At 59.4% G+C, this 56,882-nt stretch carries 52 protein-coding genes (2 of these 52 running past the window's edge); 30 read left to right on the top strand and 22 right to left on the bottom strand.

What is annotated here, in order from left to right; translation table 11 throughout:
- Positions 1 to 352, top strand: partial view of a CsiV family protein gene (locus ACF0H7_RS10575; RefSeq protein ID WP_397452707.1) — the 3' portion only. 173 nt of this gene lie to the left of the window's left edge; only the last 352 of its 525 coding nucleotides appear in the window; its start codon lies beyond the left edge, outside the window; it ends in the stop codon at positions 350 to 352.
- 68 nt (positions 353 to 420) lie between these two features.
- Positions 421 to 3,117 carry a DEAD/DEAH box helicase gene (locus ACF0H7_RS10570; RefSeq protein ID WP_397452706.1) on the top strand — a complete coding sequence of 899 codons (2,697 nt, stop codon included), beginning with the start codon at positions 421 to 423 and terminating at the stop codon, positions 3,115 to 3,117.
- An 88-nt stretch (positions 3,118 to 3,205) separates the two neighbouring features.
- Here the strand turns inward: ACF0H7_RS10570 and ACF0H7_RS10565 are convergent, their stop codons facing one another.
- From ACF0H7_RS10565 to ACF0H7_RS10555, 3 genes are all read right to left on the bottom strand, one after another.
- Positions 3,206 to 3,946: an S-methyl-5'-thioinosine phosphorylase gene (locus tag ACF0H7_RS10565; RefSeq protein ID WP_397452705.1), complete on the bottom strand. Its 741-nt coding sequence runs from the start codon at positions 3,944 to 3,946 to the stop codon at positions 3,206 to 3,208.
- 11 nt (positions 3,947 to 3,957) lie between these two features.
- Positions 3,958 to 4,956, bottom strand: coding sequence for a beta-N-acetylhexosaminidase (nagZ, locus tag ACF0H7_RS10560; protein ID WP_397453873.1), 999 nt, complete (start codon positions 4,954 to 4,956; stop codon positions 3,958 to 3,960).
- Positions 4,957 to 5,138: 182 nt separating this feature from the next.
- A complete protein-coding gene (locus ACF0H7_RS10555; protein WP_397452704.1) occupies positions 5,139 to 5,843 on the bottom strand; it encodes a TetR family transcriptional regulator in 705 nt (234 codons plus the stop codon).
- Positions 5,844 to 6,108: 265 nt separating this feature from the next.
- On the opposite strand from ACF0H7_RS10555, the gene lexA reads away from it, so the two are divergent.
- Both lexA and sulA read left to right on the top strand, forming a co-directional pair.
- Positions 6,109 to 6,717 (top strand): transcriptional repressor LexA, encoded by a 609-nt coding sequence (gene lexA / locus ACF0H7_RS10550; RefSeq protein WP_397452703.1) that lies wholly within the window; start codon positions 6,109 to 6,111, stop codon positions 6,715 to 6,717.
- Between the two features lie 9 nt (positions 6,718 to 6,726).
- Complete coding sequence (gene sulA / locus ACF0H7_RS10545) at positions 6,727 to 7,200, top strand: SOS-induced cell division inhibitor SulA (protein WP_397452702.1); 474 nt, start codon at positions 6,727 to 6,729, stop codon at positions 7,198 to 7,200.
- 32 nt (positions 7,201 to 7,232) lie between these two features.
- Here sulA and ACF0H7_RS10540 read toward each other — a convergent pair whose 3' ends face one another.
- From ACF0H7_RS10540 to ACF0H7_RS10510, 7 genes are all read right to left on the bottom strand, one after another.
- The gene (locus ACF0H7_RS10540) at positions 7,233 to 7,466 is read right to left on the bottom strand and encodes a hypothetical protein (RefSeq protein ID WP_397452701.1); all 234 of its coding nucleotides are present in this window, start codon (positions 7,464 to 7,466) and stop codon (positions 7,233 to 7,235) included.
- An 82-nt stretch (positions 7,467 to 7,548) separates the two neighbouring features.
- Positions 7,549 to 8,070 carry a DUF6586 family protein gene (locus ACF0H7_RS10535; RefSeq protein WP_397452700.1) on the bottom strand — a complete coding sequence of 174 codons (522 nt, stop codon included), beginning with the start codon at positions 8,068 to 8,070 and terminating at the stop codon, positions 7,549 to 7,551.
- 146 nt (positions 8,071 to 8,216) lie between these two features.
- The gene (gene topA / locus ACF0H7_RS10530; protein ID WP_397452699.1) at positions 8,217 to 10,829 is read right to left on the bottom strand and encodes a type I DNA topoisomerase; all 2,613 of its coding nucleotides are present in this window, start codon (positions 10,827 to 10,829) and stop codon (positions 8,217 to 8,219) included.
- 114 nt (positions 10,830 to 10,943) lie between these two features.
- Positions 10,944 to 11,180, bottom strand: coding sequence for a DUF1653 domain-containing protein (locus ACF0H7_RS10525; RefSeq protein WP_397452698.1), 237 nt, complete (start codon positions 11,178 to 11,180; stop codon positions 10,944 to 10,946).
- Positions 11,181 to 11,271: 91 nt separating this feature from the next.
- Positions 11,272 to 12,447 carry an acetyl-CoA C-acyltransferase FadA gene (gene fadA / locus ACF0H7_RS10520; RefSeq protein ID WP_397452697.1) on the bottom strand — a complete coding sequence of 392 codons (1,176 nt, stop codon included), beginning with the start codon at positions 12,445 to 12,447 and terminating at the stop codon, positions 11,272 to 11,274.
- 24 nt (positions 12,448 to 12,471) lie between these two features.
- A complete protein-coding gene (gene fadB / locus ACF0H7_RS10515; protein ID WP_397452696.1) occupies positions 12,472 to 14,619 on the bottom strand; it encodes a fatty acid oxidation complex subunit alpha FadB in 2,148 nt (715 codons plus the stop codon).
- Between the two features lie 617 nt (positions 14,620 to 15,236).
- Positions 15,237 to 15,674 carry a hypothetical protein gene (locus tag ACF0H7_RS10510; RefSeq protein WP_397452695.1) on the bottom strand — a complete coding sequence of 146 codons (438 nt, stop codon included), beginning with the start codon at positions 15,672 to 15,674 and terminating at the stop codon, positions 15,237 to 15,239.
- Positions 15,675 to 15,776: 102 nt separating this feature from the next.
- On the opposite strand from ACF0H7_RS10510, the gene ACF0H7_RS10505 reads away from it, so the two are divergent.
- A complete protein-coding gene (locus tag ACF0H7_RS10505; protein WP_397452694.1) occupies positions 15,777 to 16,232 on the top strand; it encodes a universal stress protein in 456 nt (151 codons plus the stop codon).
- A gap of 101 nt (positions 16,233 to 16,333) precedes the next feature.
- On the opposite strand, the gene ACF0H7_RS10500 is transcribed toward ACF0H7_RS10505, so the two are convergent.
- Positions 16,334 to 18,244 (bottom strand): ATP-binding cassette domain-containing protein, encoded by a 1,911-nt coding sequence (locus tag ACF0H7_RS10500; RefSeq protein WP_397452693.1) that lies wholly within the window; start codon positions 18,242 to 18,244, stop codon positions 16,334 to 16,336.
- Between the two features lie 228 nt (positions 18,245 to 18,472).
- On the opposite strand from ACF0H7_RS10500, the gene ACF0H7_RS10495 reads away from it, so the two are divergent.
- Positions 18,473 to 20,401, top strand: coding sequence for a transglycosylase SLT domain-containing protein (locus tag ACF0H7_RS10495; protein WP_397452692.1), 1,929 nt, complete (start codon positions 18,473 to 18,475; stop codon positions 20,399 to 20,401).
- 146 nt (positions 20,402 to 20,547) lie between these two features.
- On the opposite strand, the gene ACF0H7_RS10490 is transcribed toward ACF0H7_RS10495, so the two are convergent.
- The 3 genes from ACF0H7_RS10490 to ACF0H7_RS10480 form a co-directional block, all read right to left on the bottom strand.
- Positions 20,548 to 20,751 (bottom strand): hypothetical protein, encoded by a 204-nt coding sequence (locus ACF0H7_RS10490; protein ID WP_397452691.1) that lies wholly within the window; start codon positions 20,749 to 20,751, stop codon positions 20,548 to 20,550.
- Positions 20,752 to 20,864: 113 nt separating this feature from the next.
- The gene (locus ACF0H7_RS10485) at positions 20,865 to 21,674 is read right to left on the bottom strand and encodes an MOSC domain-containing protein (RefSeq protein ID WP_397452690.1); all 810 of its coding nucleotides are present in this window, start codon (positions 21,672 to 21,674) and stop codon (positions 20,865 to 20,867) included.
- A gap of 99 nt (positions 21,675 to 21,773) precedes the next feature.
- Positions 21,774 to 22,703, bottom strand: a complete 930-nt coding sequence (locus tag ACF0H7_RS10480) for a chemotaxis protein CheV (RefSeq protein ID WP_397452689.1) — start codon at positions 22,701 to 22,703, stop codon at positions 21,774 to 21,776.
- A gap of 572 nt (positions 22,704 to 23,275) precedes the next feature.
- On the opposite strand from ACF0H7_RS10480, the gene ACF0H7_RS10475 reads away from it, so the two are divergent.
- From ACF0H7_RS10475 to ACF0H7_RS10465, 3 genes are all read left to right on the top strand, one after another.
- Complete coding sequence (locus ACF0H7_RS10475; protein ID WP_397452688.1) at positions 23,276 to 23,776, top strand: hypothetical protein; 501 nt, start codon at positions 23,276 to 23,278, stop codon at positions 23,774 to 23,776.
- A gap of 487 nt (positions 23,777 to 24,263) precedes the next feature.
- Positions 24,264 to 25,154: a sensor histidine kinase gene (locus ACF0H7_RS10470; RefSeq protein WP_397453872.1), complete on the top strand. Its 891-nt coding sequence runs from the start codon at positions 24,264 to 24,266 to the stop codon at positions 25,152 to 25,154.
- Entirely contained in the window at positions 25,151 to 25,810 is a 660-nt protein-coding gene (locus ACF0H7_RS10465; protein WP_397452687.1) for a response regulator, read from the top strand. Before ACF0H7_RS10470 ends, ACF0H7_RS10465 begins: the two co-directional genes overlap by 4 nt.
- Here the strand turns inward: ACF0H7_RS10465 and yegS are convergent.
- Positions 25,794 to 26,723, bottom strand: coding sequence for a lipid kinase YegS (gene yegS / locus ACF0H7_RS10460; RefSeq protein ID WP_397452686.1), 930 nt, complete (start codon positions 26,721 to 26,723; stop codon positions 25,794 to 25,796). The two genes, ACF0H7_RS10465 and yegS, sit on opposite strands and share 17 nt — an antisense overlap.
- Before the next feature lie 441 nt (positions 26,724 to 27,164).
- Here yegS and ACF0H7_RS10455 point away from each other — a divergent pair, with 441 nt between their 5' ends.
- The 6 genes from ACF0H7_RS10455 (at position 27,165) to ACF0H7_RS10430 (ending at position 36,078) form a co-directional block, all read left to right on the top strand.
- Positions 27,165 to 28,601, top strand: a complete 1,437-nt coding sequence (locus ACF0H7_RS10455) for an undecaprenyl-phosphate glucose phosphotransferase (RefSeq protein WP_397452685.1) — start codon at positions 27,165 to 27,167, stop codon at positions 28,599 to 28,601.
- Complete coding sequence (locus ACF0H7_RS10450) at positions 28,601 to 30,055, top strand: mannose-1-phosphate guanylyltransferase/mannose-6-phosphate isomerase (protein WP_397452684.1); 1,455 nt, start codon at positions 28,601 to 28,603, stop codon at positions 30,053 to 30,055. Before ACF0H7_RS10455 ends, ACF0H7_RS10450 begins: the two co-directional genes overlap by 1 nt.
- Positions 30,056 to 30,101: 46 nt before the next feature.
- A complete protein-coding gene (locus tag ACF0H7_RS10445; RefSeq protein ID WP_397452683.1) occupies positions 30,102 to 31,424 on the top strand; it encodes a beta-galactosidase in 1,323 nt (440 codons plus the stop codon).
- Between the two features lie 12 nt (positions 31,425 to 31,436).
- The gene (locus ACF0H7_RS10440) at positions 31,437 to 32,654 is read left to right on the top strand and encodes a glycosyltransferase family 4 protein (RefSeq protein ID WP_397452682.1); all 1,218 of its coding nucleotides are present in this window, start codon (positions 31,437 to 31,439) and stop codon (positions 32,652 to 32,654) included.
- Positions 32,655 to 32,781: 127 nt separating this feature from the next.
- Positions 32,782 to 34,374 carry a methyl-accepting chemotaxis protein gene (locus tag ACF0H7_RS10435; RefSeq protein ID WP_397453871.1) on the top strand — a complete coding sequence of 531 codons (1,593 nt, stop codon included), beginning with the start codon at positions 32,782 to 32,784 and terminating at the stop codon, positions 34,372 to 34,374.
- Positions 34,375 to 34,725: 351 nt separating this feature from the next.
- Positions 34,726 to 36,078, top strand: a complete 1,353-nt coding sequence (locus ACF0H7_RS10430; RefSeq protein ID WP_397452681.1) for an OprD family porin — start codon at positions 34,726 to 34,728, stop codon at positions 36,076 to 36,078.
- On the opposite strand, the gene ACF0H7_RS10425 is transcribed toward ACF0H7_RS10430, so the two are convergent.
- The gene (locus ACF0H7_RS10425) at positions 36,075 to 36,452 is read right to left on the bottom strand and encodes a VOC family protein (RefSeq protein ID WP_397452680.1); all 378 of its coding nucleotides are present in this window, start codon (positions 36,450 to 36,452) and stop codon (positions 36,075 to 36,077) included. The two genes, ACF0H7_RS10430 and ACF0H7_RS10425, sit on opposite strands and share 4 nt — an antisense overlap.
- A 287-nt stretch (positions 36,453 to 36,739) precedes the next feature.
- Complete coding sequence (locus ACF0H7_RS10420; RefSeq protein ID WP_397452679.1) at positions 36,740 to 37,621, bottom strand: LysR family transcriptional regulator; 882 nt, start codon at positions 37,619 to 37,621, stop codon at positions 36,740 to 36,742.
- A 122-nt stretch (positions 37,622 to 37,743) separates the two neighbouring features.
- Between ACF0H7_RS10420 and ACF0H7_RS10415 the strand changes: the two genes are divergently transcribed.
- Positions 37,744 to 39,279, top strand: coding sequence for an MFS transporter (locus tag ACF0H7_RS10415; RefSeq protein ID WP_397452678.1), 1,536 nt, complete (start codon positions 37,744 to 37,746; stop codon positions 39,277 to 39,279).
- Between the two features lie 32 nt (positions 39,280 to 39,311).
- On the opposite strand, the gene ACF0H7_RS10410 is transcribed toward ACF0H7_RS10415, so the two are convergent.
- The gene (locus tag ACF0H7_RS10410) at positions 39,312 to 40,133 is read right to left on the bottom strand and encodes a helix-turn-helix domain-containing protein (RefSeq protein ID WP_397452677.1); all 822 of its coding nucleotides are present in this window, start codon (positions 40,131 to 40,133) and stop codon (positions 39,312 to 39,314) included.
- Between the two features lie 133 nt (positions 40,134 to 40,266).
- On the opposite strand from ACF0H7_RS10410, the gene ACF0H7_RS10405 reads away from it, so the two are divergent.
- Both ACF0H7_RS10405 and ACF0H7_RS10400 read left to right on the top strand, forming a co-directional pair.
- On the top strand, positions 40,267 to 40,992 hold the full coding sequence (locus ACF0H7_RS10405) for a cysteine hydrolase family protein (RefSeq protein ID WP_397452676.1): 726 nt from the start codon (positions 40,267 to 40,269) through the stop codon (positions 40,990 to 40,992).
- A 350-nt stretch (positions 40,993 to 41,342) separates the two neighbouring features.
- Entirely contained in the window at positions 41,343 to 42,374 is a 1,032-nt protein-coding gene (locus ACF0H7_RS10400) for a helix-turn-helix transcriptional regulator (protein WP_397452675.1), read from the top strand.
- 1 nt (position 42,375) lies between these two features.
- Here ACF0H7_RS10400 and ACF0H7_RS10395 read toward each other — a convergent pair whose 3' ends face one another.
- Entirely contained in the window at positions 42,376 to 43,209 is an 834-nt protein-coding gene (locus tag ACF0H7_RS10395) for a tetratricopeptide repeat protein (protein ID WP_397452674.1), read from the bottom strand.
- Between the two features lie 217 nt (positions 43,210 to 43,426).
- On the opposite strand from ACF0H7_RS10395, the gene ACF0H7_RS10390 reads away from it, so the two are divergent.
- From ACF0H7_RS10390 to ACF0H7_RS10380, 3 genes are read left to right on the top strand one after another with little or no spacing between them, the layout of a single operon-like run.
- Positions 43,427 to 44,629, top strand: coding sequence for an MFS transporter (locus tag ACF0H7_RS10390; RefSeq protein ID WP_397452673.1), 1,203 nt, complete (start codon positions 43,427 to 43,429; stop codon positions 44,627 to 44,629).
- 47 nt (positions 44,630 to 44,676) lie between these two features.
- Positions 44,677 to 45,609: a TIGR03571 family LLM class oxidoreductase gene (locus tag ACF0H7_RS10385; protein ID WP_397452672.1), complete on the top strand. Its 933-nt coding sequence runs from the start codon at positions 44,677 to 44,679 to the stop codon at positions 45,607 to 45,609.
- 39 nt (positions 45,610 to 45,648) lie between these two features.
- Complete coding sequence (locus tag ACF0H7_RS10380) at positions 45,649 to 46,113, top strand: GyrI-like domain-containing protein (RefSeq protein ID WP_397452671.1); 465 nt, start codon at positions 45,649 to 45,651, stop codon at positions 46,111 to 46,113.
- Between the two features lie 163 nt (positions 46,114 to 46,276).
- Here the strand turns inward: ACF0H7_RS10380 and ACF0H7_RS10375 are convergent, their stop codons facing one another.
- Together ACF0H7_RS10375 and ACF0H7_RS10370 are read right to left on the bottom strand one after the other, a co-directional pair.
- Positions 46,277 to 47,416, bottom strand: a complete 1,140-nt coding sequence (locus ACF0H7_RS10375; RefSeq protein WP_397452670.1) for a glycerate kinase — start codon at positions 47,414 to 47,416, stop codon at positions 46,277 to 46,279.
- 114 nt (positions 47,417 to 47,530) lie between these two features.
- A complete protein-coding gene (locus tag ACF0H7_RS10370) occupies positions 47,531 to 48,634 on the bottom strand; it encodes a CdaR family transcriptional regulator (protein WP_397452669.1) in 1,104 nt (367 codons plus the stop codon).
- Positions 48,635 to 48,765: 131 nt separating this feature from the next.
- Here ACF0H7_RS10370 and ACF0H7_RS10365 point away from each other — a divergent pair, with 131 nt between their 5' ends.
- A complete protein-coding gene (locus ACF0H7_RS10365; protein ID WP_397452668.1) occupies positions 48,766 to 49,020 on the top strand; it encodes a type II toxin-antitoxin system RelE/ParE family toxin in 255 nt (84 codons plus the stop codon).
- Complete coding sequence (locus ACF0H7_RS10360; RefSeq protein ID WP_397452667.1) at positions 49,004 to 49,327, top strand: helix-turn-helix domain-containing protein; 324 nt, start codon at positions 49,004 to 49,006, stop codon at positions 49,325 to 49,327. Before ACF0H7_RS10365 ends, ACF0H7_RS10360 begins: the two co-directional genes overlap by 17 nt.
- 61 nt (positions 49,328 to 49,388) lie before the next feature.
- On the opposite strand, the gene ACF0H7_RS10355 is transcribed toward ACF0H7_RS10360, so the two are convergent.
- Positions 49,389 to 50,102, bottom strand: a complete 714-nt coding sequence (locus ACF0H7_RS10355) for a FadR/GntR family transcriptional regulator (protein ID WP_397452666.1) — start codon at positions 50,100 to 50,102, stop codon at positions 49,389 to 49,391.
- 273 nt (positions 50,103 to 50,375) lie between these two features.
- Between ACF0H7_RS10355 and ACF0H7_RS10350 the strand changes: the two genes are divergently transcribed.
- The 7 genes from ACF0H7_RS10350 to pncA all read left to right on the top strand — a co-directional run.
- Positions 50,376 to 51,701 (top strand): MFS transporter, encoded by a 1,326-nt coding sequence (locus ACF0H7_RS10350; protein ID WP_397453870.1) that lies wholly within the window; start codon positions 50,376 to 50,378, stop codon positions 51,699 to 51,701.
- Positions 51,702 to 51,720: 19 nt separating this feature from the next.
- On the top strand, positions 51,721 to 53,073 hold the full coding sequence (gudD, locus tag ACF0H7_RS10345; RefSeq protein WP_397452665.1) for a glucarate dehydratase: 1,353 nt from the start codon (positions 51,721 to 51,723) through the stop codon (positions 53,071 to 53,073).
- Between the two features lie 151 nt (positions 53,074 to 53,224).
- Positions 53,225 to 53,878, top strand: a complete 654-nt coding sequence (locus ACF0H7_RS10340) for a DUF1345 domain-containing protein (protein ID WP_397452664.1) — start codon at positions 53,225 to 53,227, stop codon at positions 53,876 to 53,878.
- Positions 53,879 to 53,955: 77 nt separating this feature from the next.
- Positions 53,956 to 54,540: a TetR/AcrR family transcriptional regulator gene (locus ACF0H7_RS10335; RefSeq protein WP_397452663.1), complete on the top strand. Its 585-nt coding sequence runs from the start codon at positions 53,956 to 53,958 to the stop codon at positions 54,538 to 54,540.
- Positions 54,541 to 54,649: 109 nt separating this feature from the next.
- Positions 54,650 to 55,615, top strand: coding sequence for a D-2-hydroxyacid dehydrogenase family protein (locus ACF0H7_RS10330; protein ID WP_397452662.1), 966 nt, complete (start codon positions 54,650 to 54,652; stop codon positions 55,613 to 55,615).
- Positions 55,616 to 55,831: 216 nt separating this feature from the next.
- Positions 55,832 to 56,662 carry an aldo/keto reductase gene (locus tag ACF0H7_RS10325; RefSeq protein ID WP_397452661.1) on the top strand — a complete coding sequence of 277 codons (831 nt, stop codon included), beginning with the start codon at positions 55,832 to 55,834 and terminating at the stop codon, positions 56,660 to 56,662.
- Positions 56,663 to 56,799: 137 nt separating this feature from the next.
- On the top strand, positions 56,800 to 56,882 hold the 5' portion of the coding sequence (gene pncA / locus ACF0H7_RS10320) for a bifunctional nicotinamidase/pyrazinamidase (protein ID WP_397452660.1). 571 nt of this gene lie beyond the right edge of the window; 83 of the gene's 654 nt are visible here — the first part of the coding sequence; it begins with the start codon at positions 56,800 to 56,802; the stop codon falls past the right edge of the window.

Below are 56,882 nucleotides of genomic sequence, written 5' to 3'. Positions count from 1 at the left end.
GAATGAGCGCAGTCTCGCGTTGAGCGAGATGGACACTAAACTGGATGCCAGCGGCACCTACAAAGTGCTGCTGCATCGGGCGTGGCAGCAGAGTTTGAGCGCAACCCCGAGCAAAATGGCGGTGAGCAGCGGTCAGGAGCATTTTGGCCACTTCCCCATTGAAGGCACGGTCACCTTGAGTCTGGATCGATTCACCGACATCATCGCGGACTTTTGGGTCAATCAGCTCGATAACGATGGTGTGCTGAACACCAGTGAGCGACTGACGCAAACCACCCGGGTCAAAAATGGCGAATTGACCTACATCGACAATGGCGGCCTGGCCATGCTGATCAAGATTTCTCCTCTTTAAACACCCAAGGAGTGCACTGCGCTCCTTGCCCTTTTTAGCATCGCTGCGGCGTAGGGCTGTATTGAACTGTGTCGTCAATTCTGGAACGCGTGCTGGCCTCTTCGTGGGCCCAGGTCTTTAAAGCTCAAAGCCTTGAGCGAGGGCGCGACTATGCCCTACAACAACGCATCATGCTGCAACACCTGAGCCCGGACCTGATTCGCACCGTGTGCCGTGGCTCAAGCCTGGAAATCTACACACAGACCCTGCAATTCAAGGACCCGGCGAAGTCCAAGCAATTCGTGATCGGTAAATGCACCTGCCCGGTACGCAACAACTGCAAACACTGCGCGGCGGCGCTGTTCTTTCTTCAGGACCCGGAAAACCAGGCCTCGGTGTTGGCAGCGCTAGACGCCCCGCAACCGGCACCGGCCCCGGTTCGCGCCGAACAGAAACCGGCGCTGCCCGAACGGCTGATCGACAGCCTGCAACCGGTGCCGCGCCTGATCCTCGCCAGCTTCGAGTTTAGCGCCTACGAGCCGCGCAACGGGCGCATGCAGCGGCACATTCAGCATCGTGCGGCCCTCGCGTTCGGTTATGACGTTTACTACGCGAGCGGCAGCAAGACCGTAGATATCCTGCAACACGAAGAAACTGAAACCCTGCGCATTCGCCGCCACCCGGAGGCAGAAAGACACCAGCGCCAAGTGATTCATGACTTCGGTTTCAGACTGGCAACCCGCCAAAGCAAAGCGCTGCCCGACAGTGCCGGCGACATGTTCGAGCTGCCGAACGATAAAGCCTGGCTGCACTTCATGATCAACCACCTGCCGCTGTTGCGTGAGCAAGGCTGGGAGATCGAGGTGGCGGAGGACTTCACCTTTGACGTCACCCCGGTGCAGGACTGGTACGCGGTGGTCGATGAACAACCGGAGCGCGACTGGTTCGACCTGGAGCTGGGGATCATCGTCAACGGTGAGCGCCTGAGCCTGTTGCCGATCCTGATCAACCTGTTGCGCAGCCATCCGGAATTGATGAACGCGGCGGGGATTGCCAAGCGCCGCGATGACGAGCAACTGCTGGTCCAGCTCAATCACTTTACCCAGAAAGGCGGCGGCCCGATCCAGGTGGCCCTGCCCTATGGCCGTCTGAAACCGGTACTGGCGACCCTCGGCGATTTCTATTGGCGTGACGACGGCAACAACGCCCTGCGCCTGAACACCGCCGACGCCGCGCGCCTGACCGAACTGGACGACCTGCCGTTGATCTGGGAAGGCGGAGAACGCCTGCGCCAGTTCGCCGAGCGTCTGGCCGACATCAAGAATTTTGCAGTCAGCGTGCCCGAAGGCTTGAACGCGACCTTGCGGCCCTATCAGCTTGAGGGCCTGAGCTGGATGCAATCGCTGCGCGAGCTGGAAGTCGGCGGCATTCTCGCGGACGACATGGGACTGGGCAAAACCCTGCAAACCCTGGCGCACTTGCTGGTGGAAAAACAGGCCGGACGTCTCGATCGGCCGTCGCTGGCGGTGATGCCCACCAGCCTGATCCCCAACTGGATGGACGAAGCCGAACGCTTTACCCCGCAGCTGCGAGTGCTGGCGCTGTACGGCGCGGGCCGGCGCCAGGACTTCGCCAACCTGCAGGATTACGACCTGATCCTCACCACCTATGCCCTGCTGCCACGTGACGTCGAACTGCTGGAGAAACAACCGCTGCATGTGCTGATCCTCGACGAAGCGCAATACATCAAGAACCCCAACAGCAAAGCCGCCCAGGCCGCGCGCAGCCTGAACGCCCGGCAACGCTTGTGCCTGAGTGGCACGCCGCTGGAAAATCACCTGGGCGAGCTGTGGTCGCTGTTCCACTTCCTGATGCCTGGCTGGCTGGGCGACAGCAAACAATTCAACAGCAACTACCGCACCGTCATTGAAAAACATGGCAATGAAGAACGCCTGAAACATTTGAACGCACGGATCAAACCCTTCCTGTTGCGTCGCACCAAGGAGCAGGTGGCGACTGAATTGCCGCCGAAGACCGAGATCGTTCACTGGGTCGAACTCAACGACACCCAACGAGACGTCTACGAAACCGTGCGTCTGGCCATGGACAAGAAAGTCCGTGACGAAATCACCCGCAAGGGCGTGGCGCGCAGCCAGATCATCATCCTTGAGGCGCTGCTCAAACTGCGGCAAGTGTGCTGCGACTTGCGCCTGGTCAATAGCGCGCCGACCACCGGCCGCCACGGCAGCTCGGCCAAGCTGCACAGCCTGATGGAGATGTTCGAGGAGTTGTTGGCCGAGGGCCGGAAGATTCTGCTGTTCTCGCAATTCACCTCGATGCTGACACTGATCGAGGACGAACTGAAACAGCGTGGCATCGAGTACGCGCTGCTCACGGGCGCGACCAAGGACCGACGCAGTCCGGTACAGGATTTCCAGAACGGCAAGCTGCCGATTTTCCTGATCAGCCTCAAGGCCGGCGGCACTGGCCTGAACCTGACGGCGGCCGACACCGTGATCCACTACGACCCCTGGTGGAACCCGGCCGCCGAAAACCAGGCCACCGACCGCGCCTATCGCATCGGCCAGGACAAACCGGTATTCGTCTACAAGATGATTGCGCGGGGCACGGTGGAAGAGAAGATTCAGCGTTTGCAGCAGGACAAATCAGCCTTGGCCGCCGGCGTGCTGGATGGCCGCACGGCGGGCGACTGGAAACTGGAGAGCGAAGACATCACCGCGCTGTTCGCGCCACTGCCGCTGCCGCCGAAGAAAATCAAACACTGACACCTTGTAGGAGCGGGCTTGCCCGCGATAGCGCTGTATCAGATGTGCCGCCATCGCGGGCAAGCCCGCTCCTACAGGGGATAGCGTTTCAACCCGCCGCCAACACCCGAGCCAATGTCGCTTTGACCTTGCCCATGCCGTCATGCAGCGCCTGCTCGATCTCGGCCATGGTAATGACTGCCGCCGACTTGCCGGCCGCCGGATTCACCACCAGCGCCAGGCACGCGTATTCCAGATCAATCTCCCGTGCCAGCGCCGCTTCCGGCATGCCGGTCATACCAACGATGTCGCAGCCGTCACGCTCAAGCCGAATGATCTCCGCCACGGTTTCCAGGCGTGGGCCTTGCGTGGCGGCATACACGCCTTGATCGCTGTACGCGCAACCTTCCGCCGCCAACGCCGCAATCAGCTTGGCACGCAGGGTTTCGCTGTAGGGGTAGCTGAAGTCGATATGGGTCACTTGCTCCAGATCGTCGGCGAAGTAGGTGTGCTCACGCCCGCTGGTGTAGTCGATCAACTGGTGCGGCACGCAGAAATGCCCGGTACCCATTGCCGGATGAATCCCACCCACGGCATTGACCGCCAGAATCGCCTCGGCGCCGGCCTGTTTCAGCGCCCACAGATTGGCGCGGTAATTGACCTGATGCGGTGGCAACCGATGGGGATGCCCGTGACGCGCGAGGAACAGCACTTCCTTGCCGCCATACTCGCCAATCTGGATCTCGCCCGACGGCGCGCCATAGGGCGTATTCATCGGCAGGGACTGGCGAATGTTCAGGCCATCCAGTTGGGTCAGGCCGGTGCCACCGATAATCGCGTAAACAGTCATTTCGAAATCCTTCAGTCAATCAGTTGGGCGACACGCAGTGCAGTGAGGGCAGTCAACCAGCGCGGGTGCTGACGGTAGTCAGTCGAAGCCGTCGCCTGGCCGCGCATACGTGCGATACGTGGCGATGGCGTGACCTTGAGCCGCTGCGCCGCACTCAGCGCCAATTCGGCAGCCGCGCGGTCGTTACACACCAGGCCCATGTCACAGCCGGCCGTCAGCGCCGCTTCGATACGACTCGCCGCGTCGCCGACCACATGGGCGCCGGCCATGGACAGGTCATCGCTGAAAATCACCCCGTCGAATTGCAACTCCCCGCGCAGAATCTCCTGCAACCAGCGCCTGGAGAAGCCCGCTGGCTGGCTGTCGACTTGAGGGTAAATCACGTGGGCCGGCATCACGGCCGCCAGTTGCTTGCTCAAACGGGCGAACGGCAGCAGATCGTTGGCGCGGATCTCATCCAGACTGCGCTCGTCCGTCGGGATCGCTACATGGGAATCGGCCTCAGCCCAGCCATGCCCCGGAAAATGTTTACCAGTGGCGGCCATGCCGGCGTCGTTCATCCCGCGAATAAAGGCACCGGCCAGCACCGCAGCGCGTTCCGGATCACCTTCGAAGGCGCGACTGCCGACCACCGCGCTGCGCTGGTAGTCCAGGTCCAGTACCGGAGCGAAACTCAAATCCAGACCGACCGCCAACACTTCGGTGGCCATCAGCCAACCGCAATGCTCGGCCAGCGCCTCGGCATTCGGATTGTCGGCAATCGCGCGCATCGCCGGCAAACGCACGAAGCCTTGACGCAGACGCTGCACCCGACCGCCTTCCTGGTCCACCGCCAGCAGAAGGTCCGGGCGGATGGCCCGAATCGCGGCGCTGAGCTCACGGACCTGACGTGGATGCTCGATATTACGGGCAAAAATAATCAGCCCTCCGACTTCCGGGTGACGCAAAAACTGGCGGTCTTCGGCGGTCAGCCAGGTACCGGCGACATCGACCATCAACGAGCCTTGCAGGCCAGAACTCATAGGATTTCCTTAATTCAACGCAGCCGACGCCCGATCCGGGCATGGCATCGAATACACAGGGGATAGCCAACTGCCAAGGGACAGGGCGGGAGCTGGCGAAGGAGAACATCGAGGGTACGCATGGGCGGCTACTTTAGCCGATGCAAGCAGCCACGCCCACCCGTGAACGGCTAAACCTTGGCGGCAGCCATGATTTTGCTACGTGGTTTGTGTTGCGCAGTCGCCATGACCGTATCAGTCACGCCCGATTCGGCACGCATGCCAGCGGCAAGAAACGGCACCATCAGGCGCATGACCTGTTCAATGGAGGTCTGAACGCCAAACTCGGTCTCGGCAATTGCGCGCAACGCCTTGATCCCTGACATGCTGAACGCGGCGGCACCGAGCATGAAGTGCACGCGCCAGAACAGTTCGATCGGTGGAATACGCGGCGCCGCTTCGTTGACCAGCAACATGTAACGACGGAACACCTTGCCGTACATGTCTTCCAGATAACGACGCAAATGCCCCTGGCTCTGGCTGAACGCCAGCCCCAGCAGCCGCATGAAGATCGACAGGTCGTTATTGCTGCGTGGCTGCACCACCAGGGCCTGTTCGACGAGGATTTCCAGCAACTCTTCGAGCGTGGCCTTTTGCTCAGGCCTGGCCTGACGGCGCTCGAGTTCTCGATCGAGGCTGATGCAGAACGGTCCCAGGAAACGCGAAAACACTGCCTGAATCAGGGCCTTCTTCGAGCCAAAGTGGTAGTTCACTGCCGCCAGGTTAACGGAGGCCTTACTGGTGATCAGCCGCAACGACGTTTCGGCGAAACCTTTTTCCGCGAACAGCTGCTCGGCAGCATCGAGGATACGTTCAACTGTTTCCGACTGAGCCATGGTATTTCGCCTGACAAACACTTGTTTGAAACATACGTTTCAGGCGGGCCTCTTGTCAAGCCTGCCTGTTCGTTTTCTGGCTGGTCAGTCACTCATTTAATCATATAAGTAAAAACCTGTGGTCGCTCTGCGGTTTATCGCCGCAAGCCCCCTCTCTGCCCTCCCCGGAACAGACCGTCTGGCGGCCTGAATAAAAAGGACGATTGCCAAGACGCAATCACTGTATATAATCCCAGTCACTGTATAAAAAGACAGAGCGATCATCATGCTGAAATTGACGCCACGCCAAGCCGAGATTCTGGGCTTCATCAAACGCTGCCTCGAAGACAACGGCTACCCGCCGACCCGTGCGGAAATCGCTCAGGAACTGGGTTTCAAATCGCCCAACGCGGCGGAAGAACACCTCAAGGCCCTGGCGCGCAAAGGCGCCATCGAGATGACCCCTGGCGCCTCGCGCGGCATCCGCATTCCGGGCTTCGAAGCCAAGACCGAAGAGGCCGGCCTGCCGATCATCGGGCGCGTTGCCGCCGGTGCACCGATCCTGGCCCAGCAACACATTGAAGAGTCCTGCAACATCAACCCGGCCTTCTTTCACCCTTCCGCCGACTACCTGCTACGGGTGCACGGCATGAGCATGAAAGACGTCGGTATTCTCGACGGCGACCTGATTGCCGTACACACCACCCGCGAGGCCCGCAATGGCCAGATCGTGGTGGCGCGGATCGGTGATGAAGTCACGGTAAAACGCTTCAAGCGTGAAGGCAGCAAAGTCTGGCTGATTGCCGAGAACCCTGATTTCGCTCCGATTGAAGTGAACCTCAAAGATCAGGATCTGGTGATCGAAGGCTTGAGCGTCGGCGTGATTCGCCGCTAAGGAGGCGTTATGCAGTTCCCCCAAACCCAACAGCATGCTCAATTACCACTGTTCGAGGCATTTATGGCACAGCCCATCGCCCCGCTACTGAAAGACGTGGTCGAAACGCCCTGGAACACTGAGCCAGAAGCCTTTAGTGAACTGTCATTGCGTGGCGCGGCCGGGAACTGCCTGAATCTTCTGGCACCGATTCTGCGGGAACTGAGCGAGGATCAGGAGGCACGCTGGCTGACGCTGATTGCGCCACCTTCAAGCCTGACACAGGCCTGGCTGCGTGATGCAGGGCTTAATCGTGAGCGGATTCTGTTGCTGCAGCCGAGCGGGACGCAAAGCGCGCTGCAGTTGACCTGCGAAGCCCTGCGCCTGGGCCTCAGCCACACGGTGGTCAGCTGGATCAATCCGATCAGTGCCGTGGCACGCCAGCAATTGATCAGCGCTGCACGGATCGGCGATGCACAAAGTCTGAATATTCGTCTGGGCTAAGCGTCTCAGCCGACGATGTTCAGCGCGGCAAATCAGTGCAGAATTCGTGGACCTTCATGTTTGTCGAACTCGCCTTCCGCCAGACGCCCAGCCATCTGCACACCAACGCTCAGCATGGCTTTGGCGATTTCTACGTGCTGGCCTTGCAGGAACACCTTGGCATCGGCAGAGAAATCCAGAGTGACCAGGGAACCCTCGTCCTCGGCACGGCGCAGTTCAATACGGCCGTCAGGCAACTCGACAATTTCTAGAAAGGACGTTGGCATTAAGTTCTGTTCTCCACGAAAGGCGGGCATTGTAGCAACGAATTGTTAATATCCCCTAGCCCATCGATCACTCAAAAATCACTCAGCATTCGCTCAGACCTTCGCGAAAGCGAACCGTCAGACCTTTGAGTTGCTGACGCCATACCTCCAGCTCTTCGCGACCCAACTCCGGCGCAGGCTCTTGATCGAGGCTCACAGCGATAATCATCGGCTGGGTTACGTCGCCCTTGGCCTTCTTCGGCGCGCGCGGTGGCTGAAACAATGCGTTGTACGCCGCCAGCAGTTGCGCCAGCCAGGTTTCCGAGTTCTGCGACAGCTCGAGCAGTTCAGCCATTTCCGGAATGGCGGTAGCAGCCAACACTTCCTTGGTCAGCAGCATTTCTGCACGCGGCGCATTGGCTTGAGGCAAGCGGTAGAAGCCAGCGATCTCATGGCACAGGCCGAGCAAACCACCGTACAGATGAAACAGCACAGACTCGCGCTCAGCTTGAACCAGCGCCTGGGCATTCATCGCCCGGCTTTGCTCAGCCTTGCCCAGCGCCTCCAGGGCCAGCCCGGCGAAGTAAATTTTCTGGTTGGTGCGGGTATAGAGTTCATGGGCCATGGTGGCGCCCTCCATCACAAGACAAAAAATAATGCCCCAGCTTAAAACAAATCTGGCCCGCGCAACGTGCTTTAAACAGCACACCGGGCGAGCCAGCAGTAAATCATTGAGCGACGCCTGAGAGCAAAGCCCCCAGGCGCAGACAATCAACGCTTGTCTTCAACCTTCCAGGCCGAACCATCGTAGAACGCGCGCCAGCCGGTCGGCTTGCCTTCCTGCTCGGTCTGCACGTACTGCTCCTTGGTTTTACGGCTGTAACGAATCACCGCCGGACGCCCGTCTGGGTCTTTCTTCGGCGCTTCGCACAGGAAGTGGTACTTCGGATCGATCTCAGCCTTGTGCGGCACAATCTCGATCACCAGCGGAGCACGGGTCTCGCGGTTTTTCGGGAACTGGCTGGCCGCCAGGAACAGACCCGACGCACCGTCACGCAAGATATAGGTGTCGTCGACCTTCTCGCATTTGAGTTCCGGCATCTTCACCGGGTCCATCTTCGGCCCTGCCGCTTCACCGCTTTTCAGCAGTTTGCGGGTGTTCTTGCATTCAGGGTTGGTACAGCCGAAGAACTTGCCGAAGCGGCCGGTCTTGAGCTGCATCTCGCTGCCACACTTGTCGCACTCCAGGCTCGGACCTTCGTAGCCCTTGATCCGGTAAGTGCCTTCTTCGATCTCAAAACCCGCGCAATCCGGGTTGTTGCCACAGATGTGCAACTTGCGCGTTTCGTCCAGCAGGTAAGCGTCCATGGCCGTGTCACAGATGTGGCAACGGTGCTTGCCGCGCAACACGCGGGATTCCGACTCACCTTCGTCGTCCTCGGCAATTTCATCGCCGGGAGTCAGATTGATGGTCGCTTTGCAGCGCTCTTTCGGCGGCAGGCTGTAGCCCGAGCAGCCGAGGAAGACACCCGTCGACGCTGTACGAATCTGCATCGGACGGCCGCAGGTCTTGCATTCGATGTCGGTCATCACCGGCTGGTTGGCACGCATGCCGCTGTCCGGAGCTTCCGCTACTTCGAGCTTCTTCTTGAAGTCGCCGTAGAACTCGTCTAGCACGTTCTTCCAGTCGCGCTGACCTTGAGCGACGTCATCGAGATTCTCTTCCATGCCGGCGGTGAAGCCGTAGTCCATCAGGTTGGCGAAGCTCTCGGACAGACGCTCGGTAACGATGTCGCCCATCTTCTCGGAGTAGAAACGGCGGTTATGCAGCGCAACGTAACCACGGTCCTGAATGGTGGAAATGATCGCCGCGTAGGTCGATGGACGACCAATGCCACGCTTTTCCATCTCCTTGACCAGGCTCGCTTCCGAATAACGCGCAGGCGGCTTGGTGAAGTGCTGGCTCGGGTCGAGCGTGTTCAGCTTGAGGTTTTCGCCCTGGGCCATGTCCGGCAGTACATCATCATCGCCCGGCTTGGCCATTTGCGGCATGACACGGGTGTAACCGTCGAACTTGAGGATGCGGCCCTTGGCACGCAGCTCGAAGGTCCCGGCCGCCACGCTGACGGTGGTCGACAGGTATTGCGCCGGCAGCATCTGGCAGGCCACGAACTGGCGCCAGATCAGCTCGTAGAGGCGCTCAGCGTCACGCTCCATGCCCGTCAGCTTGCTCGGGTGGGTATTCACGTCTGAAGGACGAATCGCTTCGTGAGCCTCTTGTGCGCCTTCTTTGCTGCTGTAGACGTTCGGCGCTTCCGGCAGGTACTTCTTGCCGAACTCGGTTTCGATATAGCTGCGCGCCATGGTCACGGCGTCGACCGACAGGTTGGTCGAGTCGGTACGCATGTAGGTGATGTAGCCAGCTTCGTACAAGCGCTGAGCCATCATCATGGTCTTCTTCACGCCGAAGCCCAGACGGTTGCTCCCGGCCTGCTGCAACGTCGAGGTAATAAAGGGCGCGGACGGCTTACTGCTGGTCGGCTTGTCTTCACGCTTGACGATGCTGTAGCTGGAGGCCTTGAGCTTTTCCAGCGCGGCCATGGCCTGGGTTTCATTCAGCGGCTTGAAGGCTTCGCCGTTTTCACGGGCCACTTCGAAACGCACGTTGTTGCCCTTGGCGGTGCCGAGGTCCGCGTGGATTTCCCAGTACTCTTCTGGGTTGAACGCACGAATCTCGCGCTCCCGCTCCACCACCAGCTTCACCGCAACCGATTGCACACGACCGGCAGACAAGCCACGGGCGATTTTCTGCCAGAGCAGCGGCGAGACCATATAACCGACGACGCGGTCGAGGAAACGACGCGCTTGCTGGGCGTTGACCCGATCGATGTCCAGTTCGCCCGGTTTGGAGAAGGCTTCCTGAATCGCTTTCTTGGTGATTTCGTTGAACACCACGCGCTTGTAGCGGCTGTCGTCACCACCGATGGCTTCGCGCAGGTGCCAGGCAATGGCTTCCCCCTCGCGATCCAAGTCGGTTGCGAGATAGATGGTGTCAGCATCCTTGGCCAGCCGGCGCAGCTCGTCGATCACCTTCTCTTTACCCGGAAGGATCTCGTACTTGGCTTTCCAGCCGTGGTCCGGATCGACACCCATCCGCGAGACCAGTTGGCGCTTGGCCTTCTCCTTGGGCGTCAACAGCGGCACTTCACCCGCAGCAGCCTTGCCACGCTTGGCAGCCGGCTCTTTGCTGGCGCTAGCCGAACCGCTGGTAGGCAGGTCTCGGATATGGCCGATACTCGACTTCACCACGTACTCGTTGCCCAAGTACTTGTTGATGGTCTTGGCCTTAGCCGGGGATTCTACAATGACCAGCGATTTGCCCATGGATCAGAAAATTCCTGAATTCGATAAATGAAAGGCGCTTGGTGCCTGTCGAGGCACCGCTATATATAGTGGCAATAAGGTGAGGTCAAGCACAGGATACTGCGCGATCTCGGTTCAAGGCCTTGAAAACAGACTCGGTTCGGCCTGAATCAAAGCAAAGCGCGGCACGTGCTCGCCGTCAACCTCGACGGATTCGAGAAACATGCTCAGCGGGCGTACCCACAGGCCAAAGTCGCCATATAGAGCCTGATAGAACACCACCTCTTCTTCGGTTTCAGAGTGTCGGGCAATGCTGAATACACGGTACTCAGGGCCCTTGTAGTGGCGATAGAGTCCTGGCTGTAACTGCATGTTGTTGCCCTCGAAAATAAAACCAAAAAAATACAAATCCTGAAAAACAAAAGCCGGGGCACAAGGCCCCGGCATCCATCGGTCGAACCTTTTAAACGCGTTCGAAGACGGTGGCAATGCCCTGACCGAGGCCGATGCACATGGTAGCAACCCCGAGGTTACCGCCATTCTGCTTCATGACGTTCAGCAACGTGCCGGAGATACGGGCACCGGAACATCCAAATGGATGGCCCAGAGCAATTGCGCCGCCGTGCAGGTTAACCTTCTCGTTCATCTTGTCGAGCACTTTCAAATCTTTCAGCACTGGCAGGGCCTGTGCAGCGAACGCTTCGTTGAGTTCGAAGAAGTCGATATCGGTAATGCTCAGACCCGCGCGCTTCAAGGCTTTTTGGGTTGCTGGTACTGGACCATAGCCCATGATTGCAGGGTCCACACCTGCCACTGCCATGGAACGGATCACCGCCATTGGCTGGATCCCCAGGTCCTGGGCACGCTGTGCGGACATCACGATCATGCACGAAGCGCCGTCGGTGATCTGCGAGGACGTACCCGCCGTCACGGTACCACCTTTCGGGTTGAACGCCGGCTTCAGGGCCGCGAGGCTTTCCAATGTCGTTTCTGGACGAATGGTCTCGTCGAAGTCGTACATTTTCAGGAAGCCGTTCTCGTCATACCCGTGCATCGGGATGATTTCGTCCTTGAACTTGCCTTCAACCGTGGCCTTGTGGGCCAATTGGTGCGAACGCACGCCGAACGCGTCTTGCGCTTCGCGGGTGATGCCGTGCATTTTGCCGAGCATTTCTGCGGTCAAGCCCATCATGCCCGACGCTTTGGCAGCGTACAGGGACATGTGCGGGTTAGGATCGACACCGTGCATCATGCTGACGTGACCCATGTGTTCGACACCGCCGACCACGAATACGTCACCGTTGCCGGTCATGATCGCTTGCGCGGCGGTATGCAGCGCGCTCATCGACGAACCGCACAGGCGGCTGACCGTCTGCGCTGCCGAGGTGTGCGGGATCTGAGTCAGCAACGACGCCATGCGAGCAATGTTCCAGCCCTGCTCCATGGTCTGGTTGACGCAGCCCCAGATCACGTCTTCGACTTCCGAAGGATCGACCTTGACGTTGCGTTCCAGCAATTTGCTGATCAGGTGCGCCGACATGTCTTCAGCGCGGGTGTTACGGTGCATGCCACCCTTGGAGCGGCCCATCGGGGTGCGACCGAAGTCGACAATCACGACGTCTCTCGGATTCAAGCTCATAAATTCCTCTCTGTCGTTGGGCGCTTAACCGAAGAAGCTCTGGCCGTTTTTGGCCATTTCACGCAGCTTCGCGGTCGGGTGGTACAGCGGACCCAGATCAGCATATTGATCAGCCAGGGCAACGAAAGCAGCCACACCGATCGAGTCGATGTAACGCAGCGCGCCGCCACGGAATGGAGGGAAACCGATGCCGTAGATCAAGCCCATGTCGGCTTCGGCAGCCGTGTCGACGATGCCGTCTTCCAGGCAACGAGCCGTTTCCAGGCACAGCGGGATCATCAGCCAGTTGATAATGTCTTCGTCAGTCACTTCACGCTGTTCAAAGACAATCGGCTTGAGCACTTCAAGCACAGCGGCATCCGCGACTTTCTTCGGCTTGCCCTTTTTGTCCATTTCGTAGGCGTAGAAACCCTTGCCGTTTTTCTGGCCCAAACGCTTGGCTTCGTAAAGCACGTCTACGGCCGAACGACGATCGTCTTTCATCCGATCCGGGAAGCCTTCAGCCATGACGTCGCGACCGTGGTGGCCGGTGTCGATGCCGACCACGTCCATCAGGTACGCCGGGCCCATTGGCCAGCCGAATTTTTCCATAACTTTGTCGATGCGCACGAAGTCCACGCCGGCGCTGACCAACTTGGCGAAACCGCCGAAGTAAGGGAACAGCACGCGGTTGACCAGGAAGCCCGGGCAGTCGTTGACCACGATCGGGTTCTTGCCCATTTTCTTGGCGTAGGCCACGGCGGTTGCCACAGCGACTTCGCTGGATTTCTCGCCACGGATCACTTCAACCAGCGGCATCATGTGCACCGGATTGAAGAAGTGCATGCCGACGAAATCTTCCGGACGCTTGAGGGCCTTGGCCAACAGGCTAATGGAAATGGTCGAGGTGTTGGACGCCAGAATGGTGCCTTCCTTGACCTGGCCTTCGACTTCAGCCAGTACCGCTTGTTTGACCTTCGGATTCTCGACCACGGCTTCAACCACGAAGTCGACGGTATTGAAATCACCGTAGGACAGCGTCGGACGAATCGCGTTGAGGGCCACGGCCATCTTGGCAGCGGTCAGACGACCCTTGTCGACACGGCTACCCAGCAGCTTGGAGGCTTCGTTCAGACCCAGTTGAATGGCGTCTTCGCGGATATCCTTCATCAGGATCGGCGTGCCTTTGACAGCCGACTGATAGGCAATGCCACCGCCCATGATGCCAGCGCCGAGTACGGCAGCCTGCTTCACGTCTTTGGCGACTTCATCGTAGATCTTGGCTTTTTTCTTCAGTTCCTGATCGTTCAGGAACAGGCCGACCAGGCTTTGTGCAGCCGAGGTCTTGGCCATTTTGACGAAACCGGCGGCTTCGATTTCCAGCGCCTTGTCCCGACCGAAGTTGGCGGCTTTCTGGATGGTCTTGATCGCTTCGACCGGTGCCGGGTAGTTCGGGCCGGCCTGGCCAGCGACGAAGCCCTTGGCCGTTTCGAACGCCATCATTTGCTCGATGGCGTTGAGCTTGAGCTTGTCCAGTTTTGGCTGACGCTTGGCCTTGTGGTCGAACTCGCCGGAGATGGCGCGCTTGATCAGGTCCAGTGCAGCTTCCTGCAGCTTTTCGGGAGCAACCACGGCATCGACAGCGCCGACTTTCAACGCGTCTTCGGCACGGTTTTCCTTGCCCGAGGCAATCCACTCAATGGCGTTGTCGGCACCGATCAGACGCGGCAGACGCACGGTACCGCCGAAGCCAGGGTAGATCCCCAGTTTGACTTCCGGCAGGCCGATCTTGGCTGTGTTGGACATGACGCGGAAGTCCGCGGCCAGGCACATTTCCAGACCACCGCCCAACGCGATGCCATTGATGGCAGCCAGGGTGGGAACGTTGAGGTCTTCGAAATCGCTGAAAATCTTGTTGGCTTCGAGGTTGCCAGCCACCAGCTCGGCATCCGGCAACTTGAAGTTATCGACGAACTCGGTGATGTCGGCGCCGACGATGAAGACGTCCTTGCCACTGCTGACAATCACACCCTTGATCGAACCATCTGCCTTGATGGTATCAACGGCCTGACGCAGCTCGTTGAGGGTTAGACGGTTGAACTTGTTGACGGACTCACCCTTGAGGTCGAATTTCAATTCGACGATGCCACTTTCAAGAGCCTTAACCGTGATGGCTTTACCTTCGTAAATCATCAACTGATCTCCACGATATGGAAGCTAAACAATACGCGCTGGACGCTAGGGGCCGACGTGGCTGCGACGTTGCCATCGATGCTACGCCAAACCGCGAGGCACACCCTCCGCCGCGACAGTCGGGATTCTGTAAGAGCTGTCTGACGTGCAAACGCTCATTTCATACGCCCGTTTGATTTGGGTGTGGCTACCTTCGTGGAATTCCCGCCAATTGTCAATTCCACGAAACACCAATAAACGCGGCATTTCATCCACACGCGCACACTGTTGACCGCTGCTGTTACAACTTCGCGTCAGCTGTGATGCACTAATATTCATGGCAGTGATGGTGCAAAGGGTGAGGCAAACCCTGCACCTGTTCGGGGCATAAAATAAATTTATGGATAAAAAAGAGGCGCGCTAGCGACAAACGCTTAAGGAAGGTCTACATTCAGCGCACCACGTTTCCGGCGCTTCAATACGACCTGAAACAGCGCTTGCAGCGCACAGCTCTCCCTGCGTTGCGCGAGGGATTGCCACCGATTATCGGCCTGCCTGGCCAACCCTGGCCCGATGTTGTTATCGGGCTTTTTAATGCCCGATCGCCAGAAAACAGGCCTTTAGCCAGTACTCACTGATCAGGCCAGTGCTTTGAGCACCCCAGCAATACGCTGCAATATTTCCGGCTCCCCGCGCTCCCCCCAATACAACGCGATCATTTGCTGATCGGCCTCGACCTTGAACACGTCGGCCGGCAACGTGGCGAGCTGCGCCATCAATTGGGTATCTTCACAGGGTTCACGCCAGCGATTGAGCCACACACCCGGCTCGGTTTGCCAATACACCCAGCACGCTGCCTGCTTCTGGCTGCGTGGTCGATGGTACTGCGCGCAGGGGCTCGGCGGCTCCGTGAGCAGCCAGTGCGGCCATTCCTGCGGCGCCAATTGCATGCCCAGGCCCATGCGTCGAGCGGCCAGGCGAATCGCCATTTTGCCGCTCTGCCGACGCGACGGTCGCAACCATGCCAGAGGACTTAAAACGGCTGCCAGGATTGACAGCACTATCCAGACCGTCATATTTCTTATTCCCAGAAGTAATTATCAAAATTAACGGCGCACACAGCTGTGCGTAAAAAGAGCCATACTCAAGGCTATCGCAATCCTCAAGAGGAATTCCTCATGTCGTATAAACACATTCTGGTTGCCGTTGACCTCACCGAAGAATGCGATCCCGTTATCCGCCGCGCTCGCGATCTCGCGATAGCCAGTGGTGCCACCTTGTCGTTGGTGCACATTGTCGAGCCGATGGCCATGGCCTTTGGCGGCGACGTGCCGATGGACCTTTCTCAGCTGCAGCAACAGCAGTTCGATCAGGCCAAGGAGAAATTCGAAGCGCTGAAGCATAAATATTTAAAAAATCATGATAGACCGATCAATCTGAGCGACTGCCACCTCACCTATGGCCAGCCACGCCAGGAAATCCACAACCTGGCTAAAACTCAGGAGTGCGACCTGATTGTGGTAGGCAGCCACGGCCGTCACGGCCTGGCGCTGTTGCTGGGCTCGACCGCCAACGATGTACTCCATGGCGCCCCGTGCGATGTGCTGGCCGTACGCCTGGCCACCAAGCACTGATTCATATAACGCCGACATTCAGTTCAACGCTCAGTAAAAAGCCCGGCCCCTTGCACGCAAAGGGTCCGGGCTTTTTATTCAGCTCGGCAAAGTGACCGGAGTCACGCGTCCAGCTCGGCCCAGCGCTCCAGCAAGGCATCCAGTTGCCCTTGCAGGTTTTCCAGTTGCGCCAACACCGCAGCGGTCTGCTCGGCAGGACGCTGATAGAAGCCCGCCTCCGCCATCTCGGCATTCAGCACGGCCATCTGGCCTTCGACAGCATCGATCTGCCCTGGCAAGGCTTCCAGCTCGCGTTGCAGCTTGTAGCTGAGCTTCTTCTTCGCCACCGGCATTTCCTGCGCCGCCACTGGTGTTGCTTCGACCACCGCACTCGCCAGCTCGGCTTTACCGGATTTGTTTTCGGTAACGCCCAGCAGACGCGGCGAACCACCCTGACGCAGCCAGTCCTGATAACCACCGACGTATTCACGCACCTTGCCTTCGCCTTCGAAGACCAGGGTGCTGGTCACTACGTTGTCGAGGAATGCCCGGTCGTGGCTGACCATCAGGACGGTGCCTTTGAAGGTCAACAGCACTTCTTCCAGTAACTCGAGGGTTTCCACATCGAGGTCGTTGGTTGGTTCGTCGAGGACCAGCAGGTTGGCCGGCTTGCTGAACAGCTTGGCCAGCAACAGACGGGCACGCTCACCACCGGACAGCGCCTTCACCGGCGTGCGGGCACGCTGCGGGCTGAACAGGAAGTCGCCGAGGTAACTCAAGACGTGGCGGCTCTGACCATCGATATCGATGAAGTCGCGACCTTCGGCGACGTTGTCGATTACGGTCTTTTCCAGATCCAACTGGTGACGCAACTGGTCGAAGTAAGCCACGTCAAGACGGGTACCGACTTCCACCTTGCCGCTGGTAGGCTGCAGGCTGTCCAGCATCAACTTGAGCAACGTGGTCTTGCCGGTACCGTTGGCGCCGAGCAGACCGATACGGTCCTCGCGCTGCAGGACCATGGAGAAGTCCTTGATCAGCATCGGGCCGCCCGGATGGGCAAAGCTGACGTTATCCAGCACCATCACTTGCTTGCCGGACTTGTCTGCGGTGTCCAACTGAATGTTGGCCTTGCCGGTACGTTCACGACGCTCGCTGCGTTCGACGCGCAGGGCTTTCAAGGCACGCACACGGCCCTCGTTACGGGTACGACGAGCCTTGATGCCCTGACGAATCCAGACCTCTTCCTGAGCCAGACGCTTGTCGAACAGCGCGTTAGCCGTCTCTTCTGCCGACAGCTGAGCTTCCTTGTGGACCAGGAAACTGGCGTAGTCGCCATTCCAGTCGATCAGGCCGCCGCGATCCAGTTCCAGAATGCGTGTCGCCAGGTTCTGCAGGAAGGACCGGTCGTGCGTGATGAACAGCACGGCGCCCTGGAAGCCCATCAAGGCCTCTTCGAGCCAGGCAATCGCGCCGATGTCCAGGTGGTTGGTGGGTTCGTCGAGCAACAGCAGATCGGGTTCGGACACCAGCGCCTGGGCCAACAACACCCGACGACGCCAGCCACCGGACAACTCGGCCAGGGTTTTGTCGGCCGGCAGTTGCAAGCGGCTCAAGGTGCTGTCGACCAATTGCTGCAAACGCCAGCCGTCACGGGACTCGAGGTCGTGCTGGACGTGCATCAGCTTGTCCAGGTCCTCGGCGGTGACGATGTTCTGGCTCAGGTGGTGGTATTCGGCGAGCAAGGCACCGACACCATCCAGGCCTTCGGCAACCACGTCGAACACGGTCCGCCCGTCGGCCTCCGGCAGCTCTTGCGGCAACTCGCCGATTTTCAGCCCGGGAGCACGCCAGACGGCGCCGTCATCGGGCTTCTGTACGCCCTTGACCAGCTTCAACATGCTGGATTTGCCAGTGCCGTTGCGGCCGATGATGCACACCCGCTCACCACGGGCGATCTGCCAGGACACCTTGTCCAACAACGGCATAGAGCCGAAAGCAAGGGACACATCGCTGAATTTGAGCAGGGTCATGATCTTCTCCAAAAACCGGGGGCGCATTCTACCTGAGATACCCGTCGCATGTTGGCATTCAATGACAAACGCCTGGCCTCCGTGACCTGACATTCGCCATCCCGTTCCATTCGCGTTCAGCCATCGAATGTTTCTGTAACGCAGTGTCGACCGGCAATGCTTTCACCCTGAGCGGGCAAAAGGCTAAGCTACCAGTACTTTTTCTCGATTCATCTGCACGGAAGTCTCATGCGCAGTCGCTTGTTCGGCCTTTTATCCTGCCTGCTTCTCTCCGCTACCGCCGCCCAGTCGGTTCAAGCGGTAGACATCACCCTACAGCGCCAATATTACGATGAGGCCAAACGTGCGCTGGCCCGTGGAGATACAGGGCCTTATTTTCGCTACAGCCAGGCGCTGGCCGACTATCCGCTGGAGCCGTACCTGGAATACGACGAGCTGACGGCACGCCTGAAGACCGCCAGCAACGCCGAGATCGAGAAGTTTCTTGCCGATCATGGCGACCTGCCGCAAGCGAACTGGATGAAGTTGCGCTGGTTGCGCTGGCTGGCCGACCGCGATGACTGGGCAACCTTCGAGCAGTACTACGACCCGAAGCTCAATTTCACTGAACTCGATTGCCTGCACGGCCAATATCAGTTGAGTCATAACCAGCGCGCAGAAGGCTACGCAGCCGCGGAAAAACTGTGGATGACCAGCAAAAGCCTGCCGGATGCCTGCGACGGCCTGTTCGGGCTCTGGGCCGCAGACGGCCAACTGACCGAAGACAAACGCTGGAAGCGCGCCAAACTGGCAGCGGCAGCGCGCAATTACAGCTTGGCCAACACGCTGGTGAACAGCCTGGTGAGCCTCGCACCGCAGGGTAAATTGCTGATCGCGGTCGCGCAAAAGCCCGAGATGCTCAACGATCCTTCACGCTTCCTGCCGGCCGATGAAGCCATGTCCGATGTGGTCGGCCTGGGTCTGCGTCGACTGGCGAAGGACGATCCGCAGCGCGCGATGGAAATGCTCGACAGCTACTCGTCGTCGATGCACTTCTCCCGCGACGAGCAAGTAGCAATCGCCAAGGAAATCGGCCTGACCCTGGCCCGCAGTTACGACAGCCGCGCGCTGGAGGTCATGACAAAATATGATCCAGACCTGCGCGACAACACCGTCACTGAATGGCGCCTGCGCCTGCTGCTACGCCTGGGCCGCTGGGAAGATGCTTACCAGTTGACTCGCCGCCTGCCCCAGGACCTGGCAACCACCAATCGCTGGCGCTACTGGGAGGCGCGCTCGCTGGAGCTGGCGCAACCGAGCAACCCGCAAGTACCGGTGCTGTACCGCATCGTGGCCAAGGAACGCGACTTTTATGGCTTCCTGGCGGCCGATCGCTCGCAAACGGCTTATCAGTTGACCAACAAGCCTCTGATGCTCAGCCAACAGACCATCAACAAGGTGCGCAACACGCCCGGCGTGCGCCGAGCGCTGGAGTTCTATAACCGTGGCGAGGTAGTCGACGGTCGTCGCGAATGGTATTACGTGACCCGCTTGTTCAACCGCGATGAAATGGTGGCCCAGGCCAAGCTGGCCTATGACATGCACTGGTACTTCCCGGCCATTCGGACCATCAGCCAGGCGCAGTACTGGGACGATCTGGACATCCGCTTCCCGATGGCCCATCGCGACACACTGGTGCGCGAAGCCAACCTGCGCGGCCTGCATTCCAGCTGGGTGTTCGCCATCACCCGCCAGGAAAGCGCCTTCATGGACGACGCGCGCTCGGGTGCCGGTGCCAGCGGCCTGATGCAACTGATGCCGGCCACCGCGCGCGATACCGCACGAAAGTTCAGCATTCCGCTGGCATCGCCACAGCAAGTGCTGGATCCGGACAAGAACATTCAGTTGGGCGCGGCGTACTTGAGCCAGGTGCAAGGCCAGTTCAACGGCAATCGGGTATTGGCTTCAGCCGCTTATAACGCCGGGCCGGCACGCGTAAGACAGTGGCTGCGCGGCGCGAATCATCTGGCGTTCGACGTCTGGGTCGAAAGCATTCCGTTCGACGAAACTCGTCAATATGTGCAGAACGTACTGTCTTATTCGGTGATCTACGGCCACAAGCTTAACCTGCCTCAGCCGTTGGTGGATTGGAACGAGCGGTTTTTTGATGATCAGTAAGCAGTGATGTCTGTCGGAGATTCTTCGTCGCGAAGCAAACACCCGTAGCAGTCCGGCTTGCCGGCGAGGCGGCTTTATGAACGCCGACGCCGGCAAGCCGGACTGCTGCGGAACAACGTGTTTACTATCAACGGGGGTATTAGCAATCAATCGTGTTCCATCAACCCCAGGCCGTACTGGTTGAAGCTGCTGCCCAAACCACTATTGAAGTTCGCTTTGGTCGTGGTGGCCGGACCGTATTGCTGATTATCCAGCGATGAATACGAACCGGAGCCGGTCGACACACCCGAGCAAGCGCTCAGGAATAATGTACCGACGATTAACAGAATCTTGATCGGGCTGACGTTCATTTTTTGTTTCCCCTGGGTTGACGGTTTCATCCACGGATCAAATTACGCCGCCATCCCGCGGAACGCACCGCAAACATGGCGACCAACCTGTCGAATCGCTTAACGAAAGCGATCTACTCCAGCACCGTGACCGTCATCCCCACGTCCAGCGTGCCCGGACCGTCGTTCACCATGTTTTGCCCAAACCACACCTCGCCTTCCGACTCGCGATACGTTTTCAAGGTGGCCATGGGTTCACGGTCTGGCGAACGCTCGCCGGTTTTGGGATCAATGGTGGTCAGGATGCAGCGCGAACAGCCTTTGAGCAGACGAAACTCCATGTCGCCGATACGGATGCGTTTCCAGGTATCCTCCGCGAACGCTTCGCTGCCCTCGATCACCAGGTTCGGCCGAAAACGCAACATTTCCAGTGGCCGGCCGACTTTGGCCGACAGATCATCCAGCGACGCCTGACCGATCACCAGCAACGGAAAGCCATCGGCAAAGCCGACTTTGTCGTCGATGTTGCCGTAGCCGCTGGGCAGCCAACGCGCTCGCTCATCTGGCACATGCACCATGCGCGTAGGCCGGCCCATGAATTCGCTCAGCCACTGCGCCGCCTGATCACCCGCATCGGGCACGCGCAGGGTGTCGCGCCATATAGTTACGCCACGTAGCGTTGCTTCACTATTTTCGGGAATGGCTACGTCCAGCGCTTGAAAGCCGGGCGCCGCCAGGGTCAAGCCTCCGGCAGCGTTCCACAGGGCAGAAAGCTGCGAAATCTGCGGCATGGCCCGCTGGGTAAAGAACCGTCCAGTCGCCTCGTCCACCAACATCCAGCGCCGATCCCCGGCCAGACCCAGCCCGTCGAACCGCGCCTGCTGCAAGGGTTCGGCGATGCCGGACTTGAGTGGAAATCGATAAAGCGCGCTGAGACGCAACATGGTCAGCTCCCTGAAAGCCAAAAGAGCCCACTTATACGAGTTGCGGCCCTGCTCGACAACCCCTACGGATGCAGGGGCGGGTTAAAACGAGGGGGAATATCAAGCTTCATCGAGCATCAAACGCTCGCGCACCACGTCCACCAGTTTGTCCGGCTGGAATTTGGAGAGGAAGTTGTCACACCCGACCTTCTTCACCATCGAATCGTTGAAGCTGCCGGACAACGAGGTGTGCAGCACCACGTACAACTTGCGCAGCCGCGGATCATTGCGGATTTCGGTGGTCAGTCGATAGCCGTCCATTTCCGGCATCTCGGCATCGGTGAAGACCATCAACAGCTTGTCGGTCATCACCTCACCGGCGTCAGCCCAGGCCTTGAGCATGTTCAGCGCCTTCAAGCCATCGCGGGCAACGTGCATCTTCACCCCGAGCTGCGACAAGGTATCGCGCAGTTGGCTCAAGGCCACATTGGAGTCATCGACCAGCAGCACTTCGCGACCACGGGCGCGCTCGAGCACCGGGTCCTGGAGTTTTTCACGGGAGACCTTGGCGCTGTAGGGCACAATTTCGGCGAGCACTTTCTCGACGTCGATAATTTCCACCAACTGGTCATCGACCTTGCTGATGGCCGTCAAGTAATGCTGGCGACCGGCGCTGGCCGGCGGTGGTAGAATAGCTTCCCAGTTCATGTTGACGATGCGGTCCACGCCGCCCACCAGGAACGCCTGCACCGAGCGATTGTATTCCGTGACGATAATCGTGCTGTTCGGACCCGGCACCAGCGGGCGCATGCCGATGGCCTGGGACAAGTCGATCACCGGCAGCGTCTGACCGCGCAGGTTGACCACACCACAGACAAACGGATGACGTTGAGGCATCAAGGTCAACTTGGGTAGTTGCAAAACCTCTTGAACCTTGAACACGTTAATGGCAAACAACTGCCGCCCGGCCAGGCGGAACATAAGAATTTCCAGGCGATTCTCACCCACCAGCTGTGTACGTTGATCTACCGTGTCGAGAATGCCGGCCATTAATGACTCCTGGAGGTGGTTCGGGTTGAGGGCGCTCACCGGGTTATCGGCTGACGTAAGCAGGACGTTAATGTTAACGAGAGTCCTGCAAAACCATTGATGTCACATTAACATCATGCTTTACTCGGCGCGTCATTACCACGATCACTTCAGTGGGTCGTTACACCGCCTCATTCCGCACACAAGCAGACCGCTCGGTCATGCCTAGGGGAAACCCTGAGCCGCAATCAGGCCCAACCTGATATTCGCGACATCTAATAGCCATTAATGTGACGCCATTCTCATTGCATGAATGGAGTCAGGCCCTTGTCTGTTATCGCAGGACCGAGGTCAAGTAACACCATGAGGATCGTTGCCTTCCTTGATGTGCTATCAAGGCTTAGGGCGACGGGCCAGGGATTACTCATCCGTCGTTTTGCAGTGCGCTGGCACAGACGGATGACGGGGTTGAATGAGATTGAGAAACAACATTCGGAAAAAGACTACAGACTTCCGATTGATTTCAACATTAACTTGAAGCTACTCGCAGAGCACGCCTTACGCTCGCTGTCCATGAGTTGTGGAGATAAAGCATGTTGAACGGCCAAGAATGGCAGCACTCGCTTCCCGATTTCCTGATCGAATCACAGACACTTCTGGCCAAGTCGGAAGAATGTCTGAGTCACCTCGAACTGTTCGTCAACGACAGGGACGCCATCGAATGCCTGTTGAGCGCCCTGCTGACCCTGGCAAACAAGGCCAATGAGCTGGCGCTGGACGGTATAACCGACTTCGCGCTGCGCATTCATCGGTTGTTAAGCCTTGCCTACCCGCACACCTGCCTGCAGGGTGAAGCGTTGTTAACCCTCAAGAACTGTTTCACGTTGCTGGCCTGGCAACTGGAATTGGTCGATGCCGATACCGGTGTGCTGTTGCTCGACGATCATGAACAGCTTGAACTTTTGTATGCCTTTGCGATTGTTGCCGGCGTCGAAGGCGAACTCGCCAGTCTCGTGCCTAGCCAGGCCTGGTCTGCCTCACTGAAGTTGAAATCCAGCCCTGCGGAAGGCGCCGACCCAATACGACTGGCTTGATATCATCCACACACAGAAAGCAAAGCGCTGCAAAAGCGAGCGCTTTATTTCTATAACGCCGATGATGACCCGCCGGAGTGTGCGTCATTACCGTGCTGATTGACTCAATAACGAACCGTTGAGCTCATTCGCGACATCCGCTATCAACTTCCCTACTTCAAAAACTGTCGGAGCGCTACAGCTGATACGCTGTTACAACCAACTTGCACTCGACCTCAAACAGCCAAACTCCTGACCGATTGGACAGTTGTCCAGCATCAATGAGTTCTGTCAATTGCACTTAAAGCACTTAATAATCCGGCCAGTTCAGGTAAGATCGGCGCCCTTGAATTGAGGTCGTGTTTTTTTCAGGAGAGTGCACGCAGCGACCCGTTACTGGATACACCCACCGAAGGTGATGCGCCGAGAACCTCGTGCTCGCCTGACACCGACCTGAAAGCAGCCGAAACAGGTTTTCCGCAGCGTACATACAATGGCTCCATCCGCTATGCATGCCAGCATCAAGTCATTCAAGCTTTGGCCCCTCGGCAAACACCATGCACGCTACCTGACAGCCCTGCTCTGCCTGTGCTCGCTGGCCGGCAACTTTGTTGTCTATGCCACCGGCCGGCCATTCCCGGTCAGCTTGCTGATACTGGATCTGGCGGCGCTGTTAAGCACCTGGTATTGCCTGTACCGAAGCGGCAACTCAATCAATTTCCAGCCCAGGGAACTGGCCGAGCGCATGCTCGAAGTCCAGGAAACCGAACGCCATCGATTGAGCCGAGAGCTGCACGATGACATTGGTCAGATGCTGACTGCGGCCAAAATGCAGAGTGACTGGCTGCAACGGCGTTTGCCGCCAGAACTGGAAGCGCAATTCGCCGTGCTGTGCACCACGTTGGACGAAACCCTGGCCAAGGTTCGCGACGTGTCAGCCATTCTCAATCCGCGCCAACTCGCCAGCCTGGGCCTCGAAGCCAGCCTGCGCGCCCACCTGGTCCGCACCCTGGCCAATACGCCAGTGCACTGGAGCATGGAATGCCATCAGCGTCTGGCCGGCATTCCGGAAGAGATGGCGGTAGCGGCGTTTCGCATTACTCAAGAAGCCGTGACCAACATGTTGCGACACGCCCAGGCCACCAACCTGCTGGTGCGCTTGCAGCGTTCGCCCGAGGGCCTGCAACTGTACATCGCCGATGACGGACTGGGGTTTTCCCCGGCGCAAGATCCCGGCCAGGAAGGCCAGCGCGGCATGGCTGGGATGAACGAGCGTATTGCGCTGCTGGGCGGTACATTGACAGTCCACAGCCAACCCGGCAAAGGTACGCAAATCGAAGCACTTTTTCCCTGGGCACCGCGTGCCCGTGAACGAGCCAACAAAAGCAAAGGTTTATGATCTGCACATTGCTTCTGGTCGATGACCATACGCTGATCAGAGCAGGCGTACGCGCTCTGGTCTCGGACATTCCCGGCTACGCCGTCATCGGCGAAGCCAACGACGGCGCGCACTTGCTCGACCTGGCCAAAGAACTGCGCCCGGACATCATCCTGCTCGACATCTCGATGAAGGACACCAATGGCCTGGATGCGCTGGAAAAACTGTTGCCGGTGCTGCCCGACAGCAAGGTGCTGATCCTGTCGATGCACACCGACCCGCAGATGATCATGCGCGCACTGGAAATGGGCGCCCACGGCTACCTGCTCAAGGACGCCACCGGCACCGAGTTGGAGCAAGCCCTCGATGCACTGCGCAATAACGAACGCTACCTAAGCCCGGCCATCGCCCACACCGTGATCAACCAGGCCTTGATCAGTGCCCAGGCCAGCCGCCCGGAGCCGATGGAGAATCACAACCTGACGGCGCGCCAGCTGGAAATCCTGCGCTTGATCGTGCGCGGCAAGTCCACTCGGGAAATTGCCAGCGGCCTGGGGCTGAGTATCAAGACCGTGGAAACCCATCGCTCGCAGGTCATGAAACGCTTGCAGATTTACGACGTCGCCGGCCTGGTGCTGTTTTGTGTCCGGGAACGCATCATCAGCCTCGACGACTGATTTGTGCCGGCGTACCCAGCAATGGCGAGTGCGTTGGCAGATGCATTCGCAACGCCGCCGGACGCACAGCAAAACGAAACGCCTCACCGCTCAGGGGCTCGCCATCCAGATTGATGTCCAACCCTTGCGCGGCCTTGAGTTCGACCCACGGCAAACGCGCGCGCACAAACAGGTTATCGATCCCCAACCCGCCTTCCAGCAACCCTTTGAGCGTTGCCACCACTTCCTGGGGCGCCGGCAGGACACTGATTTCCAGCAAACCATCGTTGGCCAAGGCGGCCGGGCACAGTAAATGACCGCCGCCCGCCTGCCGCCCATTGCCAATGCCCAGCGCCAGCAAGTCACCCCGCCAATGAAAATCCGGCCCATTCAGCTCGCAATAGGCGGCATTCAATTCACTGAAACGTGACAGCCCGGTGAACAGGTAGGCGGCGCCACCCAGTACTCTTTTCAGTTCCTCGGACGTGTTGGCCGTGACCTGACTGCCAAAACCGCCGGTGGCCATGTTCAAAAAAAACTGGCCATCGACCTCGCCGATGTCTACCGGTCGTGCCGGGACCTCCAACAAATCCAGCGCTGCTTTGGCGGTCAATGGCACACCGGCCGCGCGGGCAAAGTCATTCGCCGTACCCAGCGGCAGCGGTAACAGGCTGGCCTCATGGGCATAGCGCGATTCGGCCAATACCAGGGTTTCGGCAATCTCCCGCAAGGTGCCATCGCCACCGCCAGCAACGATGATTCGCTGCCCTGCGGCCAAGGCGTCGAGGACCAAACGACGCGCATCGCCGGCTTCCCAGGTCACGCGCACGTCTAACTGCCAGCCCTCCTCGCGCTTGGCCGCCACCGCCGCGCGCACATCCTCGTTGAGTGCCTGCTTGCCGTGCAAAATCAAAAACGCCGTCCGCTGTTTCATGTAATCGTCCCCTGTTGTCCGCCACGCGAGGATGTTGACCCCATCAGGGGGAAAAAATGCACTGCCGCTCATAAAACAAGGGATAAACCGTTGAGGTTGTACACGCTGATTCGGCAGCAGTCCGAGCCACACCGAGCACTTTTCAGCAACAGAAAACCAGCAGGGAGGACACAAGCTGCTTCATAGGCTTTACTCCAATCAAGGCATTTTCCCATCATTGGGAATTTAGTTACCAATTTCACCCATGTTTTCGGAAAAAAACCGGTCTTGGGTCAAATGGCCATTGAATTGCAGTCGTTGGCCGTGTTTAATTCGACAAAATATTGGCTTCAAAGACAGCAGAATGCGCATTAGTCATTTATTTGACGCATCTAGTGAACGCCTGCCGCAATGCACCGAATCCGGCACTGATTCACGACGAAAGTGAGTGGGGAGAGCTTTATGCGCTTGCAGCCTGTTAACAGTCTTCTGCTGACACGCACCAGTCTGGTTGAGTATTTTCTATTCGGCATCCGGTTAATCCATGGGGCCACGTGCATTTTGCCCGGCCTGATCATCCTGGCGTTCTGGCAGGACGGCTACCTCGAAGGATTGAGGTACTACATAAGCGTATTGCTGTTTTTCGGCTTTATCAGCGTTTTGATCTTCCAGTCGGTGGGCGTCTACGCCGAATCCATCTTCAGCAACATGCTGCGTTTCAAGTTGACGCTATTCGCTTGGACGTCCGCGTTCTGCCTGCTGCTGTTCATGCACCAGGCCTTGTCGCTGTTCAACTACATCTCCAACGTGCAACTGGCGCTCTGGTTCGCCATTAGCTTCATTTTGTTCGGTGTGGAACGCTTGGTCCTGCTGGCACTGTTCAAAAGACTGATGCAAAAAGGCTTCTTCCTGCAAAACGCAATTATCCTCGGCGCCACTGAAAACGGTGAGCGCCTGGCCGAATACCTGAAGCAGAACCAGGACATCCGCTCCGGCGTTTCCGGTTTTATCGATGACCGTATCGGACGCATGCCGAAAACAGTGGCCGGCCTGCCCTTGCTCGGCAACTCCGGCGATCTGGAACGGCTGATCCGCGACGAGAAGGTCACCCAAGTGCTCGTCGCCCTGCCCTGGTCGGCGGAGAACCGCATGGACTACATCATTCGCGAACTGCGCCGACTGCCTGTCAACGTGTTACTGGTGCCGGACATGATCGCCTTCCGCCATGCCCACAACCGCATTACCGAAGTCGCCAACCTGCCGATGTTCAATGCGTCGGAAGTGCCGCTCAATGGCTGGTCGCCGTTCTTCAAGCGTCTGGAGGATATGGTCCTGTCGACCCTCGCCCTGCTCGCGCTGTCACCGATCATGTTGCTGGTGGCTCTCGCGATCAAACTCGACTCCCCCGGCCCGGTGCTGTTCAGGCAAAAACGCTATGGCTACAACAACCGCCTGATCCAGGTCTGCAAATTCCGCTCGATGTACACCCACCAAAGTGACGCCAACGCCGAGCAGCAGACCACCCGTGGCGACGCCCGCATCACCCGGGTCGGGCGGTTTATCCGCAAGACCAGCATTGATGAGTTGCCGCAGCTGTTCAACGTCTTCGCCGGCAGCATGTCCATGGTCGGACCACGCCCCCACGCCACGGCCACCAAGGCCGCCGGCATCCTGTTTGAAGAAGCGGTCAAAGAGTACACCTCACGTCATCGGGTCAAACCGGGCATCACCGGACTCGCACAAATCAACGGCTATCGCGGGGAAACCGACACCCTGGAGAAGATCGAGAAACGTGTCGAGTTCGATCTTGAATACATCGAAAACTGGTCAGTCTGGTTTGATCTGTACATCCTCTTTCGCACTGTTCCGGCAGTGATCTTTACCCGTGAGGTCTACTGATGAGCGCTCTGATTCCGTGCATTATCGCTGGCGGTGCCGGCACCCGACTGTGGCCGGTTTCCCGGGAAGCCATGCCCAAGCCGTTCATGCGCCTGCCCGATGGGGAAAGTCTGCTGCAAAAGACTTTCGTCCGGGCGACGCAACTGCCGGGCGTCGATCGAATTCTCACGGTCACCAACCGCGACGTGTATTTCCGTACGGTGGACGACTACCGCCAGCTGAATAAAACCCACGCCAGCTTGGACTTCATTCTCGAACCGTTCGGCCGCAACACCACTGCCGCAATCGCCGCAGCCGCGCTGCACATCACACGCCTGTACGGTGAAGACGTGCACCTGCTGGTGCTGCCGGCCGACCATCTGATCCAGGACACCGACGCCTTCGCGCAAGCGGTCACCGCAGCGCGGGAGCTGGCCGATCAGGGCTGGATCGCCACCTTCGGCATTGTCCCGACCAAGGCTGAAACCGGCTTCGGTTACATCGAAAAGGGCCAAGCACTGAACGCCGTCAGCTATCAGGTCGCGCGCTTCATCGAAAAGCCGGACGCCGACACTGCCCAGGCTTACCTCGATGGCGGCCTGCACCTGTGGAACGCCGGCATGTTTTGCATGCGCGCAGACACGATGTTGCGTGAGCTGCACGAGCATGCGCCCGAGGTGCTGGTGTCGGTTCGTGCCTGCCTGGAGCAAAGTCCGACCAAGGAAGGCAATCACGAACTGCAACTGGAGTTGAACGGCGAACTGTTCGCCCAGACTCAGGACATCTCCATCGATTACGCAGTCATGGAGCCGTCACAGAAAGTCGCGGTAGTGCCTTGCCAATTGGGCTGGAGCGACATTGGCTCATGGCAGGCGGTGCGCGAACTGAGTCCGGCCGATGCCCAGGGCAACCAAACCAACGGTGAAACCGTCCTTCACGACGTGACCAACTGCTATATCGATTCGCCACGGCGACTGGTCGGTGGCGTCGGCCTGGATAACCTGATCATCGTCGACACCCCCGATGCCCTGCTGATCGCCGATGCGTCCCGTAGCCAGGACGTGCGCGTGATCGCCAAGGAACTCAAGCGCCTGGGTCATGATGCCTATCGCCTGCACCGGACCGTGACCCGCCCTTGGGGCACCTACACAGTTCTTGAGGAAGGCAAACGTTTCAAGATCAAACGCATCGTGGTACGTCCCAAAGCCTCGTTGTCGCTGCAAATGCACCATCATCGCAGCGAGCACTGGATTGTCGTCAGCGGCATGGCGATGGTGACCAATGGTGAGCAGGAGTTTCTGCTGGACACCAATGAATCGACCTTCATCAAGCCCGGTCGCACGCACCGCCTGGTCAACCCCGGGGTTATCGACCTGGTGATGATCGAAGTGCAAAGCGGCGAATACCTGGGCGAGGATGACATTGTGCGCTTCACTGATATTTATGGTCGTGTGCCGGACGCTGTCAGGACCTGAGTGTCACTCAAACAATAACGACACCAAGCGTGTAGAGGCACTGTGCATGTGGCGTACCCCTTTTAATTGGCGTCCCCTGTTGTTCGCTGGCGCTGTCGGCTTGAGTACGGTGCCGTGGAGCCCGATCTTAGCGGCGCAGACCACTCTGCGTGCGCCACGCGCCGTAGAGTGGAAGGATTTCCTCGGCGTCAACGCTCAGTTCCAGTACTTTGCGCCGGACGTCTATGAAAAACAGATGGCGGCACTCGACCGCCTGGGCTTGAGTTGGGTGCGCCTGACCACCCATTGGGCAGCCATCGAACCCGAGCCGGGCAAATACGACCTGACCGACATGGACGGCGCAATGACTGCCGTCAACGCCCACCATTACAACGTCGTCACCTACCTGGTGGGCTCGGCGCCCTTTGCCAGCAGCGGCCCGCCCGGCGCGTCCAACAGCGACCAATACCCGCCGATCGACTTCAATGCCTTCGCCGACCGCATGGTGATGCTGGCCAAACGTTACCCGCAGGTCAGCAACTGGCAGGTGTGGAACGAGCCGAACATCATCTGGCTGCCCCAGGAGGACCCGCAAGCCTATGACAGCCTGTTAGTCACCGTGACCAACGCCCTGCGCATGAATGTACCCGGCAAAAACATCGTCGCCGCCGGCATGGCCTACTACAGCCAAATGCACAGCACGCCGGGATTGATGCTGGAAAAGCTGCTGAGCATGGGCCTGGGTAATCAAAACATCGTCGCCGCTTACCATCCCTACTCCGAATTCCCCGAAGGCGACACGCTCACCGACGGTGACTTCCTGACCCGCGCCACCTTTATCAACAGCGCCCTGCATGCCAAAGGGGTCAAACAGGTGTGGGCCACCGAGTGGGGCTGGTCGAGCTACACCGGTACTCAGGACATGCAGCATGTGATCGGTGCCGATGGCCAGGCCGACTACGTTCTGCGCCGCCTGGCGCTGATGAGTGCGATGGATTACCAACGCATTTTCCTGTTCAACCTCAGCGACATGGACACCCACACCACGCCCCGTGACCAGTTCTATGGCCTGCTGGATTTTCAGGGCAATCCAAAACCGGCCTACACCGCGCTGCGCAACTTCCTGACCATCACCGGGCCTCGTCTGTCGCCGACCGATGCGCCCGTGATGAACACGCCGCCCAGCGACCTGTTTGCGATTCCCTGGAACCGCGCCGACGGTGTGCACCTGTTGATGTTCTGGAGCGCCAGTAGCAGCAGCCTGCAGTTGCCCGGAATCAAATCCGCCGCGTTACTGGACCCGCTGGTGGGCACACGAACCGTATTGAGCGACCCCAAGGGGATTTCCGCACCATCGAAATCGAGCTTGCAAATCCTGATCTGGCGATAAGAGGCATCAGTCATGCGCATTCTCTGGACATTGCCTTATCTGCCCTGGCCCACCACCAGTGGCGGCAAGACGCGACAGTACCATCTGTTATCCAGCCTGGCCGCGCGTGGCCACCGGATTACCCTGCTGGTGCAGTCGAAAACCGAACTCGACGAGGCAACCCGCGCCGCACTGGAGCCCTGGCTGGAACGCCTGATCGTGCTCCCGCGACGCCCGTTGCGCAGCCTGAAAACCCTGCTCACGGTCGCCTTGGCTCCGACGCCGATGCTGGCCAGCATCAACGGCTACGCCCCCCACTTGCAGCAAACATTCGAAGCCCTGCTCGAAGAGCCGTGGGACGCGATCCAGATCGAGCACAGCTACAGTTTTCAGCCGTTTGAACAGCCGCTGCGCCGCGCCGGACTGCCGTTCCTGTTGACCGAACATAACGTCGAATCGGCCTTGGGCGCCGCCAGTTATGATCGCTTGCCCGCCTGGCTGAAGCCATTCGCCACCTACGATCAACGGCGTTACCGGCGCTGGGAACGCCGAGTCTTCCAGCAAACCTCGGAATTGGTCGCGGTGACCGAGGACGATGCGAAAAATCTAGCGCGCCTCAGCGAAAAAGCCACCGCTGTGGTGGTCAATGGCGTGGACTGCACTTACTACGCCGGCGTGCGGCCTGACCTTCACAGCAAGCGCCTGCTGTTCATCGGCAACTACGAATACAGCCCGAACCTGGACACCGTCGAATGGGCCCTCGACGCAATTCTGCCGCATCTGTGGCAACTCGATCCCGACGTGCGATTCGCCATCTGCGGCTATGCCCTGCCGCCTACATGGCGTCAACGCTGGCCGGACCCACGGATCGAATGGCAAGGCTTCGTCCCCGATTTGCGCGCGTTGCAAAGCACCGCAGCGGTGTTCTTTGCTCCGCTGCGCCAGGGCGGTGGCTCCAAGCTTAAAGTGCTGGAAGCCATGGCCGCCGGCTTGCCGGTGGTGACTACCGGGCAAGGCAGCTCCGGGTTGCGGGTGGTCAACGGCGAACACTTTCTTGGCAGCGAAGACCCTGCCGAACTGGCGCGGATTCTGGCCCAGGTCCTGACCCAACCAGCGCGTCTCGAGCAATTGGGCGAAGCCGGACGGGCCTACGTCAGGGCCGAACATGATTGGGCTGTGGCGGCTGCGCAACTCGAAGGGGTTTACAGCCGACTGCAACCGGCAAAAGAAGGCGTCGCAGCCCTCACTTGAATAAATAGTTCAGGCATTTGCCTCGCGGACTGCGTTTAGTTAGTCTGACTATTGCTGATAAGGCGTTTAGCCAGTATCTGTCCAGGGAGGAAATGCCGTGAAATCATTATTGGGTTCCGTCAAAGGAATGTTGCTGCTGCTGGTCATCGCTTGCAGCCTGGGTTTCGGCGCGATCTTCATCGGCGGCGTCACCGCATTCGGGCAAATGGACCGCGCCGCGATTGAGATGGGCCAGGGCAAAGACGTGGTCGCCGACATCCTTCCACCGCCGCTGTACGTCATTGAAGCCCACCTCACCGTTTACCAACTGATGAACAACGGCATCGCGGTCGCCGACGGCCTCAGCAAGCTTCATCAACTGCGCGCCGACTTCGACACGCGCAATGCCTACTGGCTCAAATCCAACCTTGACCAGACGGTAAAAAACAGCCTGCTGGGCGCGCAGAAACAGGCCTCGGACGCCTACTTCAGCGCCCTGGAAAAACACTTCATACCTGCGCTGCAACAAGGCGATCAAGTCGCCATCGGCAAGGCCTTCGGCGAATTGAAAGCCGCCTACGATCAACATCGCCTCGGCGTCGACAACACCGTGCAAGTGGCCAACGCCTACGCCGATGCGCAACTGCTGGAGATGAGCAACACCTCCGGCAATGCTCGTTGGCTGTTGGGCCTGGTCGGTGGTTTGAGCACGCTGGTGGCCTGGATGATCTACACCTTCGTTGCCCGCCGGATCAAAACCATGCTGGGTGCCGAACCCGCCGAATTGCGCCAGGAAATGGCCCGCTTTGCCTCGGGCGATCTGCGCACCGCTGAGCGTCCGCCGATTGCCGGCAGCGTGCTGGCCGGCCTGGCGGAAGCCCGGGAGCGTATTCGTGGGCTGGTGGCCGATACCGCGGCCGGTGCGGAGTCAGTGGACGTGCAAGTGAGCAGTGTCAGCGTCGCCCTCGAACAACTGAAGGCTAACTCGATTCGTCTGGCCGACTCGGCGTTGACCACCGGCAGCGCCATGGAGCAGATCTCCAGCACCATTGCGCACATCGCCAAACAAGCGATTGCCGCGCAAACCTCGGTAGGCGAAGCCGACGATCAGGCGCGAGCCGGTGACAGCGCGCGCCTTGAGAGCCTGGAAAGCGTGCAGCGTCTGGCCACCGCCAGTCGCGAAACGCAATCCTCGGTCACCGACCTCGGGGCGCAATCGAACAAGGTCAGTGGCATCGTGCAGACCATCCGCGAAATCGCCGGGCAAACCAACCTGCTGGCCCTCAACGCCGCCATTGAAGCCGCACGCGCCGGCGAGCAAGGCCGAGGCTTTGCCGTGGTCGCCGAAGAAGTGCGTCGCCTGGCCGAGCGCACCACCACCGCCACCGCAGAGATCGAGGGGCTGATCGAGAGCATTCGTCGCAGCATCGAAGGTGCGGTGCAATCGATCCAGCGCAGCGCTGGTGATGTCGACCTGGGCATTGAAACGGTGGTTGCGGCTGGACAATCATTGATCGGGATTCAGGACCGGATTGCCGTGGCGACACACTCGATGCTCAACATCGTTACCGCCACCCTGGAGGTTACCAACGCCTCGCGCCAGGTGACTGCCAGCATGGAAGAAGTCGGCCAACTGGCCGAGGCCGGCAACCGATCCGCCGCCACCACCGCAGGTGCGGGCGAAGTGCTGCAGAACGTCTCGCAAAGCCTGCGCTCGGCGTTGAAGGCATTTGCGTTTTAACCTTGGTCTTCTACAGGCTGTGTAGGAGCTAACGTGTTAACGAGTGGCCTAACGTGGTGTTTCAGGTACACCGCCTCGCAAACACGTTCGCTCCTACAGACTTCCAGCGCTCATAATTAAACATTCTCTTACAAACAATAAACCTCATTTAAACATCATCTCGCTACACTCCCGCGCGGTTATTTTTAAGCACTACGTTTTGACTTGCTTATTAATCCGCCAGCAATAGTTCTGAAACATCCTGAAAAACAACAGCAAACAAACGCACTGTACTTATTCGTACGGGCGCACTTCAGGTATTCGTTTCAGCACCAGGAAACTATAAAAACAGATTCGCCAGGGAGTAGTACATTGAAAAAATCCACACTGACGTTGGCCATCACCGTCGGCGTCATGGCGCAACACGCCAACGCCGCCGGCTTCGTCGAAGACAGCACTGCCACACTGAAACTGCGCAACTTCTACATCAATACCGATAACCGCGACTCCGCTACCGCCGCGCAGAAAGCTGCCAACCAGAACTATCAAGCGGAATGGGGTCAAGGCTTCCAGCTCGACTTCACCTCCGGTTACACCCAAGGCGCCGTGGGCTTTGGCGTCGATGCCATCGGCTTGCTGGGCGTACGCCTGGACTCCAGCGGCGGCAAGCACGGCAACCCGACCGGCAATGCTTATGCCGGCACTGTGTTCCCCAGTGATGGTGATCATGCGGTCGATGACTTCTCCAGCCTGGGTGTCACCGCCAAGGCAAAAATATCCAAGACTGAACTGAAGCTCGGGACCTTGATGCCGAAAAACCCGGTCATCGTATCCAACGACGGTCGTCTATTGCCGCAAACCTGGCAAGGCGGCCAACTTACCTCGGGCGATATCAAGGACCTGTCGTTAGTGGTGGGCCAGATCGAACAGGTCAAAGGCCGTAACTCCAGCAACAACGAAAACCTGTCGATTGCCGGTGCCAATGGCGGCGCCAATAACGCCATCAGCGGCAAGACCAGCAACAAATTCATCTACGCCGGTGGTGATTACAAACTAACCAAAGACCTCACCGCCCAGTATTACTTCGGCAAACTGGAAGACTTCTACACACAAAACTTCCTCGGGCTGGTACACAACTGGTCGATCGGTCCGGGCGTATTGAAGAGCGATTTGCGTTACTTCAACAGCAAGGACGACGGCGCCAACGGGCATAATCCGCTGTACTACACCAGCGGTTATTACGGCGGTACCACCACCAAAGGCAAAGTTGATAACAACCTGTACAGCGGCCTCTTTCTGTACACCGTCAACGGCCACACCTTCGGCGGCGGTTACCAGTCAAGCCATGGCGACAGCGACTTCCCGTGGCTGAACCAGGGTGACGGTTCGTCGAACTACACCATCACCGATATGCAGATCCAGAAGTTCGGTCGAGCCGGCGAGAAAACCTGGCAAGCTCGCTACTCGTTCGACTTCGCCCGTGTCGGCCTGCCGGGCGCCACCGCCGGTATCATCTACCTACGCGGCGACGACATCGACACCCCGACCACCGGCAACGCCAGCGAATGGGAACGCGACCTGACCCTGTCTTACGTGGTGCAATCCGGCGCCATGAAGGGCCTGGGCATGACCTGGAAAAACGCCATGTGGCGCAACAATATTGCCAACACCCGCCAACAGGACGAAAACCGCCTGATCCTGAGCTACAGCTTGCCGCTGTTCTAAAGCTGCTCGGAAATCTCGATCAGGTTCAAATCCGGGTCACGCACATAGACCGACCGAACTGGCCCCGTCGCGCCCGTACGCATGATGGGGCCTTCAACTATCGGCCAGTTGGCAGCCGCGAACCGCGCAATCACCTGCTCCAGCGGAATCGACGCGATAAAGCACAAATCCAGCGCCCCGGACACCGGCAGATGCGCCTTGGGCTCGAACTCCTGACCTCGAATGTGCAGATTGATTTTCTGATTGCCGAATTTGAACGCCATACGCCCGGCACCGAAGGTTTCAAGCTGCATGCCCAGCACGCGGGTGTAGAAATCCTGAGTGGCTTCGGCGTCAGTGGCGGTCAGGACCAGGTGGTCAAGGTGATCGATCATTGGAGGGCGCCTTTGAGGGTGGGAGCAAGGGTCGGGCGATTATCCACGGGCGGAATCACCCTGAACATTCACCACTCCTGAATGCCCCGTTTTGTTTGGCTACGCGTCGATGCGCAACCCTGAAACGGACCCTGCCCATCTTGCCGCTGGCGAGCCTGCCACAGGATTAGGTGATCTCCTGAGATACCGCGTCAAGCCATTCGCCAACAAGTTGGCGAAGGCTGAAGTGATCCACTTTACTTGTGCGCCCTACTTGTGCGGTTACTTGTGCGGTCAAGCAGCTGTCATCAACGGCCCTCTTCGCTGAAGCCCTTCACATGTTCAATAAACCGCGCCACCGCCGGGGCCTTTTCAAAGCGTCGATAGACCAGCGCCAGGCGGGACGAGGGCTGACTGTCGTGGATACGGCGATACACCACGTTTGGCAGTTTAATGTGGTCGACCACCGACTCCGGCACCACCGCCACCCCCTGCCCCAGCGAGACCAGGGTCACCACTGACACCAGACCACCCGGCTGCGGCCCCAGTTTGGGTGCATACCCGCCCTGTGCCGCGACCTGCAGGGTGCCGGAGATTTGTTCGGGCAGGATGAAGGTTTCGTTTTGCAAATGCGCGGCATTGATTTCTTTCAAGCGGCACAGCCACGAATTGTCTGGCAGCGCCAACGCAAAGCCTTCGGACAACAACCTGACGCAATTGAGCGATTCCGACACGTGCATCGGTGAGCGGATGTAGCCGACATCCAGCCGCCCTTCGACTATCGAAGCCGGCAAGTCCGGCATCAGGTATTCGGAGATGGCAAACACCACGTCCGGGTAACGCTGGCGAAAGCTGCTGACCTGGGTCTGCAACGAACCGGAAAACACCGCCGAGGCGACATAGCCCAATTCGATATGGCCGGTTTCGCCGCGTCCGGCGCGCTGTGCGTTGAGTTGTGCGGTCTCGAACTGGCGCACGGTCAATTCGGCTTCCACCTGCAGGGCGCGACCGGCATCGGTCAGGCTCACCTCTCGTTGCAGTCGCAAGAACAAGCGGGTGCCCAACGCATTCTCCAGATCCTGGATCTGCCGGGTCAGGGTCGGCGGCGCGATGCCCAGTTGCTCGGCAGCCCGAGTAAAGTTTTTGTGCTTGGCAACGGCCAGAAAGTAGCGGAAGTGGCGGATGTCCATGGCGGCATTAGCTCAAAGGTAATGAAGTACTTACTGACGGGTAATAAAGAGCATAACTGCCCGCGTTATGCTGATGCTCACGTTACCTGTAACACAACCCAGTATGGGCACCCGGAGGAAGAATGAAAACGCTCAGCCCGCGCAAGACCTTGATGACCGCCTCAGGCGTCTGCGCGCTGATTATCCTGGACACCAATATCGTCGCCGTAACATTGCCCAGCATCGCCCGTGATCTGGGCGCCGGTTTTGCCGATATCGAATGGGTGGTCAGTGCTTACATGTTGGCCTTCGCCGCGCTGCTGTTGCCGGCCGGGAGCATTGCCGACCGCTTTGGCCGGAAAAAAACCCTGCTCAGCGGTTTGCTGCTGTTCATCGTCGCTTCCGTGGGTTGTGGCATAGCGCCGAACATCGTATTTCTCGACATCGCCCGCGCGATCAAAGGCGTTGGCGCGGCGTTGTTGCTGACCTCGGCGCTGGCGACCATAGGCCACGTGTTTCACGATGAAGTGGAACGGGCCAAGGCCTGGGCGTTCTGGGGCGGGTGCATGGGCATCGCGATGACGGCGGCGCCGACCCTTGGCGGCCTGATTGCGTCCTACGTCGGCTGGCGCTGGATCTTCTTCATCAATGTGCCGATAGGTTTGCTGCTGGTGATCGTGGTGCTGCGCAACATTCCGGAATCGCGCAACGAGCAATCGGCACGCCTCGATCCCTGGGGCAGTCTGATGTTCAGCGGCAGTCTGGTGTGTTTGATCTGGGGCCTGATCGAGGCTAACCGTATTGGCTGGGACGATTCCCTGACCACCCTGCGCTTGCTCGGCGGTGGGGTGTTACTGGGATTGTTCGTGGTGGTCGAGCGCCTGCAACGGCGGCCGATGGTGGACCTGCAATTGTTTAAGCACGCGCGCTTCATCGGCGCGCTGTTGGGGATGTTTGCCTACGCCGGGTGCGCTCAGGTGATGATGACGCTGCTGCCGTTTTACCTGCAAAACGGTCTGGGTTTCTCGGCCATTGCTTCCGGGCTGGGGATGTTGCCGTTCGCCATTACCATGCTGATCTTCCCGAAAATCGGCGCGCGACTGTCCACGAGAGTCTCCCCGGCGGGAATGATGGCGCTGGGGCTGACGCTGGTCGGCGCGGGCAATTTGCTGAGCGCCTGGGCAGTCTCGGTAGGCGGTTATCTGGCCTTCGCCGCTGCGATCGCCGTAATTGGTGCCGGCGCGGGCCTGCTTAATGGCGACACGCAGAAAAACATCATGGCCTGCGTGCCCCGTGAACGCACCGGCATGGCCTCGGGCATGAGCACCACGATGCGTTTCAGCGCGGTCATGCTCGCGATTGGTGTGTACGGCGCGGTGTTGTCCAACCACACGAAAATGGTCTTGAGCAACAGCCTGCAACTCAGCGCCCCGGAGTGGCTGGCACAGGCCGGCAACATTGCTTCACGGGTGGTCGCCGGCGACATGAGTACCGCGATGCAACCGCTGACCGAGACAGCGCGGGCGATCATCCAGCCCCTGGCGCAGCAAGCGTTCGTCGCCGGCTTCAGCACGATTTTGTGGGTGGCGGGCCTCGTGTCGTTGTTCTTTGCGTTGCTGGTGGGGACGTTGATGCGCAATCCGATCCCGCAGGTGCAAATGACTCCAGCGCAAGCCTGATGACGTTGACGCTGTCAGCCGCCTTGACAGCGTCACTCCTGCCGCTTGAGCCATTCCCCCGGCGGCACGCCCATTTCCAACACGAAGGCGCGACTCAGCGCCGCCTGTGAGCTGTATCCGACTGACGCCGCCACCACTTTCAATTTCACGCCTTGCTTCATCAGGTCCTGCGCCAATTTCATGCGCCAGGCCGTCAGGTAGCTGATCGGTGAGACCCCCACCACCTTGAGAAACTGCGCGGAAAAGGTCGAACGCGACATCGACGCCAGTTGGGCCAATTGCTTGAGGTCCCAGTCATGCTCGGGGCGCGCGTGCATCCCGCTCAACGCCTTGCCCAACTGCGGATCAAGCATCGCAAACAGCCCGCCCTTGGCAATCGAACCGTCGCTGATCGCCTGACGCACCAGCACGATCAGGATGTATTCGAACAGCACGCTCAAGCCCTTGCGAAACCCCGGTGCCTGCCCGCGAAACTCGGCGAGCAAGGCCTCGATCACCGGCACCACACTGGCGATGCGACTGAACGGAAACACCAAGGTATCGGTGACGCCCAAGGGAAACGAACGCCCCATGCCGACGCCAAATTCGAAGGTCGCGCACATGATATCGGCGCCCTGTTCGGTGGTGGACAGTAACTTGTAGCGGCAGGTGCTGGGACACAGCAGCAGGCACGGTTCGTTCAGGGCGATACGCGGATGACCGGCGCGCACCAGGTCGACGCCGCCTTTGTCCAGAATGTGCAGAAACGCTGTGCCTTCGGGCTTGTTCACGTCCAGCGTGCCGTAGACCTTGCCGGCGAAAAACAACTGACCGTTAAGTTGCGCGCGGTCAAAAAACTCGGAAATGGCATCCATTGTGTCGTTTGAGCCAAAAAAGTCGGACGTTGGGGGAAAAGTCGGCCGAGGCAAAAGCCCAGGATAACCACTCGCTCAGGCCACGACGACACCCTGCGCCGCGAGAGCCTATTCCAATCCGAGGAGCCTCACAATGACCGACTCATCCGTACCCCGCCCGATTTCCGCCGCCTATCAAGACCCGGCCGAACCGGGCCTGCCTAACCCTGGCATGCAACTCGACCTGTCCCGCGCCGCGCTGGTAGTGATCGATCCACAGGTCGACTTCCTCAGCCCCGAGGGCGTGAGCTGGGGTCTGGTGGGTGACAGCGTTACCGAAAATGGCGTGGTCGAGCACCTGGAGCAATTGTTCGCCGCTGCCAAAGCAGCCGGTATTCCGGTCGCGGTATCGCCGCACTATTACTACCCGTGCGACCACGAATGGGAACACGGCGGGCCGCTGGAAAAACTGATGCACAACATCGGCATGTTCGATCGTAAGGGCTCGTTAAGTCTCGACGGTTTTGAAAACTCCGGCGCCGATTTCATGCCGCAGTACAAGCCGTACATTCTCGATGGCAAGACCATCATCTGCTCGCCGCACAAAGTCTACGGCCCGGAAACCAACGACCTGGTGCTGCAACTGCGCAAGAAAGGCGTGTCGCAAGTGATCCTCGCCGGGATGGCGGCCAACCTGTGCGTGGAGTCGCACATGCGTGAACTGGCCGAGCAAGGGTTTGAAGTGGCCGTGGTCCGCGACGCCACCGCCGGACCGCGCCTGCCCGAAGGCGACGGCTACCTCGCGGCGTTGATCAACTATCGCTTCATCGCCAATGCGTTGTGGACCACTGCAGAAACCCTGAAGAAGTTGGGGCAGTAATCCAGACAGCGGTGCCTGAACCGCCGCCTTCGCCAACACGTTGGCGATGGCTCGACGCGGTGGGTCAGGTACACCGCTTCTGATCCGTATTTAATTTCGCTATCTGATCCTGTTTTGAGCCACCCCCGCTTCCTATAGTGACGTGCCGTGCGCCGACCTATCCGCGTTGATGAAGTGCCCACTGAATAATTTCACGCCAATGTATCGACTGCGACACAACTCGTCGCACTCGCCATCAACAATTGCTGATTCGATTCAGTCTCAGGCTCTGGAGTTGGACTAATGGCTTATTGCCATACATTTCCGTAATCCGCACCCTGCCGCGATCTTTTTGACAAGGACGCTTTGTTTTGCCTTCTGCTAAAACCCGCAGCACCGTGAGTCGCCAATGGGAATTACTGCGCCAGTTACCAACGCGCGGGCCCGGCATCACCAGCGCCGAATTGGTCCTAAAACTCCAGGATGAAGGCTTTCCGGTCAGCAAACGCACGATCGAGCGCGACCTGAACGAGCTGTCCACCCAATTTGCTTTGCAGTGCAATGACAAAGGCATGCCTTACGGATGGCATTGGGCGCCCGGCGCCAGCGTCGAGTTACCGGGGATCAGCCTCAGCGAGGCATTGAGCCTGGCGCTGGTGGAGGACGCCATCCGCCCGCTGCTGCCCGCCAGCATGCTCAGCGCGCTGGAAGCGAGGTTCTGTTACGCGCGAAAAAAGCTTGAAAGTCTGGCCAGCGATAACCACGCCGCGCGCTGGCTGGACAAGGTGGCCAGCGTCAAACCTGGATTGACCATGCAGGCACCGGAAGTGCCGGAAAATATTCTGGAAACCCTGCAGAAGGCCCTGCTCGAAGAAAGCCAGCTGAAATGCCAGTACTACTCGGCGCATTTCGACAAGACCAGCGAGTTGACGCTCAACCCGCTGGCGCTGGTCCAACGCGGGTTGGTGACCTACCTGATCGCCACTGCCGAGCCTTATACCGATGTGCGCCAGTTCGCCGTGCACCGTTTCCATCATCTGGAAATCGTCGCTACGTCGTCGACCCAAGGCCTCGAAGCGTTCAACCTGCTCGACTACCTGGGCAGCGACGCCCTGCAATTCGGCAACACCGGAGCCATCGAGTTGCAAGCCTGGATCAGCGACCACCTCGAGCGCTTGATCCGCGAAACACCGCTGTCCGCCGACATGCTTTTGCACAAACTCGACGCCGGTTATCGCCTCAATGCCACCCTGAGCAACAGTTGGCAATTGCACTGGTGGATTCTGTCCCAAGGCGCCGCACTGGTGGTGGAAAAGCCCACCTACCTACGCGACGAGATCTACGAAAAACTGAAGCTCGCCTTGGCTGGCTACGAGCGGGCAGTGCAAGAACCCCAGGTTTGAGTCAGGCCTGCTGGACCACTTGAAGCTGATCATCGGCCTTCATGTTGATCGCCCGCTCACTGCCCAGCGACACCGCCTGATCGCGCCAATACAGATAGCGCAAGGTTTTCCCGCTGAAGCGGTGGAACACCGCCAGTTCCTCTGCGGCGGCGGTGATGCCGGTGACTGCCGCCAGCTCTAGCCAGTACTGCCCGGCCTTGAGATCGCGGGGCACATCGACGCCATGCAGCAGCCGGTAACCCACCTCGAAACGGCAACCGGCGTCGCCTTTATGCGCGCCTTGCAGGTACCAGTCAAAAGCGCGTTTGGGCTCGCGCTGCCAGTCAGGTTCGACGTCTGCCGCGTTGGCCTGCTCGTCGTACAAATCGCCGAGTCTTGCCGCCGCCTGCACCAGACCGAGGTCAAACGCACGCCGGTAAAAACTGGCCACCCGCGCGTAAACCACCGCCACGCCCCGGCCGAAATAATGCTGCTGCGCCAGGTTGAAACAGGCCGCCGCACTGCCCTGCAAGGCAGCAATCCGTAACAAGCGACCGGCCAGCGCAGGGTCGGCCCGCCAATACTTGCCGTTGAGCCATACCCAGGCCAGATCGTTCAACGTATCGATGTCTCCGTTCAACGCTTGCTGACGCATCACCCAATAGGTCACCGACAGACCGGACGACTCTTCGAGCAGCGCCACCAGTGGATTCACGGCCCCCTCAAAACCCTGCTGGCTGGGCAGGCCAATGCCCGGAGATGCCTGCAACCAGGTGCTGTGCTGGACAAAACCAGGGGCAACGTATTCAGGTAATACACGTTCGAGCAGTGAAACAATCCGCAGTGAATCCTGCATGGCACATCGTCTCCGTGAATCCCCGAAAAGACCGGGGGCTCTTTGATGAGCGCTATCTTCCATACCATTGCGACAATATCTGTCGCAGTCGAGCGCCATTTTCAACGCTTACTTTTGATTTCAACGCAAAATTCTTGTGCCTGAACCGGCATTTTTTTCACGAGTCTTCCTCGGGATACTGGGCGCCATCAACAACGCCTCTTCCCGGAGCCTCACCATGCCCCTTGCCCTGTTGGCGCTGACCCTCAGCGCCTTTGCCATCGGAACCACAGAGTTCGTCATCGTCGGCCTGATTCCGACCATCGCCCACGACCTGGGCACCAGCCTGCCGTCGGCGGGCCTGCTGGTCAGCCTGTATGCCTTGAGTGTCGCCATCGGCGCGCCCCTGCTCACCGCATTGACCGGCCGGGTTCCGCGCAAGGTGCTGCTGGTCGGCCTGATGGTGCTGTTCACCCTCGGCAATCTGGTGGCCTGGCAGGCACCGAGTTATGAGTCGCTGATCATCGCGCGGATCCTCACCGGGTTGGCCCATGGCGTGTTCTTCTCCGTCGGCTCGATCATCGCCACCAATCTTGTGCCCAAAGACAAGGCCGCCAGCGCTATCGCGACCATGTTCAGCGGCATGACCGTAGCCTTTGTCACCGGCATTCCACTGGGTACCTTCATCGGCCAGCACTTCGGTTGGCGCACGACCTTTCTGGTGGTCTCGGCGTTCGGTTTGATCGCCCTGATTGGCAGCCTGCTGTTCGTGCCGAAGAACATCCAGCACAGTGCGCCCGCCTCGTTGCTGCGCCAGGCGAAAGTGCTGACCCAACCGCGCTTGTTGCTGGTGTACGCCATGACGGCCGTGGGTTACGGCGGCTCGTTGATTGCGTTCACTTACCTGGCGCCCATCCTCGAAGACCTCTCTGGCTTCAGTCCGAACATGGTCAGCGTGGTGCTGTTGGCCTACGGCATTTCCGTGGCCTTCGGCAATATCTGGGGCGGCAAGATGGCCGACCGCAAGGGCCCGGTGAAAACCCTGAAAACCATCTTCCTGTTGCTGGCCGTGGTGTTGGCAATCCTGACCTTTACCGCCGCCAGCCCTTGGTTGGTGGTACTGACGGTGCTGGCCTGGGGCGCGGTGGCGTTCGGTAATGTGCCGGCGTTGCAGGTGTACGTGGTTAAACAGGCCGAGCACTTCGCCCCCGACGCGGTGGACGTCGCCTCGGGTTTCAACATCGCCGCGTTCAACCTGGGTGTCGCTGGCGGTTCGTGGGCCGGTGGCCTGATCGTCGAACACCTCGGCCTGGCACATACGCCCTGGATTGCCGCGTTGGTGGTGCTGTTCGCGTACGGCTTGACCGTGCTCAGCGGCCGCCTGGACCAACGCAGCGGGCTGGCAGACGTCAGCAGCAGCACCGTCGTAGCGGGCCACTAAACCTCTTTCCTGTATCAGCCTCGCTCAAGCGGGGCCTTGGAGCTTACATGCATTCTCGATTTGAAAAACTGCTGGGCAACACCGGCTTCTCTATTGGTCTGGAATTGCCGCTGGACAACGACTGGTCCAGTGATGGCCAACGCTTGGCCCGGCAGCAGCAACGGCCGTTCGGCATCCCTGATATCAGTCGCCACGCCGAGTTGGCGAGACAGGCTGACAAAGGCGGTTTTCGCGCGCTCTGGGTGCGTGACGTGCCACTGTACGATCCGGGTTTCGGCGACGCCGCTCAAGTCTTCGAAACCTTTTCCTACCTCGGTTATCTGGCGGGCATTACCGACAACATTCTGCTGGGCACCGCCGCGGTGGTGTTGCCATTGCGCCAACCCTGGCTGACGCTGAAGGCGGCCAACTCGATCGACGAACTGAGCGGCGGACGGCTGTTGCTCGGCGTCGCCAGCGGTGACCGGCCCATCGAATACCCGTTGTTTGGCGTTGATTTCGAGCAACGCGGCGCATCGTTTCGCGACAGCGTTGAGCTGTTGCGCAGCCAGGGCCGCGAACGTCTGCCGGCCGGCACGCGTCTGTTGCCGGAACGCGACCAGCCGGTGCCGATGCTGGTCGCCGGGCTGTCGCAACAATCCCCGGCCTGGGTCGGTGAACACATGGATGGCTGGCTGAGCTACCCCGGCACACCTGACGAGCACCAGCGCCGCGTCAGTCTGTGGCGCGAAGTGGCGGGCGATAAACCCTACGTCAGTTTTATCCACCTTGACCTCGACGCCGATCCTCACGCACCGCTGCAACGCGTGCGTTTCGGCGGGCGTTGCGGGCGCCTGGCGTTGATCGATGAGTTACAGGCGCTGCGGGCGATTGGCGTGCAACACATCGGCTTGCACCTGCGTCGCAGTGAACGTGACGTCGCCGAGGTGATCGCTGAATTGGCGGAGCATGTGTTGCCGATGTTTCATGAGGTGCGTTGAACTATCATCAACGTTTCAATGAAACCCAGGAGAGGGGTCATGGATATCACGATCAAATCATTACCCTCGGCGCGCATCGCTTACATGCGCCAGACCGGACCTTATGGTCCGGCCATCGGCGTGTTCTGGCGGGATGTGTTCGGTGTCTGGATGGAAAACAACGGGTTGCTGCATCAAGTGCGCTACGGGATTGGCCTGGACGATCCGCAGGTCACACCTGCTGCGCAATGTCGCTATGACGCGTGCGTCGAAGTGCCGGAAAGCTTCGACGCCACGCCGCCGGCATCCATCCGCACCTTGCCCGGCGGCGAGCACGCCGTGACCCGTTTTACCGGGACCGGCGCCGAGATTGGCCAGGCATGGATGGACTTCTATGGCGAACTGCAACTCGACGGTGTAGAGACGGCCAAGGGCCCGTATTTCGAGCGTTACGGCAAAGACTCCAGCTACAACCCGGCGACCGGGGTGATGAGCTGTGAGTTGTGTATTCCGCTCAAGGGCTGAAAAAGCTGCAATTGCAATCCTCTGTAGGAGCTGCCGAAGGCTGCGATAAGGTTCGAAGAATCTTCAGCAATTTTCAAAGCACGACGGTTGCACAGTCGATCGCAGCCTTCGGCAGCTCCTACATGAGTATATTTGGCGAAGGCGGCGGACCTGACACACCCCGTCAGCGCAACGCCGCCAATCGCCAAACCCGCGCCAGATCCCGTGCCCGGTCATGCAGCAGCTCAGCGGCATTGCGGCAGGCGTAGTCCAGGGTCATCGGCCCGCTGGCCAAGGCAAACGCGGCGCTGATGCCATGTTCATACAAGGCTGCATACCCCTCGCCCAAGGTCCCGGCCAGCACGATCACCGGCACACCATGACGCTGGGCAATTCGCGCCACGCCGAAGGGGGTTTTGCCACGCAAAGTCTGGGCATCGAAACGGCCTTCGCCGGTGATCACCAGATCCGCACCGACCAAGGCGTCAGCCAGCCCCACCAGATCCGCCACCACTTCGACACCCGGCCGAAACGCCGCATTCAAATAGGCCTTGGCTGCGAAGCCCATGCCGCCCGCCGCACCACAACCGGGCTGATCGCGCCAGTCATGTCCGAGCACCCGCGCCGAATGATCGGCGAAATGCCCCAATGCGGCGTCCAGCGCCAGCACCTGATCCGGCGAAGCCCCCTTCTGCGGGCCAAAAACATGCGAAGCGCCCTGCAGGCCGCACAGGGGATTATCGACGTCTGCCGCGACTTCAAAGCGCACGTCACGCAGACGGGCGTCGAGCCCCTCCAGTTCAATCCGCTGTACCTGCGCCAACCCCAGACCGCCCGGCGCCACGGGCTGCCCGTTGCCATCAAGAAAGCGCGCGCCCAACGCGCTGAGCATGCCGCTGCCGGCGTCGTTGGTAGCGCTGCCGCCGATGGCCAAAATCACCCGTTGCGCGCCGGCGTCCAACGCTGCGCGAATCAACTCTCCGGTGCCTTGAGTGCTGGTGACCGTCGCGTCGCGTTGCTCCAGCGTGAGCAATTGCAAACCACTGGCCATGGCCATTTCAATGATTGCGGTGCGGCTCTGCTGCAGCCAGCCCCAATGCGCCTCGACAGCTTCACCCAGTGGCCCGCTGACTCGGGCGCTCATCCACTGCCCGTCGCATGCCGCCAGAATCGCCTCGATGGTCCCCTCACCGCCGTCGGCCATCGGTCGCTGCACCAGATCGGCATCCGGCCAGACCTCGGCAAGGCCGCTGGCAATGGCGTTGGCAACACCCTGAGCGCTCAGGCTGTCCTTGAAGGAGTCGGGGGCGATGACGATTTTCATGGCGAATCTTCCTGTTTGTTATGAGTGAATGTTCTCACTCCGGCCGAGGTTTGCCGCCTGACCTACGCACAACGAACCTCTAACCTCTTTGGTCATTGGAACAAAAAAAGCCGATCAACTGACAGACTGGCGTGGTGTCATTTGCACGCCGAGGTACAGGCGCAGCAAGTCGTCAGTGTTGTAAGGGTCACAGCCACTCAGCTCGGCGACCTTTTCCAGGCGATAGCGCAAGCTGTTGCGGTGGATGCCCAAGGCATCGGCACAGGCCTGGCTTTCGCCGCTGTAATCGAACCAGCAACGCAGCGTTTCCAATAGCTGACTGTTGTGGCTGTCTTGCAGACGAACAATCGGCTCAGCCATGCCCTGCGCCAGCCAGTCGTTGCGGTAACGCCAGAACAGTACCGGCAGACGATGGACCGCCAGTCGCAGCAGCCGCTGCTGCGGATGAACATGGCGCGCATAGTCGAGCAAGTCACGGGCGGCGCTGCAGGCCTGACGCAAGCTGGCGAGGTCGGCGGACTGTTCCACCGTGGCCATGCGCACCACTGGCCAACCCTGTTCGTCGAACTGCTCCAGCAGCAACGCATCATCACGCTCCTTGCCCGCCGCCCGGCACCAATACAACAGCGTCGGCTCGTGGGCCACACACCAGCTGTTGCCATAACGAGCACTCAACCAGGTCGCCATTTGCCCCGCCGCCGGCACGCTCTTGGGTAATTCGATCAACACCGCCTGCCGTGACAATTGCGGTTGCAACCCCAGGTGCTCGGCCTCATCCACCAGATTGTCCGGACAGTCGCTCAACAACAGCCGCGCCAGTAAATCCTCGCTGCGCTGGTGCCGCCACTGCTGATCTGCTTGCTGTCGACGGTGCTCCATCAGCATCTCGGCGGTCATCTTGACCAGTTCGCCATAGACCCGAACCTCGTCCGGCTCGCCGGTAATCCCCAGCACGCCCACCAGCTTCTGATCGAGCATCAACGGCAGATTGATCCCCGGCCGCACGCCATCCAGGTGCTTGGCGGTCTGCGAATCGATCTCCACCACCCGACGGTTGGCCAACACCAACTGCGCGCCCTCATGCCGCGTATACAACCGCTCGGCCTCGCCACTGCCAATGATGATGCCCAGGTAATCCATCACATTGACGTTACACGGCAGAATCGCCATGGCGCGGTCGACGATGTCTTGGGCAAGGGCGTGATCGAGGGCGAACATGTGTGGCTCCGGGCAGAGTGGATGGGGTGAGTCTGCCTGATTCTGGGGATGAGTGCGATTTAGGGTGGCGGCCGGGCTCAATCATAAGTAATATTCGCACAAGACTTATATTAAGCTTATAAAAGAGCCTTATGAATAGGATCGCATGGACAAGGAAAGCCGTGAAGCAACTGCTGAAGCTGCATACCCAGCATCAGGTGCAAGTCAGGGACGCGGTAACGGAGCTTCAAGCAATGCCTGACGTCTCCAACGTCAAGGCCCTAACCCAGCATGACTGCGGCTACCGATTACGAGTTGGCCATTACCGAATCCTTTTTGACTGGGAAAGCACAATACGAGTGGTCAGCATCCAAGAGGTGAAGAAAAGAGATGAGCGCACCTACTAACGTACAAATCATTAACGGCCCGGATGGTAAACCCGCGTTTGTCGTCATTCCTTACGAAGACTACCTCCTTCAGCACGGCGGGGATGATCTGATTCCTCATGAAGTCGTGAGCCTGATGGTCGAAGGTGCGACGCCGATCCGAGCATGGCGCGAGTACCTGGATTTGACGCAGGAAGAGGTCGCCAGACGACTGGGTATTTCCCAGCCGGCATACGCGCAGCAAGAGACAGTCGCCAAACCACGCAAGGTCACTCGAGAGAAAATTGCTATCGCGTTTGGTATTCGAGCCGAACAGTTGGAGCTTTGAGGACTGAATTGCGGCTGGCAATATTACTGTAGGAGCCGGGCGCTCCTACAAGGGGAACGCACTACTCCTGCGGCGCCAACCGTTCGCGGCTGTTGCTCAGGTGCGTCCACATTGCCGCGCGTGCGGCGTCAGGGTCCTGGCGGCGGATTGCGCTTAATAAGGCTTCGTGTTCGAGATTGGCCAAATAACCTTGATGCGCGAGGTTCGCGCCGGCGCGTTCGCTGGAGGCGATGCGGCTGCGCGGGATCATGTTGCTGCCTAGGTGCTGCATGATTTCGACGAAGCACGGGTTGCCGGTGGCTTCGGCGATCAGCAGATGAAAACGTCGATCCGCTTCCACGCAGCTGTCTTCCTTGGCCAACAGATCCTGATAGTCATCCAGCGCCTGACGCATCGCCGCCAGTTGCTCATCGGTGCGACGCATCGCCGCCAGCGCCACCGCCTGGGTTTCTAGGCCGAGGCGCAGTTCAAGAATATCGCGCACACCTGCCGCGGTTTCTACCGTCAGGTGCATGCCGGTCGGAGCCTGGCGTTCCAGCACAAACGTACCGATGCCGTGCCGGGTTTCCACCAGGCCCGACGCCTGCAATTTGGAAATCGCCTCGCGGACCACGGTGCGACTGACCCCATGCTCGCGCACGATCTCACTCTCCGAGGGCAGCTTTTCCCCCGGGTTGATCTTGCCCAGCAAAATCTTCTGGCTCAGCTGTGTCACCAGATCGGTCGCCAGGTTGTGTGGACGTCGTCGGGTGGTTTCTCGGGTCAGGTCTTGCATAGGGAAAATTCCAGATAAAACGCGGGCTGCGTGGCAATGAAACACTCATCTACTTGTATGACAAGTTAAGAAAAATCGCAAGCATGGCCCCTTCAACAAAAGCTAACAGGACTAAAGGTGCACGCTAAGCCAAGCAAAATAGGCTATCAACCCCCTTGCACCCAACAATTTAACTTGTATGATGACTAACAACCGAGCACATGACTTGGTACGACTTAACCCGCATAAAAATAACGAGTGGGAGTTCCGATTGTGACTACATCCAATACCCGGATGAACGACGGCGCCTCGTCAGCACTGCTTTCGGCAGTGGCTAAAGTGAAGCGTCGTGTACTGCCGCTGTTCGTCATCATGTTCATCGTCAACTACATCGATCGAGTCAATATTGGCTTCGTTCGCAGCTACATGGAACACGACCTGGGCATCGGTGCTGCCGCCTACGGTCTGGGCGCCGGGCTGTTCTTTATCGGCTACGCGCTGTTCGAAGTGCCGTCCAATATCCTCCTGCAAAAAGTCGGCGCGCGTATCTGGCTGACCCGGATCATGCTGACCTGGGGCCTGGTCGCTTCCTGCATGGCCTTCATCCACACCGAAACCCACTTCTATGTCCTGCGCTTCCTGTTGGGCGTCGCCGAAGCCGGCTTCTTCCCCGGGGTGATCTACTACTTCACCCGCTGGTTGCCTGGCGTCGAACGCGGCAAGGCCATTGCGATCTTCCTCAGTGGTTCGGCCATCGCCTCGCTGATTTCCGGTCCGCTGTCTGGCGCGTTGCTGCAAATCACTGGCCTGGGCCTGCACGGCTGGCAGTGGATGTACCTGATCGAAGGTTTGTTCTCGGTCGGCCTGTGCTTCTTCGTCTGGTTCTGGCTGGACTCCAACCCCCACGATGCCAAATGGCTGAGCCGCGACGAGCAAGATGCGCTGGTCTCGACCATCGACACCGAGCAACGGGAGCGTGAGGCGGCGACGCCAAACAAACCGTCGATCATGACCCTGCTCAAGGACCGCCAGATCATCCTGTTCTGCGTGATCTACTTCTTCATCCAGCTGACCATCTACGCCGCCACCTTCTGGCTACCGAGCATCATCAAGAAGATGGGCGACCTCAGCGACATGCAGGTCGGGCTGTTCAACTCGATCCCGTGGTTGCTGTCGATTGTCGGGATGTACGCCTTCGCCTCGTTCTCGGCGAAATGGAAACACCAGCAAGCGTGGGTAGCTGCCGCGTTGTTGATCGCCGCAGCGGGCATGTTCATGTCCACGACGGGCGGACCGGTGTTTGCCTTTGTCGCGATCTGCTTCGCCGCACTGGGTTTCAAATCCGCTTCGTCGCTGTTCTGGCCGATTCCGCAGGCGTACCTCGATGCACGGATCGCCGCGGGCGTGATTGCGCTGATCAACTCCATCGGCAACCTCGGCGGTTTTTTCGCTCCGGCCACGTTCGGCTGGCTGGAAGAACACACTGGCTCGATTCAGGGTGGGCTGTATGGCCTGGCCGTGACATCGATCATTGCCGCGATCATCGTCTTTGCCGCACGCAACAAGCCCAAAGTCAGCACCGCTGATGCGGTCCCGGCCAAACCCGTGTCGACTCACTGATTATTGACAGGACATCCGCATGAATACCTTGAACTCCCAGGTTGTCGGCAAAGCCCCCGTGATCACCAGCATGCAAGTGGTACCGGTCGCCGGTCACGACGGCATGTTGCTGAACCTGAGCGGCGCCCACGGCCCGTTTTTCACCCGCAACATCGTCATTCTCAAAGACAACGCCGGCAATACCGGTGTCGGTGAAGTACCGGGCGGCGAGCGCATTCGCCAGACCCTGGAAGACGCCCGCTCGCTGGTGGTCGGCAGCCCGATTGGCACCTACCAAAAGATCCTCAACCAGGTACGCCAGGCCTTCGCCGATCGTGATTCCGGCGGTCGCGGCCTGCAAACCTTCGACCTGCGTATCACCATCCATGCGGTCACCGGCCTGGAAGCCGCCCTGCTCGACCTGCTCGGCCAGCATCTCGACGTACCCGTAGCGGCCCTGCTCGGTGAAGGCCAGCAGCGCGATGAAGTAAAAATGCTCGGTTACCTGTTCTACGTCGGTGATCGCAACAAAACCGACCTCGCTTACCGCAGCGAACCGGACGCCGATAACGACTGGTTCCGTGTGCGCCACGAGCAAGCCATGACCGCCGACGCCGTGGTTCGCCTCGCCGAAGCCGCCCACGCCAAATACGGTTTCCAGGACTTCAAACTCAAGGGCGGCGTGCTGCGCGGCGACGAAGAAATCGAAGCCGTCACCGCCTTGGCCGAACGCTTTCCCGATGCGCGCATCACCCTCGACCCCAACGGCGCCTGGTCGCTGAAAGAAGCCATTCGTCTGTGCCGCGACCAACATTCGGTGCTGGCCTACGCCGAAGACCCGTGCGGCGCAGAAAACGGTTTCTCCGGACGCGAGGTGATGGCTGAATTCCGCCGCGCCACCGGCTTGAAAACCGCCACCAACATGATCGCCACCGACTGGCGCGAAATGGGCCATGCGATCCAGTTGCAATCAGTCGACATCCCGTTGGCCGACCCGCATTTCTGGACCATGCAGGGTTCGGTGCGGGTGGCGCAGATGTGCAACGAATGGGGCCTGACCTGGGGTTCGCACTCCAACAACCACTTCGACATTTCGCTGGCCATGTTCACCCACGTTGCCGCTGCCGCACCCGGCGACATCACCGCCATCGACACCCACTGGATCTGGCAGGACGGCCAGCGCCTGACCAAGGCGCCGCTGCAAATCGTCGGCGGTTGTGTGCAAGTGCCGAAGAAGCCCGGCCTCGGTGTCGAACTGGACATGGATCAATTGGCCAAGGCCCACGAACTGTACAAGGGCATGGGCCTCGGTGCCCGCGATGACGGCGTGGCCATGCAGTTCCTGATTCCGGGCTGGTCGTTCAACAACAAGCAGCCATGCCTGGTTCGCTAATGAGTAGTTCGCTGACGAATTGACGAGACATTTTTGCCCTCTGTGGGCATACGGCGTGCAAGTGATTGCGCGCCGTTTTTATATCCCCCGCGTAATCTGTGGCCGAGCGCCGTGCTAAGGTTCCCGCAGACCCTGACCGCGATAACCCTCAATGTCCCATCTTGGCCGTACCCACCCTCGCTTGACCCTCTCCGGACTGATCGGTTGTATCAGCGGCATTCTCTGCAGCTACCTGATTCCGGGCATGACCCTGACCACCCACATCCTGATTGGCTGGGACATCGGCGTGTGGACCTACCTGATCCTGATGATGTGGCAGACCACCCGCGCCGATGCCGAGGACGTCAGACGCTTTGCCATCATCGAAGACGAAAACGCCGGACTGGTGTTGACCACGGTGTGCATCGCCGCGATTGCCAGCCTGGCCGCGATCAGCGTGGAACTGATCGGCAGCAAAGACCTGGACAGCCACGCCAAAGCCCTGCACTACGCCTTCACCGGCCTGACCGTCATCGGTTCCTGGCTGGCCACCGGAGTGATCTTCAGCCTGCACTATGCCCGCCTGTTCTACACCGCCGACACCCCGGAACCGGCGCTGCGCTTCGCCGACGGTGAACAGCATCCGGACTACTGGGACTTTCTGTATTTCTCTTTCACCATCAGCGTCGCCGTGCAAACCGCCGATGTCGGCGTCGCCAGTCGCAACCTGCGCAAAACAGTGTTGGCCCAGTCGCTGATCGGCTTTGTGTTCAACACCGCGATATTGGGGTTTTCGATCAATATCGCGGCCGGACTCTTCGGCTGAGCGCAATACCCTGAGACAGTTAAGGACCTGCAGGTCTAGCATCGGGCGTATCAGCCATGTCCTGCGGAGGGTTTGCTATGGCGCGTCCACGCGAGTTCGATGAAGACCAGGTGCTGGAGCAAGCGCTGCTGGCGTTCTGGAAAATGGGTTACGAAGGCACCAGCCTGACCACCCTGCTGCAAGCCACCGGGCTGACCAAGTCCAGCCTGTACGGTGCGTTCGTCAATAAAGAGACCTTGTTTCACAAAGTCGTGGAGCGCTATCACCAGCGCTACCTGAGCTTTCGCAGCGCCGCGCTGGCCGAACCCACCCCACGGCGGGTGGCAGAGCGCTTGCTGCAAGGGACGATCGAGCTGCACTTCGGCGAACACAGCCCACCCGGCTGTCTGGAATTGAACGGCGCGCTGGCCTGCTCCAGGGAAAACAATTCAGTGCGGGAAACCCTCGCCACTAACCGCAATGTCACGCGCCAGGTGCTGCACACCCGCTTTGAGCAACTCAAGGATCAGGGGCCACTCCCCATCGGCATGAGCGCCGACAGCGCGGCCAACGTGCTGGCGACCTTGATTCAAGGCATGGCCGTGCAAGCGAAAAGCGGCGCGACCATCGATGAAATGCGTGATGTGATGGAAAGCTTCCTGCTGTCCTGGCCCAAGGCTTGACCGATAGTGGACCTATTGCCAGGTCCCGCCTGTTCACTCGTGGGCGCTCTGGCGTTATTGTGTGCGCCACGAATAATTCCAACCTGTTTCTCTGGCGAGGCACACCTGAATGACTGCACATTCCCCTCTGAAGATCGCGGTCCTCGATGACTGGCAATCGGTTGCCAGCAACGTGGTCGACTGGACCGTTCTCGATTCGATTGGCGAGGTCAGCTTCCTCCACGAATACCCGGCCGATACCGCGACCATGGTCGCCCGTCTGGCCTCGTACGAGGTGATCTGCGTCATGCGCGAACGCACCTCGTTCAATGAAGCCTTGCTCAGTCAGTTGCCAAAGCTGAAATTGCTGGTGACCGGCGGCATGCGCAACGCCGCCATCGACCTGCCGGCTGCCGCGCGTCTGGGCATCCAGGTCTGCGGCACTGACAGCTACAAAAATGCGGCCCCGGAAGTCACCTGGGCGTTGATCATGGGCATCACCCGCAACCTGGTGAGCGAAGTCAACTCGCTGCGCAATGGTGGCTGGCAAGTCGGCCTCGGCAGTGATCTGTACGGCAAGACCCTGGGGATTCTTGGCCTCGGCAGCATCGGCAAGTGGGTCGCCAAATACGCCCAGGCCTTTGGCATGAACGTGATCGCCTGGAGCGAAAACCTCACCGCCGAGCGCGCAGCGGAATCCGGGGTGGTCTACGTCAGCAAGCAGGAGTTGTTCGAGCAGTCGGACATCCTGACCGTGCACATGGTGCTCAGTGATCGCAGCCGTGGAATTGTCGACGCGCTGGCTTTGAGCCAGATGAAACCCACCGCTTACATCATCAACACCGCACGCGGGCCGATCATCGACGAAGCGGCATTGCTCGATGTTCTGCAAAACGGCCGAATCGCCGGCGCGGCGCTGGATGTCTTCGAACCGGAACCGCTGCCGGCCGACCATCCGTTCCGCCAACTGGACAACGTCCTCGCCACCCCGCACATCGGCTACGTCACCGAGAACAACTACCGGACCTTCTTCAGTCAGATGATCGAAGATATTCAGGCATGGCATGGCGGCAAGCCGATTCGGGTGTTTGGTTAACCAAATTCCCCTGTAGGCGCTGGCTTGCCCGCGCCTACAGTGCGAATGGCTTGATGCGGTGTTTCAGGCTTGCCGGATCGCCGCACCGCTGCGAAGAGGCCGGATTGAACGCCACTCATGCCCGCCAGTCATATACCCCATGACGCCTCCGCCATTGGTCGGTGACCGCATAACCGCCACGATGGCGCCCTTCCCTCCCCTCTGCAGGAGTCCATCATGGAATACCTCGCCACCCAAGGCATCCAACTGCCCAAGCTCGGCCTCGGCACGTTCCGCATGCCCGACGATGTTTGCCGGCCGGCCGTAGAAAGCGCGCTGGCACTGGGTTATCGGCATATCGACACCGCGCAAATGTACGACAACGAATCCGCTGTCGGTGCTGCCATCGGCAACGCCGGCGTGGACCGTAACGCGTTGCACATCACCACCAAGGTCTGGAACACAAACCTGGCGCCCGATGCGATCCGACGTTCATTTGATACCAGCCTGAGCAAGCTGAAACTGGACTATGTCGACCTGTTCCTGGTGCACTGGCCCTCGGCCGGGATGGACCTGCCGGCGATGTTCGAGACCTTGTTGCGCCTGCGCGAAGAAGGCCGGACCCGTGCCATCGGTGTCGCTAACTTTACCTTGCCGATGCTGCGCACGGTGGTCGAAGGCATCGGCGCACCGCTGGCGTGCAATCAAATCGAATACCACCCGTTTCTCGATCAAACGCCGGTGTATCGCTACCTGAGAGGCCACTCGATCCCGTTGGTCGCCTACTGCCCGTTGGCACAGGGCAACGTCGCGCAAGATCCGGTGTTGCAACACATCGCCGACAAACACAACGCCTCTGCCGCCCAAGTGGCCTTGCGCTGGTTGCTGGATCAAGACGGCGTCGCGGCCATCCCCAAATCCCAACGTGCCGAGAGTCAGCAGGCGAACCTCGACGCCCTGAAGCTGGTTCTTGATGACGAGGACCGTCGCGTGATCGGCGCCCTGCGCAAGGATCAGCGCCTGGTTAATCCACCGTTTGCCCCGGCGTGGGATGCAGCCACCGAGTAGTGTTAAAATGCCATAACTGCGTCTTAAACGGCCAAACGATCACTGACCCCCTGCTCGGATTATTGTTTTCAACGATATCAGGCACACTAAGCAATCATCCGCCCGTCGCGGATGATTGTTGATCATGGAGCCTGATCATGACCCTGCTTACTGCTGATGCACCCTCCCACGTTACCTGCGCGCTGCTGGTCATCGACATGCAGTACGATTTCATGCCTGG

It is taken from the genome of Pseudomonas sp. NA-150 (assembly GCF_044336365.1).
Classification (GTDB): Bacteria; Pseudomonadota; Gammaproteobacteria; order Pseudomonadales; family Pseudomonadaceae; genus Aquipseudomonas.
The sequence above is the reverse complement of the archived record's forward strand: the minus strand, read 5'-3'. Positions and strand labels throughout refer to the sequence as shown.

Excerpts from the sequence above, each read along its gene's own strand:
- ACF0H7_RS10450 (WP_397452684.1), top strand. The coding sequence starts at position 28,601 with ATGAGCGCTCTGATTCCGTGCATTATCGCTGGCGGTGCCGGCACCCGA.
- fadA (WP_397452697.1), bottom strand. The coding sequence starts at position 12,447 with ATGAGCTTGAATCCGAGAGACGTCGTGATTGTCGACTTCGGTCGCACC.
- ACF0H7_RS10435 (WP_397453871.1), top strand. The coding sequence starts at position 32,782 with ATGTTGCTGCTGCTGGTCATCGCTTGCAGCCTGGGTTTCGGCGCGATC.
- ACF0H7_RS10330 (WP_397452662.1), top strand. The coding sequence starts at position 54,650 with ATGACTGCACATTCCCCTCTGAAGATCGCGGTCCTCGATGACTGGCAA.
- ACF0H7_RS10405 (WP_397452676.1), top strand. The coding sequence starts at position 40,267 with ATGACCGACTCATCCGTACCCCGCCCGATTTCCGCCGCCTATCAAGAC.
- lexA (WP_397452703.1), top strand. The coding sequence starts at position 6,109 with ATGCTGAAATTGACGCCACGCCAAGCCGAGATTCTGGGCTTCATCAAA.
- ACF0H7_RS10480 (WP_397452689.1), bottom strand. The coding sequence starts at position 22,703 with ATGGCCGGCATTCTCGACACGGTAGATCAACGTACACAGCTGGTGGGT.
- topA (WP_397452699.1), bottom strand. The coding sequence starts at position 10,829 with ATGGGCAAATCGCTGGTCATTGTAGAATCCCCGGCTAAGGCCAAGACC.
- ACF0H7_RS10505 (WP_397452694.1), top strand. The coding sequence starts at position 15,777 with ATGTCGTATAAACACATTCTGGTTGCCGTTGACCTCACCGAAGAATGC.
- ACF0H7_RS10485 (WP_397452690.1), bottom strand. The coding sequence starts at position 21,674 with ATGTTGCGTCTCAGCGCGCTTTATCGATTTCCACTCAAGTCCGGCATC.
- ACF0H7_RS10390 (WP_397452673.1), top strand. The coding sequence starts at position 43,427 with ATGCCCCTTGCCCTGTTGGCGCTGACCCTCAGCGCCTTTGCCATCGGA.
- ACF0H7_RS10535 (WP_397452700.1), bottom strand. The coding sequence starts at position 8,070 with ATGGCCCATGAACTCTATACCCGCACCAACCAGAAAATTTACTTCGCC.
- ACF0H7_RS10385 (WP_397452672.1), top strand. The coding sequence starts at position 44,677 with ATGCATTCTCGATTTGAAAAACTGCTGGGCAACACCGGCTTCTCTATT.
- ACF0H7_RS10360 (WP_397452667.1), top strand. The coding sequence starts at position 49,004 with ATGAGCGCACCTACTAACGTACAAATCATTAACGGCCCGGATGGTAAA.
- ACF0H7_RS10380 (WP_397452671.1), top strand. The coding sequence starts at position 45,649 with ATGGATATCACGATCAAATCATTACCCTCGGCGCGCATCGCTTACATG.
- ACF0H7_RS10325 (WP_397452661.1), top strand. The coding sequence starts at position 55,832 with ATGGAATACCTCGCCACCCAAGGCATCCAACTGCCCAAGCTCGGCCTC.
- ACF0H7_RS10415 (WP_397452678.1), top strand. The coding sequence starts at position 37,744 with ATGAAAACGCTCAGCCCGCGCAAGACCTTGATGACCGCCTCAGGCGTC.
- fadB (WP_397452696.1), bottom strand. The coding sequence starts at position 14,619 with ATGATTTACGAAGGTAAAGCCATCACGGTTAAGGCTCTTGAAAGTGGC.
- ACF0H7_RS10355 (WP_397452666.1), bottom strand. The coding sequence starts at position 50,102 with ATGCAAGACCTGACCCGAGAAACCACCCGACGACGTCCACACAACCTG.
- ACF0H7_RS10540 (WP_397452701.1), bottom strand. The coding sequence starts at position 7,466 with ATGCCAACGTCCTTTCTAGAAATTGTCGAGTTGCCTGACGGCCGTATT.
- ACF0H7_RS10465 (WP_397452687.1), top strand. The coding sequence starts at position 25,151 with ATGATCTGCACATTGCTTCTGGTCGATGACCATACGCTGATCAGAGCA.
- ACF0H7_RS10375 (WP_397452670.1), bottom strand. The coding sequence starts at position 47,416 with ATGAAAATCGTCATCGCCCCCGACTCCTTCAAGGACAGCCTGAGCGCT.
- ACF0H7_RS10365 (WP_397452668.1), top strand. The coding sequence starts at position 48,766 with ATGAATAGGATCGCATGGACAAGGAAAGCCGTGAAGCAACTGCTGAAG.
- ACF0H7_RS10350 (WP_397453870.1), top strand. The coding sequence starts at position 50,376 with ATGAACGACGGCGCCTCGTCAGCACTGCTTTCGGCAGTGGCTAAAGTG.
- ACF0H7_RS10370 (WP_397452669.1), bottom strand. The coding sequence starts at position 48,634 with ATGTTCGCCCTCGATCACGCCCTTGCCCAAGACATCGTCGACCGCGCC.
- ACF0H7_RS10340 (WP_397452664.1), top strand. The coding sequence starts at position 53,225 with ATGTCCCATCTTGGCCGTACCCACCCTCGCTTGACCCTCTCCGGACTG.
- ACF0H7_RS10410 (WP_397452677.1), bottom strand. The coding sequence starts at position 40,133 with ATGGATGCCATTTCCGAGTTTTTTGACCGCGCGCAACTTAACGGTCAG.
- ACF0H7_RS10420 (WP_397452679.1), bottom strand. The coding sequence starts at position 37,621 with ATGGACATCCGCCACTTCCGCTACTTTCTGGCCGTTGCCAAGCACAAA.
- ACF0H7_RS10510 (WP_397452695.1), bottom strand. The coding sequence starts at position 15,674 with ATGACGGTCTGGATAGTGCTGTCAATCCTGGCAGCCGTTTTAAGTCCT.
- ACF0H7_RS10470 (WP_397453872.1), top strand. The coding sequence starts at position 24,264 with ATGCATGCCAGCATCAAGTCATTCAAGCTTTGGCCCCTCGGCAAACAC.
- gudD (WP_397452665.1), top strand. The coding sequence starts at position 51,721 with ATGAATACCTTGAACTCCCAGGTTGTCGGCAAAGCCCCCGTGATCACC.
- ACF0H7_RS10455 (WP_397452685.1), top strand. The coding sequence starts at position 27,165 with ATGCGCTTGCAGCCTGTTAACAGTCTTCTGCTGACACGCACCAGTCTG.
- ACF0H7_RS10525 (WP_397452698.1), bottom strand. The coding sequence starts at position 11,180 with ATGCAGTTACAGCCAGGACTCTATCGCCACTACAAGGGCCCTGAGTAC.
- ACF0H7_RS10495 (WP_397452692.1), top strand. The coding sequence starts at position 18,473 with ATGCGCAGTCGCTTGTTCGGCCTTTTATCCTGCCTGCTTCTCTCCGCT.
- ACF0H7_RS10335 (WP_397452663.1), top strand. The coding sequence starts at position 53,956 with ATGGCGCGTCCACGCGAGTTCGATGAAGACCAGGTGCTGGAGCAAGCG.
- sulA (WP_397452702.1), top strand. The coding sequence starts at position 6,727 with ATGCAGTTCCCCCAAACCCAACAGCATGCTCAATTACCACTGTTCGAG.
- ACF0H7_RS10565 (WP_397452705.1), bottom strand. The coding sequence starts at position 3,946 with ATGACTGTTTACGCGATTATCGGTGGCACCGGCCTGACCCAACTGGAT.
- ACF0H7_RS10475 (WP_397452688.1), top strand. The coding sequence starts at position 23,276 with ATGTTGAACGGCCAAGAATGGCAGCACTCGCTTCCCGATTTCCTGATC.
- ACF0H7_RS10500 (WP_397452693.1), bottom strand. The coding sequence starts at position 18,244 with ATGACCCTGCTCAAATTCAGCGATGTGTCCCTTGCTTTCGGCTCTATG.
- ACF0H7_RS10555 (WP_397452704.1), bottom strand. The coding sequence starts at position 5,843 with ATGGCTCAGTCGGAAACAGTTGAACGTATCCTCGATGCTGCCGAGCAG.
- ACF0H7_RS10440 (WP_397452682.1), top strand. The coding sequence starts at position 31,437 with ATGCGCATTCTCTGGACATTGCCTTATCTGCCCTGGCCCACCACCAGT.
- ACF0H7_RS10395 (WP_397452674.1), bottom strand. The coding sequence starts at position 43,209 with ATGCAGGATTCACTGCGGATTGTTTCACTGCTCGAACGTGTATTACCT.
- ACF0H7_RS10425 (WP_397452680.1), bottom strand. The coding sequence starts at position 36,452 with ATGATCGATCACCTTGACCACCTGGTCCTGACCGCCACTGACGCCGAA.
- ACF0H7_RS10490 (WP_397452691.1), bottom strand. The coding sequence starts at position 20,751 with ATGAACGTCAGCCCGATCAAGATTCTGTTAATCGTCGGTACATTATTC.
- ACF0H7_RS10445 (WP_397452683.1), top strand. The coding sequence starts at position 30,102 with ATGTGGCGTACCCCTTTTAATTGGCGTCCCCTGTTGTTCGCTGGCGCT.
- yegS (WP_397452686.1), bottom strand. The coding sequence starts at position 26,723 with ATGAAACAGCGGACGGCGTTTTTGATTTTGCACGGCAAGCAGGCACTC.